This is a genomic window from Nocardia sp. NPDC049220 (assembly GCF_040647855.1).
GTDB lineage: Bacteria > Actinomycetota > Actinomycetes > Mycobacteriales > Mycobacteriaceae > Nocardia.
Window position 1 is genome coordinate 1 of the sequence record NZ_JBEZDA010000015.1, and the last position, 56,776, is coordinate 56,776.

56 protein-coding genes and 1 pseudogene (1 of these 57 cut by a window edge) are annotated in these 56,776 nt (G+C 65.8%); 31 read left to right on the forward strand and 26 right to left on the reverse strand.

What is annotated here, in order from left to right:
* The 3 genes from AB0C34_RS25160 to AB0C34_RS25170 form a co-directional block, all read right to left on the reverse strand.
* A partial coding sequence (locus tag AB0C34_RS25160) for an MFS transporter (RefSeq protein ID WP_357077684.1) occupies positions 1-494 on the reverse strand: 494 nt, incomplete at its 3' end.
* Positions 495-535: 41 nt separating this feature from the next.
* A complete protein-coding gene (locus tag AB0C34_RS25165; RefSeq protein WP_357077687.1) occupies positions 536-1,771 on the reverse strand; it encodes a hypothetical protein in 1,236 nt (411 codons plus the stop codon).
* Positions 1,768-2,934, reverse strand: coding sequence for a hypothetical protein (locus AB0C34_RS25170; RefSeq protein WP_357077690.1), 1,167 nt, complete (start codon positions 2,932-2,934; stop codon positions 1,768-1,770). The genes AB0C34_RS25165 and AB0C34_RS25170 overlap by 4 nt, the downstream gene beginning before the upstream one ends.
* A 518-nt stretch (positions 2,935-3,452) precedes the next feature.
* On the opposite strand from AB0C34_RS25170, the gene AB0C34_RS25175 reads away from it, so the two are divergent.
* Together AB0C34_RS25175 and AB0C34_RS25180 are read left to right on the forward strand one after the other, a co-directional pair.
* A complete protein-coding gene (locus AB0C34_RS25175) occupies positions 3,453-3,962 on the forward strand; it encodes a DUF3459 domain-containing protein (protein WP_357077693.1) in 510 nt (169 codons plus the stop codon).
* Positions 3,963-4,502: 540 nt separating this feature from the next.
* The gene (locus tag AB0C34_RS25180) at positions 4,503-6,209 is read left to right on the forward strand and encodes a hypothetical protein (protein WP_357077696.1); all 1,707 of its coding nucleotides are present in this window, start codon (positions 4,503-4,505) and stop codon (positions 6,207-6,209) included.
* Positions 6,210-6,310: 101 nt separating this feature from the next.
* Here AB0C34_RS25180 and ilvA read toward each other — a convergent pair whose 3' ends face one another.
* Both ilvA and AB0C34_RS25190 read right to left on the reverse strand, forming a co-directional pair.
* Positions 6,311-7,669, reverse strand: a complete 1,359-nt coding sequence (gene ilvA / locus AB0C34_RS25185) for a threonine ammonia-lyase IlvA (protein WP_357077699.1) — start codon at positions 7,667-7,669, stop codon at positions 6,311-6,313.
* Positions 7,670-7,728: 59 nt separating this feature from the next.
* Entirely contained in the window at positions 7,729-8,163 is a 435-nt protein-coding gene (locus tag AB0C34_RS25190) for a nitroreductase family deazaflavin-dependent oxidoreductase (RefSeq protein ID WP_357077702.1), read from the reverse strand.
* 89 nt (positions 8,164-8,252) lie between these two features.
* On the opposite strand from AB0C34_RS25190, the gene AB0C34_RS25195 reads away from it, so the two are divergent.
* Positions 8,253-8,489: a hypothetical protein gene (locus AB0C34_RS25195; RefSeq protein ID WP_357077705.1), complete on the forward strand. Its 237-nt coding sequence runs from the start codon at positions 8,253-8,255 to the stop codon at positions 8,487-8,489.
* A 96-nt stretch (positions 8,490-8,585) separates the two neighbouring features.
* Here AB0C34_RS25195 and treY read toward each other — a convergent pair whose 3' ends face one another.
* Genes treY through AB0C34_RS25210 form a run of 3 tightly spaced genes read right to left on the reverse strand, consistent with a single transcriptional unit; the run spans position 8,586 to position 13,758 of the window.
* Positions 8,586-11,018: a malto-oligosyltrehalose synthase gene (gene treY / locus AB0C34_RS25200; RefSeq protein ID WP_357077708.1), complete on the reverse strand. Its 2,433-nt coding sequence runs from the start codon at positions 11,016-11,018 to the stop codon at positions 8,586-8,588.
* A gap of 11 nt (positions 11,019-11,029) precedes the next feature.
* Positions 11,030-13,150 carry a glycogen debranching protein GlgX gene (glgX, locus tag AB0C34_RS25205; RefSeq protein ID WP_357077711.1) on the reverse strand — a complete coding sequence of 707 codons (2,121 nt, stop codon included), beginning with the start codon at positions 13,148-13,150 and terminating at the stop codon, positions 11,030-11,032.
* A 59-nt stretch (positions 13,151-13,209) separates the two neighbouring features.
* A complete protein-coding gene (locus AB0C34_RS25210) occupies positions 13,210-13,758 on the reverse strand; it encodes a cupin domain-containing protein (protein WP_357077713.1) in 549 nt (182 codons plus the stop codon).
* A 30-nt stretch (positions 13,759-13,788) separates the two neighbouring features.
* Between AB0C34_RS25210 and AB0C34_RS25215 the strand changes: the two genes are divergently transcribed.
* The gene (locus AB0C34_RS25215; RefSeq protein ID WP_357077716.1) at positions 13,789-14,238 is read left to right on the forward strand and encodes a MarR family winged helix-turn-helix transcriptional regulator; all 450 of its coding nucleotides are present in this window, start codon (positions 13,789-13,791) and stop codon (positions 14,236-14,238) included.
* Positions 14,239-14,632: 394 nt separating this feature from the next.
* Positions 14,633-15,910 (forward strand): adenosylmethionine--8-amino-7-oxononanoate transaminase, encoded by a 1,278-nt coding sequence (locus AB0C34_RS25220; protein ID WP_357077719.1) that lies wholly within the window; start codon positions 14,633-14,635, stop codon positions 15,908-15,910.
* 16 nt (positions 15,911-15,926) lie between these two features.
* On the opposite strand, the gene AB0C34_RS25225 is transcribed toward AB0C34_RS25220, so the two are convergent.
* On the reverse strand, positions 15,927-16,298 hold the full coding sequence (locus AB0C34_RS25225; RefSeq protein WP_357077722.1) for a cupin domain-containing protein: 372 nt from the start codon (positions 16,296-16,298) through the stop codon (positions 15,927-15,929).
* 59 nt (positions 16,299-16,357) lie between these two features.
* On the opposite strand from AB0C34_RS25225, the gene AB0C34_RS25230 reads away from it, so the two are divergent.
* The 3 genes from AB0C34_RS25230 to bioD all read left to right on the forward strand — a co-directional run bounded on the left by AB0C34_RS25230 (position 16,358) and on the right by bioD (position 18,812).
* Positions 16,358-16,840: a MarR family winged helix-turn-helix transcriptional regulator gene (locus AB0C34_RS25230; protein ID WP_357077724.1), complete on the forward strand. Its 483-nt coding sequence runs from the start codon at positions 16,358-16,360 to the stop codon at positions 16,838-16,840.
* 60 nt (positions 16,841-16,900) lie between these two features.
* Complete coding sequence (locus AB0C34_RS25235; protein WP_357077727.1) at positions 16,901-18,055, forward strand: 8-amino-7-oxononanoate synthase; 1,155 nt, start codon at positions 16,901-16,903, stop codon at positions 18,053-18,055.
* An 82-nt stretch (positions 18,056-18,137) separates the two neighbouring features.
* Entirely contained in the window at positions 18,138-18,812 is a 675-nt protein-coding gene (bioD, locus tag AB0C34_RS25240; protein ID WP_357077730.1) for a dethiobiotin synthase, read from the forward strand.
* Positions 18,813-18,970: 158 nt separating this feature from the next.
* On the opposite strand, the gene AB0C34_RS25245 is transcribed toward bioD, so the two are convergent.
* Complete coding sequence (locus AB0C34_RS25245; RefSeq protein ID WP_357077733.1) at positions 18,971-19,144, reverse strand: hypothetical protein; 174 nt, start codon at positions 19,142-19,144, stop codon at positions 18,971-18,973.
* Between the two features lie 42 nt (positions 19,145-19,186).
* Positions 19,187-20,689 (reverse strand): amino acid permease, encoded by a 1,503-nt coding sequence (locus tag AB0C34_RS25250; RefSeq protein WP_357077736.1) that lies wholly within the window; start codon positions 20,687-20,689, stop codon positions 19,187-19,189.
* A gap of 680 nt (positions 20,690-21,369) precedes the next feature.
* Here AB0C34_RS25250 and AB0C34_RS25255 point away from each other — a divergent pair.
* The 7 genes from AB0C34_RS25255 to AB0C34_RS25285 all read left to right on the forward strand — a co-directional run bounded on the left by AB0C34_RS25255 (position 21,370) and on the right by AB0C34_RS25285 (position 29,587).
* Positions 21,370-22,596: a hypothetical protein gene (locus AB0C34_RS25255; protein ID WP_357077739.1), complete on the forward strand. Its 1,227-nt coding sequence runs from the start codon at positions 21,370-21,372 to the stop codon at positions 22,594-22,596.
* A 154-nt stretch (positions 22,597-22,750) separates the two neighbouring features.
* Entirely contained in the window at positions 22,751-23,686 is a 936-nt protein-coding gene (locus tag AB0C34_RS25260; RefSeq protein ID WP_357077742.1) for a glutamate ABC transporter substrate-binding protein, read from the forward strand.
* A gap of 205 nt (positions 23,687-23,891) precedes the next feature.
* Positions 23,892-26,138, forward strand: a complete 2,247-nt coding sequence (locus AB0C34_RS25265) for a tetratricopeptide repeat protein (RefSeq protein ID WP_357077989.1) — start codon at positions 23,892-23,894, stop codon at positions 26,136-26,138.
* A 194-nt stretch (positions 26,139-26,332) separates the two neighbouring features.
* Complete coding sequence (locus tag AB0C34_RS25270; RefSeq protein WP_357077745.1) at positions 26,333-27,160, forward strand: PP2C family serine/threonine-protein phosphatase; 828 nt, start codon at positions 26,333-26,335, stop codon at positions 27,158-27,160.
* A 29-nt stretch (positions 27,161-27,189) separates the two neighbouring features.
* Complete coding sequence (locus AB0C34_RS25275) at positions 27,190-28,524, forward strand: VWA domain-containing protein (RefSeq protein WP_357077748.1); 1,335 nt, start codon at positions 27,190-27,192, stop codon at positions 28,522-28,524.
* A gap of 74 nt (positions 28,525-28,598) precedes the next feature.
* Complete coding sequence (locus tag AB0C34_RS25280; RefSeq protein WP_357077751.1) at positions 28,599-29,360, forward strand: FHA domain-containing protein; 762 nt, start codon at positions 28,599-28,601, stop codon at positions 29,358-29,360.
* 83 nt (positions 29,361-29,443) lie between these two features.
* A complete protein-coding gene (locus AB0C34_RS25285; protein ID WP_357077754.1) occupies positions 29,444-29,587 on the forward strand; it encodes a hypothetical protein in 144 nt (47 codons plus the stop codon).
* Between the two features lie 15 nt (positions 29,588-29,602).
* On the opposite strand, the gene AB0C34_RS25290 is transcribed toward AB0C34_RS25285, so the two are convergent.
* Positions 29,603-30,202 carry a TetR family transcriptional regulator gene (locus AB0C34_RS25290; RefSeq protein WP_357077757.1) on the reverse strand — a complete coding sequence of 200 codons (600 nt, stop codon included), beginning with the start codon at positions 30,200-30,202 and terminating at the stop codon, positions 29,603-29,605.
* A 713-nt stretch (positions 30,203-30,915) separates the two neighbouring features.
* Between AB0C34_RS25290 and AB0C34_RS25295 the strand changes: the two genes are divergently transcribed.
* Positions 30,916-32,469 (forward strand): FAD-dependent monooxygenase, encoded by a 1,554-nt coding sequence (locus AB0C34_RS25295; protein ID WP_357077760.1) that lies wholly within the window; start codon positions 30,916-30,918, stop codon positions 32,467-32,469.
* A gap of 410 nt (positions 32,470-32,879) precedes the next feature.
* On the opposite strand, the pseudogene AB0C34_RS25300 reads toward AB0C34_RS25295, so the two are convergent.
* Together AB0C34_RS25300 and AB0C34_RS25305 are read right to left on the reverse strand one after the other, a co-directional pair.
* Positions 32,880-32,975, reverse strand: a pseudogene (locus AB0C34_RS25300) (IS481 family transposase); the annotation flags it as partial.
* Positions 32,976-33,224: 249 nt separating this feature from the next.
* The gene (locus tag AB0C34_RS25305; RefSeq protein WP_357077763.1) at positions 33,225-33,809 is read right to left on the reverse strand and encodes a TetR/AcrR family transcriptional regulator C-terminal domain-containing protein; all 585 of its coding nucleotides are present in this window, start codon (positions 33,807-33,809) and stop codon (positions 33,225-33,227) included.
* A gap of 181 nt (positions 33,810-33,990) precedes the next feature.
* Between AB0C34_RS25305 and bioB the strand changes: the two genes are divergently transcribed.
* From bioB to AB0C34_RS25330, 5 genes are all read left to right on the forward strand, one after another.
* On the forward strand, positions 33,991-34,977 hold the full coding sequence (bioB, locus tag AB0C34_RS25310) for a biotin synthase BioB (RefSeq protein ID WP_357077992.1): 987 nt from the start codon (positions 33,991-33,993) through the stop codon (positions 34,975-34,977).
* Positions 34,978-35,010: 33 nt separating this feature from the next.
* The gene (locus AB0C34_RS25315) at positions 35,011-35,238 is read left to right on the forward strand and encodes a hypothetical protein (RefSeq protein WP_357077766.1); all 228 of its coding nucleotides are present in this window, start codon (positions 35,011-35,013) and stop codon (positions 35,236-35,238) included.
* A complete protein-coding gene (locus tag AB0C34_RS25320) occupies positions 35,238-35,900 on the forward strand; it encodes a DUF2567 domain-containing protein (RefSeq protein WP_357077769.1) in 663 nt (220 codons plus the stop codon). Before AB0C34_RS25315 ends, AB0C34_RS25320 begins: the two co-directional genes overlap by 1 nt.
* Before the next feature lie 94 nt (positions 35,901-35,994).
* Positions 35,995-36,528 carry a DUF1353 domain-containing protein gene (locus AB0C34_RS25325; protein WP_357077772.1) on the forward strand — a complete coding sequence of 178 codons (534 nt, stop codon included), beginning with the start codon at positions 35,995-35,997 and terminating at the stop codon, positions 36,526-36,528.
* A gap of 159 nt (positions 36,529-36,687) precedes the next feature.
* Positions 36,688-37,296: an ATP-binding protein gene (locus AB0C34_RS25330; protein WP_357077775.1), complete on the forward strand. Its 609-nt coding sequence runs from the start codon at positions 36,688-36,690 to the stop codon at positions 37,294-37,296.
* A gap of 275 nt (positions 37,297-37,571) precedes the next feature.
* Here the strand turns inward: AB0C34_RS25330 and AB0C34_RS25335 are convergent, their stop codons facing one another.
* From AB0C34_RS25335 to AB0C34_RS25350, 4 genes are all read right to left on the reverse strand, one after another.
* On the reverse strand, positions 37,572-37,778 hold the full coding sequence (locus AB0C34_RS25335) for a DUF397 domain-containing protein (RefSeq protein ID WP_357077777.1): 207 nt from the start codon (positions 37,776-37,778) through the stop codon (positions 37,572-37,574).
* Positions 37,768-38,658, reverse strand: a complete 891-nt coding sequence (locus tag AB0C34_RS25340) for a helix-turn-helix transcriptional regulator (protein ID WP_357077780.1) — start codon at positions 38,656-38,658, stop codon at positions 37,768-37,770. The genes AB0C34_RS25335 and AB0C34_RS25340 overlap by 11 nt, the downstream gene beginning before the upstream one ends.
* A gap of 1,270 nt (positions 38,659-39,928) precedes the next feature.
* Positions 39,929-40,237 carry a YciI family protein gene (locus AB0C34_RS25345; RefSeq protein ID WP_357077783.1) on the reverse strand — a complete coding sequence of 103 codons (309 nt, stop codon included), beginning with the start codon at positions 40,235-40,237 and terminating at the stop codon, positions 39,929-39,931.
* Between the two features lie 114 nt (positions 40,238-40,351).
* A complete protein-coding gene (locus AB0C34_RS25350) occupies positions 40,352-40,903 on the reverse strand; it encodes a dihydrofolate reductase family protein (protein WP_357077786.1) in 552 nt (183 codons plus the stop codon).
* A 231-nt stretch (positions 40,904-41,134) separates the two neighbouring features.
* Here AB0C34_RS25350 and AB0C34_RS25355 point away from each other — a divergent pair, with 231 nt between their 5' ends.
* The 4 genes from AB0C34_RS25355 (at position 41,135) to AB0C34_RS25370 (ending at position 44,146) form a co-directional block, all read left to right on the forward strand.
* Entirely contained in the window at positions 41,135-41,572 is a 438-nt protein-coding gene (locus tag AB0C34_RS25355; RefSeq protein WP_357077789.1) for a DoxX family protein, read from the forward strand.
* Positions 41,573-41,922: 350 nt separating this feature from the next.
* The gene (locus tag AB0C34_RS25360) at positions 41,923-42,213 is read left to right on the forward strand and encodes a putative quinol monooxygenase (protein WP_357077792.1); all 291 of its coding nucleotides are present in this window, start codon (positions 41,923-41,925) and stop codon (positions 42,211-42,213) included.
* Between the two features lie 83 nt (positions 42,214-42,296).
* Complete coding sequence (locus AB0C34_RS25365; RefSeq protein ID WP_357077795.1) at positions 42,297-43,181, forward strand: alpha/beta hydrolase; 885 nt, start codon at positions 42,297-42,299, stop codon at positions 43,179-43,181.
* A 62-nt stretch (positions 43,182-43,243) separates the two neighbouring features.
* A complete protein-coding gene (locus AB0C34_RS25370; protein WP_357077798.1) occupies positions 43,244-44,146 on the forward strand; it encodes an alpha/beta hydrolase in 903 nt (300 codons plus the stop codon).
* Positions 44,147-44,261: 115 nt separating this feature from the next.
* On the opposite strand, the gene AB0C34_RS25375 is transcribed toward AB0C34_RS25370, so the two are convergent.
* The 5 genes from AB0C34_RS25375 to AB0C34_RS25395 form a co-directional block, all read right to left on the reverse strand.
* Positions 44,262-45,053 (reverse strand): ABC transporter permease, encoded by a 792-nt coding sequence (locus AB0C34_RS25375; protein WP_357077995.1) that lies wholly within the window; start codon positions 45,051-45,053, stop codon positions 44,262-44,264.
* A gap of 10 nt (positions 45,054-45,063) precedes the next feature.
* The gene (locus tag AB0C34_RS25380; protein ID WP_357077801.1) at positions 45,064-45,903 is read right to left on the reverse strand and encodes an ATP-binding cassette domain-containing protein; all 840 of its coding nucleotides are present in this window, start codon (positions 45,901-45,903) and stop codon (positions 45,064-45,066) included.
* Complete coding sequence (locus AB0C34_RS25385; RefSeq protein WP_357077998.1) at positions 45,900-46,331, reverse strand: MarR family transcriptional regulator; 432 nt, start codon at positions 46,329-46,331, stop codon at positions 45,900-45,902. Before AB0C34_RS25385 ends, AB0C34_RS25380 begins: the two co-directional genes overlap by 4 nt.
* 321 nt (positions 46,332-46,652) lie before the next feature.
* Entirely contained in the window at positions 46,653-47,594 is a 942-nt protein-coding gene (locus AB0C34_RS25390) for a hypothetical protein (protein ID WP_357077804.1), read from the reverse strand.
* Positions 47,595-47,599: 5 nt separating this feature from the next.
* A complete protein-coding gene (locus AB0C34_RS25395) occupies positions 47,600-47,935 on the reverse strand; it encodes a hypothetical protein (RefSeq protein ID WP_357077807.1) in 336 nt (111 codons plus the stop codon).
* 221 nt (positions 47,936-48,156) lie between these two features.
* On the opposite strand from AB0C34_RS25395, the gene AB0C34_RS25400 reads away from it, so the two are divergent.
* Positions 48,157-48,330: a hypothetical protein gene (locus AB0C34_RS25400; protein ID WP_357078025.1), complete on the forward strand. Its 174-nt coding sequence runs from the start codon at positions 48,157-48,159 to the stop codon at positions 48,328-48,330.
* A gap of 46 nt (positions 48,331-48,376) precedes the next feature.
* Here AB0C34_RS25400 and AB0C34_RS25405 read toward each other — a convergent pair whose 3' ends face one another.
* Positions 48,377-49,135 (reverse strand): NUDIX domain-containing protein, encoded by a 759-nt coding sequence (locus tag AB0C34_RS25405; RefSeq protein ID WP_357077810.1) that lies wholly within the window; start codon positions 49,133-49,135, stop codon positions 48,377-48,379.
* 77 nt (positions 49,136-49,212) lie between these two features.
* On the opposite strand from AB0C34_RS25405, the gene nadA reads away from it, so the two are divergent.
* The 4 genes from nadA to AB0C34_RS25425 all read left to right on the forward strand — a co-directional run bounded on the left by nadA (position 49,213) and on the right by AB0C34_RS25425 (position 53,854).
* Positions 49,213-50,256: a quinolinate synthase NadA gene (nadA, locus tag AB0C34_RS25410; protein WP_357077812.1), complete on the forward strand. Its 1,044-nt coding sequence runs from the start codon at positions 49,213-49,215 to the stop codon at positions 50,254-50,256.
* 133 nt (positions 50,257-50,389) lie between these two features.
* A complete protein-coding gene (locus AB0C34_RS25415) occupies positions 50,390-51,961 on the forward strand; it encodes an L-aspartate oxidase (RefSeq protein ID WP_357077815.1) in 1,572 nt (523 codons plus the stop codon).
* Between the two features lie 67 nt (positions 51,962-52,028).
* Positions 52,029-52,889 (forward strand): carboxylating nicotinate-nucleotide diphosphorylase, encoded by an 861-nt coding sequence (gene nadC / locus AB0C34_RS25420; RefSeq protein WP_357077818.1) that lies wholly within the window; start codon positions 52,029-52,031, stop codon positions 52,887-52,889.
* A 179-nt stretch (positions 52,890-53,068) separates the two neighbouring features.
* The gene (locus AB0C34_RS25425) at positions 53,069-53,854 is read left to right on the forward strand and encodes an SDR family oxidoreductase (RefSeq protein ID WP_357077821.1); all 786 of its coding nucleotides are present in this window, start codon (positions 53,069-53,071) and stop codon (positions 53,852-53,854) included.
* A gap of 91 nt (positions 53,855-53,945) precedes the next feature.
* On the opposite strand, the gene AB0C34_RS25430 is transcribed toward AB0C34_RS25425, so the two are convergent.
* Positions 53,946-54,638, reverse strand: a complete 693-nt coding sequence (locus tag AB0C34_RS25430; RefSeq protein WP_357077824.1) for a nitroreductase — start codon at positions 54,636-54,638, stop codon at positions 53,946-53,948.
* 248 nt (positions 54,639-54,886) lie between these two features.
* On the opposite strand from AB0C34_RS25430, the gene AB0C34_RS25435 reads away from it, so the two are divergent.
* On the forward strand, positions 54,887-55,642 hold the full coding sequence (locus tag AB0C34_RS25435; protein WP_357077827.1) for a thioredoxin domain-containing protein: 756 nt from the start codon (positions 54,887-54,889) through the stop codon (positions 55,640-55,642).
* 63 nt (positions 55,643-55,705) lie between these two features.
* On the opposite strand, the gene AB0C34_RS25440 is transcribed toward AB0C34_RS25435, so the two are convergent.
* Positions 55,706-56,776 carry the 3' portion of a winged helix DNA-binding domain-containing protein gene (locus tag AB0C34_RS25440; RefSeq protein WP_357077830.1) on the reverse strand. The gene runs 108 nt beyond the window's last position, so 1,071 of the gene's 1,179 nt are visible here — the last part of the coding sequence; its start codon lies off the right edge, out of view; the stop codon is at positions 55,706-55,708.

Genomic DNA, 56,776 nt, shown 5'->3' on the forward strand with positions numbered 1-56,776 from the left:
GGGGAGTCGATCTGGGCGGCGATTCCGGCTAGTCCCGCGCCGACGGCGAAGCCGATGTTGAGTACGGTTCTGATGTAGGCGCGGAACTCGTTGACTCGGGTTTCGGTGATTCGGTTGATGATGGTGGCGATGATGACTTGTGCTGTCGCTTGTAGTGCGGCCGCGACGGGCACGATCAGCAGGTAGCTACTGATGTCGCGCACTGCCAGGAAGCAGATTGTGGCGGCGGAGGTGGCGAAGAAGCTGGCGCTGAGGATAGTTCGTGGGCCTTTGCGGTCGGCGAGTTGTCCGCCGATGACGACGGCGACGACGGAGCAGGCGCCTGCGAGGCTGAGCCCCCAGCCGACCTGTATGGCTGGGATCCGCACGATCCTGGTGAAGTAGAGCACGCCGGAGGACAGATAGATCCCGGCGGCGATGGCGCTGGCGAGGGTGACGAACGCTAGGGTGCGTTGTGGGTGTGAGGCGGGTAGAACGGTGGAGGGGGGCGACATGGCTGCATTCCGTCGACGATATGAATGTGGACACCGAGACTTCATCCGACCGAGACGGTTTGGGAGGTTTGGTAGGGAACGCATTCCATTCGGAAGCCTGCGGTGGTCGCTTCGATCGCGGTGCGGACTTCGGTGCTGGAGTGTCCGCGGAAACGGAAACTCGCGCCGATGTCTTGGTATCCGGCTGTTTCCTGGATCTGGGAGCCTGTCGCGGGTATCTGTTGCCAGTACGGGCCGACGCCGTCGGGTAACTCGAGGTGTGTCGCGACGATGGTGCATGGTGGTGGGGTGGGTGGTCGGATGATCAGGTCGCCGATGACCAGACCGTCGGTGAGTTGCCCGGTGTGTAGTGGTCGGCCGAGTTGGATGTCGAGTGCGGCGCCGATCAGGTCGTAGTCGTGTACTTCGCGCCATAGGTTCGGTGTTTCCCCGCCGCTGATTCTCGCCGCGACTTCGAGGAATCGGATATGTGGGCTTCCGTCGTCCCGATGTCCTAGGAAGTATTCGAGGTGGAATACGGTCGGTGTCTTTCCTGCTAGTGTGGCACACACGGATTCGGTGAATTCGGCGAAGTGTGGCTCGAGTCGGGGATCGTCGATTTCGACGGTTCCCAGGGCGCCGCCGGTTGTGGCGAAGTCGAGGCAGTTGTTCAGGTAATAGGATGCACGCCATGGTCCGAGCTGGCTGCCATCCCAGACGCCGTCGATGAAACCTATGTCGTCGGGGCAGTATTGTTGCGTCATATAGGGTTCGGATGTCAGGTCTGGTAACGCGGCGATGTCGTCTTCGGAATCCACTTTCACGACGCCGACGCTGCCCGCGCCGAGCCTCGGCTTGACGATCACGGGGAAGCCGTGCAGTTGCGCGAACTGTCGGACGGATTCCTGGTCGGGTGCGGCGGCGAAAGCCGGAATCGGTATGCCTGCCGCCGCGATCGACTCGCCCATCGGCAGCTTGTCACGGAAGCGGTGTACATGGTCGGGTCGGTCGCCCGTGACGTCGAATTCTTCACGTAGTCGCGCGGCGGTGAGTAGATCGTATTCGCTGAGCCCGACGATACGTTCCGGCGTGCCGAATGTGTCGCGGAACTCGCGCGCTACCACCGGCGCCGCGCTGAAATCGTCGAGTACCACCACCATCGCGGCGGAGTCCGGAACATATTTCCGGGTGTGTTCGGTGCAGATGTAGGAGACCGAGTAGGCGCTGTGGTCGATATGCGAGGCGAAAGACACATCCACGCCGCGAACCCGGTGCAGGATCGTGATGTGTGGTTTCATTCTAGTTCTCCCTCCACGGCGTGGACCAGCGCCGGGATTTCTCCTGGTACACAGTGCAACTGGAAATCCGCCGCGGTGCGTTGGATTCCGCGTTCGACCTCGGCGCTGGACGCGCCCGCGAACCGGAATCGCGCTCCGCAGAGTTCATAACTCTGCACGGCAGGCAGAAACGAACCAGGGGCGGGAAGCACACTCGCATAGGGCCCGCCACCGATCTGGTCGAGCGGTCGGGAAGTGGCTGTGACAGTGCACGGCAACGGAATCGATGGTTTGACCAACAACCAACCGGCTACCGTGGCATTCGGAAGCGGATCCGACCGAGGTCGGCGGCCCAGTTGGATATCGGCGGCAGCGGCCATCAGATCGTAACCGTGCACCTCACGCCACAGAAAGGGAATCTCCGAACCGCCGGGGCGCGCACCGATCTCCAGGAACTGGATCCGTGGAACGCCATCCAGCTCACGCCCCAGGAAAACCTCGAGATGAAACACCAGGGGATCGGTGTCACTCATCTCGGCGCACACCGTGCGCGTGAACGCTTCGAGATGAGCCAACAGATCGCGATCATCGATCTCCACCGAACTGAGCACACCGGCACGGTCGAAATCAGCGCACTTGGTCAGGTATCGCGATGCTCGCCAAGGCCGTAACTCGCTACCGGTCCACAAACCATCGATATGCACTATGTCGTCCGAGCAAAACTGTTGCACCAAACGAGGTTCGGTCGCGAACTCAGCGAGCTGAGCCGCGTCGAACGACGAATTCAACTGGATCACACCCCGACTCGCCAGGCCCAGCCGCGGTTTCACGATCACCGGCCAACCATGCACCTCCGCGAAATCCAACACCGCGGCGGTATCAGGAGCATCAGCGAAAGCAGGCAAAGCAATACCCGCATCCGCCACCACACGACACATACCCAACTTGTCCCGGAACCTGACAACATCCCCAGGACGATGCCCAGGCAAATCGAGATCCACACGCAACCGCGCAGCCACCTCGAGGTCACGCTCATTCAGCGCGACCACACGAACAGGCCGCCCGAAACGCTCGGTCAACCCACCCAACGCGGCACGCATCACAACGATATCGTCAGCATCGACCACCGTCACCACCGCCGCCGCGTCCTCCGGCACCGACCCCCGAGCGACCTCGCTACACACATACGTCACCGCGTTCCGACGATGATCAATATAGCGACCATAATCCGCGTAACAGTCACGCCAACGATGAATAACAACAAAATGCGGCTTCATAACAGTCCTCGACACATTCGAACGACTACAACAACGTTTGGGACCGAAGAGCACAGGAAGCATTAGGTCGCACCGGATTGGTCGCGTTCGATATGGCGAATCTCGCGCGCGGTCGCGCTGTCGGGTCAGCTCGGCGGTCCATGTCGTTCGATGTCTTGTCGGTCCCGCGTCCCTCCTCGGAGAGAACACTTTCCATCGGAAAAGCTCCTGCTTGGTAGCTGCTGTTGGTCTGCACACCAGCGGGTGAGCGCGATGCCCGTGCGAGTGCGCACCGGGCATCTGGTGACAGAAGGATTGTGTTTCCGGGTCCGGGTCGTACTGTCTGCGGGATGCGATCGTCGCAAGTCGCGCGCTCGGCGGATATGGGGGAAATGCCTACGGTATGGCACACGGGCCGCAGTGTTCAGTGGGCATCGCGATCGTGGTTGACCAAGGTCGAGGCTGTCGGGCTGGTCGTTGATCACCGCGATGATCACGACAGTGCGGCGGCGGCAATGGAGGCGGTCTCCGATCCGGTGGTTGCCGCCGCCACCGGGCGCGAGGCGGAGTTCGCCGAGCACGGCTGGGATACCGCCGAGGTCGACCCGTGGACCTTTCTGCGTTCCAAGCTGAACTGGGGCGAACTGGATGAGCCTGCGCACGTGCGGTTGGTGTCTTGCTACCGAAAACTCTTGGCGCTTCGCCGCGAGCATGCGTCGCTCAGTGATCCCTGGTTGACGCATGTTTCCGTCGATTACGACGAGGCGGCGCGCTGGATTGTTGTGCACCGCGGCACGTTGGCGCTGGTGTGTAATCTCGGCGAGGATCACGCCGCCGTGCCGATTGCTGGCATCCCGCTGCTGTCCTGGGAGCCGCCGACGGTAGGCCGTTCCGCGACAACTGTTCCCGGTCACTCGTTCACGCTGCTGGCGACAGCGCCGCCCGCCGAGCGGTGAAGTCCGCGGAAGGCGAAGACGCGGGGCCGTTCCGGTGGTCGCCGGGCAACCGGCCGGCCTGTCCGAGACGGAAGGTTGCTGCGTGTTATCTGCGCGACTACCGCGTAGCGATGATCAACGTTGCTCCCGGAGACCTGGCGATACTGCCCTCGGGTATGGGCGACACGGCCACCGCCGAATTCGCGCCGTTGCGCGACGCTTTGGCGCGGGCCTTCGGCCACCGCCGCGGCGCGGGCGCGGCTGTCCTACCGCCGCGCCGCCCAGTTGTTCGAGATTTAACGCCCGCTACAGCGACGACCCATACCCGCTGCATCAGGTGCGGCATTCACCGCTGACCCACGCAGTCGAGGACGGTGCGTCGATGCCGCTGTCGAGGCATGCTTCGATGCGAAGTCTCGCGAAGTACGCGAGGGTGTCCGCCGAAGGACCGCGGCGTTATCAAGCAGACACTGACCCGGCCGCGAGTCGGCTGCGGGGCGGTGATCCAGGCATGAGATCCGTGTTCGAACTCAGGCTGTACGTTGACCGGGGTAGTCGGAGGTGAAGAATTTCTCCGTTGGTGAACTGTTGCGGCGATTGCGGGACGACTTGGACGAACTGCTCAGTCGTCGGCTTTCTGGTCACCTGTACGACAAGTACGACGGCGACGCTGGTGAACTCCGCCATGTGATGCGCGAGCACGAAGGCGCCGATGAGCACGGCGAGCAGCGGATCGCGGCGAGCGCACGTGATGTGGAACGGACATCACACCCCGTCGAGGCCGGTCACGATGGTCACGACCTGCCCGAGGGAATGCGAGGACTGCTGGCAAGTACCCGGGCCACCGGTGTGGACGGCGAGACCGCGGCGCAGGTCGAGCGGGCAGTGCTGGACAAATACCAGGAACAGCGTCGGGTGCGAGAGCGCAACCTACGGCGGGAGTTTCTCAACAACAAGTCCCGCGAGCTTCGCGAGCGAGGCGAGTCCGCGGACGTGGCCGAAGCCGCCGCGCGGCGCCAGGTGGATGAGTATCTGGGTGGGGAGCGGGCACAACAGCTGATCACTCGCGACGCTGCGGCCCGGACCACCGAATGGGCAGACAAGATCGAACTCACCCGAGTGTTGCGCGAGGTCGCGGCCTCGCCACGGGGTGGAGGACCACTAATCGTCGACGACATGCTCGCCCGTCTCGCGCGGGACGGTGCGCCTGGACTCGACCAGTTGCCGGAAGGGTTGCGGCAAGCACTGACTCGGATCGAGAACAGCGGCGCGGATCCACGCGTGATCGACGAGGCCACCAGGCTGCTGCATGACCGCTACCGCGAGTACCGGCAACTGCCGATGGGCAACACCTACCGCGAGATGCTGCTCGAGCGGCGGGCGGGGTTCGCCCGGGACGGATTCCCGCCTAACGTCGCCGACAGACTTGCCCAACGCGAAACCGAAGCTTTTACCCAGACACCGAAGGCGCAACGGATGATCGACAGCGTCGCGGCGAACAACACCAACCAGTGGTTCGAGAAAATGCGGGCAGGAGCCGATCATGACGGTGTCGACATCGTCGACCGGCTCGCTGAGATACACCGGCACGAGCAACAACCACTGTCCGAACCGGAACTCCGCGCGGCCGGCGACCGGCTCGATGCCATGCACGCTGATCTGGACACGATTCAACAGCGCCTCAACACGCTGTTGGACAGATCGCCGGAGCTGGCGGAGAAGGGAGCCGACCGCTGGCAGGCGGGAATCGACGCCTACCAGGACATTGTCACCCGATTCACGAACGCGGTGGAAACTCGGACCGCGGCAGGCGAACCGATCAACCGGCGCATGATCAACGACGCCGCTCTGCACGGACCCGAAGCGAATATTCGGGGATACGAGGGCGAGATCCGGATGGCGCACAAGCTCGACAACATCCATGATCTCGGCCCACTTGTCGATGTGGCCACACCGACCGGCGCCCGGATGGCCAGCGAGGTCGACATCGTCACCGACGAAGGACGTGTCTGGCACGAAGTAAAGACCAACGACCCCGACGCCCAACGCTCTTCGCAGAGAGACCTCGAAGCACAAGCCCGCAGACAACTTGCTATCTCCCACATGAATCATGAGTACTGGGTCGACGGCAAACCGCCACAACTGAAGATGCACTTCATGAACGGTGTACACCCGACAGTCAAATCCAGAATCGAAGCCATCCGGATCGAAGACGAGAACGGACGGATCCTCGATAACCACCGTATTGAAGTCATCGACGAGTCATGACCGGATGTGCCTAGGCCGGGGCGCCTCGGCTACCACGCGTTGCGGGCACCCGCGCCGAAGCACCGTGCTCGGTGGCTCGCTGGGCCGAATCGCGCCTCGGCTCAGGTCAGATAGCGATAGGCCGGCGAGCCCGGCTCCAGCTGCTCGCACTGGATCGGAGATTCGCGCATCCGCTCCAGCAGCGGGCCGAGTCCCTCCGGCACGCCGAGTTCGATACCGACCAGCGCCGCGCCGGTCTCACGGTTGTTGCGCTTGACGTACTCGAACATCGTGACGTCGTCGTCGGGGCCGAGCACCTCGTTGAGAAAGCGACGCAGCGCGCCGGGTTCCTGCGGGAAGTCGACCAGAAAATAGTGCTTGAGGCCGCGGTGCACCAGCGAGCGCTCGATGATCTCGCCGTACCGGGAGACGTCGTTGTTGCCACCGGACACCAAGCACACCACCGTGGAGCCAGGCTCCACGGAGATCTCGGCGAGCCCCGTCACCGCGAGCGCGCCCGCGGGCTCGGCGATGATGCCTTCGTTCTGGTACAGATCGAGCATCGTCGTGCAGATCGCGCCCTCATCGACGTGCATCATGCGGAAAGAGCCCGCGCCACTGGGGGATTCGGTGGTGGTGGTCAGTAAGGGCAGTGAGCCGTGCGAGACCACCCGCCCGCCGAAACCGGACACCGCGGCGAACGGTACCGCGCCGATTCGGCGCACCGCCGCGCCGTCCACGAACGGATCGATCTCCGGCAGCGTCACCGGACCTCCCGCCACCAGTGCGGCGGTCATCGAGGCCGCGCCGGCGGGCTCCACGCCGAGGATGGCGGTGCGCGGGGATCGCTCGCGCAGGTAGGTGCCGATACCGGCCAGGCAGCCGCCGCCGCCCACCGGGATGATCACCAGATCTGGCGCGGCGCCGAGTTGCTCCAGGATCTCCGGCGCGATAGTGCCCTGACCGGCGGCGGTGCGCGCGTCGTCGAACGGCGCCACCATGGTCGCGCCGGTGCGGGCCACCTCGTCGGCGGCAGCCGCTGCCGCGGCGTCGTAGGTCTCGCCGACGGCGATGAGTTCGACGAACTCGCCGCCGTGCGCCCGGATGCGGTCACGCTTCTGCTTCGGCGTGGTGGTCGGCACGTAGATCCGGCCCGTGATCCCCATTGCCTGGCACGCGAACGCGACACCCTGCGCGTGGTTGCCCGCGCTGGCCGCGACCACGCCTGCGGCGCGTTCGTCCGCGGTCAGCTGCATCACCAGGTTGTAGGCGCCGCGCAGCTTGTAGGAACGGACCGCGGTGAGATCCTCGCGCTTGAGGTAGACGTTCGCCCCGGTCAGCTCCGATAGCCGCTCACTGCGCTGTAGGGGGGTCGGGTCGATGATGTCGGAGATTCGCTTGGCGGCAGCATCGATCTCGTCCGCGGTGAGCGCGGGACGAGGACCGGACAGGTCGTCGAGGACATCAAGCGGATTGGACACCCGAAATATGCTGCCACCTGCCGCGGCGGCGTGCTGCGGCGGGTGGCAGTGACAGGGGATTACCGGGGGCTCAGGACGAATACGGGAATCTGCCGATCGGTTTTGGTCTGATAGTTCGCGTAGTCCGGCCACACCTCGACAGCCCGATCCCACCACAGTGCCTTCTCGTCGCCGAAAACTTCGCGCGCGGTGTAATCCTTGTTGACCGCGCCGTCGCGCAGCTCGACGTGCGGTTCGGCCTTGACGTTGTAGTACCAGACCGGGTGCTTGGGCGCGCCGCCCAGCGAGGCGACCACGGCGTACTCCCCGTCGTGTTCCACCCGCATCAGCGGGGTCTTGCGCAGTTTGCCGGTCTTCGCCCCCTTGGTGGTGAGCAGGATGACGGGTTTGCCCTGCAAGGTAGTGGCATCGTTGCCGTCGGAGTTCTCGTACTTCTCAGCCTGATCGCGGGCCCAGTCGGATGTACTCGGTTCGTATTCACCTTTGAGTGGCATGTCAGCGGTAACACGGCAGGAATCGTCTGTGTTCCCCGGCGACAAAAAGTTCGCTGGACCGAACTCAGATATCCGACTAGCCTGAAGTGATGGCAGTGGTTCACCCTCCGGTGCGCGCCGCAACGATCGAGATTGCCGGCAGTGCGTGGCCGGTGTACAAGCTCGAGGCGCTGGTCGTTGGGCTGATGACCTGCCTGGTTCTGGCGCTGATCACCGGATCGCCGCAGATCGCGGTGTTGGCTGCGGCCGCGGTCGGTGCCGCGCGCGGCACCGCCGGGCTGGTCGGCGCGCGTCGGCATGCTCGTCGAGCCGAGACCGTGTTCTAGGCATCCGGCGCGGTGTTCTGCACCGCCCTCAGCCCGCCGGGCACCCTTCGCCGCCGGGATGTCGTTCGAGAAAGTCGGCGTGGTGACCGCGCGGCTTCAGCGAACCAGCAGCGCGACCGGTAGTCGCCCGAACAGCTTCTCCAGCCGTGCTCGCCCCTGGAACGTGTGTCCGGTCAGCCGGTCGGTCCAGTTGCCGGTGGGCACCTCCAGAAATGTATCGCCCCAGCCGCTCTCGGCCAGGCCCACACTGTGCCGGGTGGCCGCGACGATCACCTCCGGTGCTTCGCCCGCCCGGCCACGCGCATAGGTCACCACTCGTCCTGCATGCTCTCCGACCGCGAACAGCGGCTGGTAGGTACCGCCGACGAAGCAGTCCGGACGCTCGCGGCGCAGCCACAGCGCATAGGCGACGATCCACATCTTCGCCGCACCGGTAGTGTCCAGTGTCGGTGTGCCGGTCAACGATTGGAGCATGCCCGCGCGGGCGGCGAAGTCCACCGGCCGGCGGTTGTCCGGGTCGACGAGGGAGTCCTCCCACAGTTCGCAGCCCTGGTAGATATCTGGGATTCCGGGGCCACACAACTGCAACAGCTTCTGTGACAGCGCGTCCGACCAGGCGTGCGGGGCCAGTTCGTGGACCAGGTCGCCGAGTTCGGAGCCGACCGGGCCGTCGATCACCGCGTCCAGCCACCCGTGCACCGCGGTCTCGAATTCGGCGTCCGACTCCTCCCAGGAGGTCTTGGTGTTCGCCTCACGGATCGCCTTCTCGGCGAACACGTGCAGACGCTCGCGCAGGCCGGGCACCGATGCGGCCGGCCGGCCGTCGGCGGGCCACACGCCGAACATGTTCTGCAGCAAGAACAGTGCGGTCGCCCCGTCCGGTGCCGGCGTGGTCGCCAACCAAGACTCGACGCTGCGCGCCCAGGTCTCCGCGGCCTGGGAGAGCACGCCGATCCTGGCCCGCACGTCCTCGCCGCGCTTGGTGTCATGCGTCGAGAGCGTCGTCATGGTCGCGGGCCAGCGCCGGGCGCGTTCACTGTTGGAGACATGGAACTCGTTGAGCGAGCGGCCGAACCTGGCCGGGTTACCGCCGACCTCCTGCAGCGAGACCAGCCGAACGGCCTGATAGAACATAGTGTCCTCGACGGCCTTGGCGGTGACCGCACCACATACCTGGCTGAACCGGACCGCGGCGGCGCCGTCGGCAGCCAAGGCCGCGACGAGCACCGCGAGCGGTGCGGTGAGTTCGCTGTTGCGCTTCTCCACCTCGGCGACCACCGCGCCGATCATCCCGGCCAACGGCGCGTAGTCGGCCCGGTACACCGGCATGAAAGCCAGTACCTCGATGGTGGCGTTGGTCAGTGCCAAGGTGTCGAAACTCTCGGCGTTCGCATCCTGCTTGATCGCCGTCACCAGCCGCCGGACCTCCGGCGCGAGGATGCTTTCGGCGACCGCCCGCTTGATCCGGTGCTCTGTCTCGCCGACCCACGCGCGGTCGCTGCCATGTGCGGCGAATCGGTGCGACAGTTCGGTGAGCGCCTGTTCGCCCTCCGGATCGATCAGCACACCCCCGACGTCGGCCAGCGCCTCGTAGCCGGTGGTGCCGTCGACCGGCAGCGTCGCGTCGAGCGGCTCACGGTTGGCCAGGATCTTTTCCACCAGAAGCAGCCGGTGCGGGCCGATCAGACGGCGCAGCCGGGTGAGATATTCGGCCGGGTAGGCGAGCCCGTCCGGATGGTCGACTCGCACGCCGTCGATCAGGTCGTGCTCGCACCAGGCGGCGAGTTCGCGGTGGGTGATCTCGAAGAGTTCGGGGTCTTCCTGGCGGATCGCGGCCAGGCTGCTGACCGCGAAGAACCGGCGGTAGCTGCACAGCCCGGCCTTCCAACTCACCAGACGGTAATGCTGTTTGTCGTGAATGCGCAGCGCATTGTCACCGTCGGTGCCCGGGGCGATCGGGAAGCGCAGATCATGCAGTGCCAACATGGGTTCGGCGCCCGAGCGGTCGACAGTCAGCGCGGCCGGGTCGTTCTCGCTCTGCAACACCGGCAGCGCCAGCCTGCCGCCGGTGCCGTTGCCCGGGCTCCAGTCGATGTCGAAGTAGTGCGCGAACCTGGATTCCTGGCCGTTCCGCAGCACATCCCACCACCAGGGGTTCTGCCGCGGGTCGGCGACGCCGACGTGGTTGGGGACCAGGTCGACGATCAGCCCCATACCGCGGCTGCGCACCTCGTCGGCGAGTGCCTTGAGCCCGGTCGGGCCGCCGAGCGCCGCCGACACGGTGGTCGGGTCGGTGACGTCGTAGCCGTGCGTGGAACCGCGTGCCGCGGTCAGCACCGGCGACAGGTAGAGATGTGAAATACCCAGCTGCTGTAGGTATTCCGCGATGGCGGCGGCCGCGGCGAAGGTCAGCACGTCGGGCCGCAGTTGTAGTCGGTAGCTGCTGCGGATCGCCGTCTCGCGTGTCGCTGCGCGGCGCCGGGAGACAGAGTCGGTCGGGTGCGTTTCGGTGGAAGCGGTCGCGGTCATCGGCATTTCGGTCATGCGGCGTGGCGGAGGACGAGGAGACAGCGGGATTCGACGGTGACGGTGGCGGCGGCCGGATAGTGGGCAATCGACTGCCCGGTCGGCGTCGAGCAATCCAGTGCCACCGACCATTCGGCGCCGTACGCGGCTCCCGGCAGCGTGAAGTCGATGGCCGCGTCGTGGGCGTTGAAGCAGAGTAGGAACGAATCGTCGGTGATCCGTTCGCCGCGCGGGCCGGGTTCGGGGATGCCCTCGCCGTTGAGGTAGACCGCCAGCGACTTGCCGAAGCCGCTGTGCCAATCCGCCGCGGTCATCTCCGCGCCGGAGGGGGTGAGCCAGGCGATATCGCGGGTGTGATCGGATGAGCGAGTAGGTCCGCCCGCAAGGAAACGGCGGCGCCGGAAGACCGGGTGCTCGGTGCGTAACGCGATCGCGGCGCGGGTGAACGCCAGCAAGTCCGCGTTCGTGTCCCGCAGCGACCAGTCCATCCAGGCCAGCGGCGAGTCCTGACAGTAGACATTGTTGTTGCCGTGCTGGGTGCGGCCCATCTCGTCGCCGTGCGCCAGCATCGGCACGCCCTGGCTGAGTACCAGCGTGGCCATCAGGTTGCGGCTCTGTCGGGCGCGCAGCGCGAGAATCTCTTCGTCATCGGTGGGACCTTCGACGCCGAAGTTCCAGGACCGGTTCCAGCTCTCGCCATCGCGGTTGTCTTCGCCATTGTCCTCGTTGTGCTTCTCGTTGTAGGACACCAAGTCTCGCAGAGTGAACCCGTCGTGCGCGGTGACGAAGTTGATGCTCGCGCTCGGCCGCCGCCCGGTGGCCTCGTACAGATCCGAGGAGCCGGTGAGCCGAGAAGCGAACTCGCCCAACGTCGCTGGTTCGCCACGCCAGTAGTCGCGCACGGTGTCGCGGTATTTGCCGTTCCACTCCGTCCATAGTCCGGGGAAGTTGCCGACCTGGTAGCCGCCTTCGCCGACGTCCCAGGGTTCTGCGATGAGCTTCACCTGACTCACCACCGGATCCTGTTGCACCAGATCGAAGAACGTGGACAACCGATCCACATCGTGCAGTTCGCGTGCCAGCGTAGCGGCCAGGTCGAAGCGGAACCCGTCGACGTGCATGTCCAGGATCCAGTAACGCAGTGAGTCCATGATCAACTGCAGGGTATGTGGATGGCGTACGTTGAGGCTGTTTCCGGTGCCCGTGTAATCCATATAGCGCGAAGGGTCGTCGTCGACCAAGCGGTAGTAGGCGGCGTTGTCGATGCCGCGGAACCCGATGGTCGGCCCCCGGTGGTCGCCCTCGGCGGTGTGGTTGTAGACCACGTCGAGGATCACCTCGATGCCCTCGGCGTGCAGCGCTCGCACCATCGCTTTGAACTCGGTGACGGCCGAGCCGGCGCGGTCCAGCGTCGCGTACTCGTTGTGTGGCGCGAAATATCCGAAGCTGTTGTAGCCCCAGTAGTTTCGCAACCCTTGATCCAGCAGGACCCGGTCGTGTAAGAACTGGTGTACCGGCATCAGCTCGATCGCGGTGACGCCCAAGTTTTTCAGATGATCTATGACCGCCGGGTGGGAGATGCCCGAGTAGGTACCGCGCGATTCCTCGGGTACTTCGGGATGGGTCATCGTCATGCCCTTGACGTGTGCCTCGTAGATCACCGTCTCGTGGTAGGGCCGATTCGGAGCGCGGTCGGTGCTCCAGTCGAAGTAGGGGTTGATCACCACGCTCGTCATTGTGTGGCCGAGCGAGTCGAGCCCGTGGGTGAACAGCGAGGGGTGATCGTCGAACTCGCCGTCGAACGCCTTGCCGTAGGGATCGAGTAGGAATTTGCTGGGGTCGCAGCGCAATCCGTGTTCGGGGTCGTAGTGCCCGTACACCCGGAAGCCGTAGCGCTGGCCGGGGCCGACCGTGGGGAGGTACGCGTGCCAGACGTAACCGTCGACCTCCTCGAGCCCGATTCGCGTCTCGGTGCCGTCCTTGGCGACCAGGCACAGTTCCACCGCGTCGGCGACCTCCGAGAACAGGGAGAAATTGGTACCTACGCCGTCATAGGTCGCACCCAGAGGATAGGCGGTGCCGGGCCAGACACCCAGTGATGTCGCGTCGCTGGACGCTTCGTGGGGCTGAGCCATGGCAACGACACTAGTGGCAGCGGCGGGTGTGCTTTCCGTGGTGGTTCCGGCCGGACCGGTCAGGGGAGGTCGGGGCCGTTTTCCAGCCAGCGGCGCTGATAACCGCAGCCGCGTGCGACACGCGCGAGGCTGCCGAGCACGCTCCGTTGCAACCACGCGGGGACGCCCGCGAGGTACCCGTCCTGGTAATCCCACAGCAAGGCGAGGGCAAGCGGATCGCGCGGTACCCGGGCCCGGGTGGTCTTGCCCGCGCGGTCGAGGTTGTGCCAGAGCCGGAACATCTCCCAGTGCCGCAGCGGTGGGCGAATCTCGTGGTCGATCACGGTGTCGGGGGCCTCGTTCCAGAACTCGTGCACGGACCCTGCCGGCGCGTCGACGGTGTCGCCGGCGCTCGCGACGATCTCGACGCCGTCTATTCGATATCGGACCCGGCCACGGCGGACCGTCCACCGCTCGCCGAGCACCGGATGCCAATGCGGTCCGGCCAGCCGTTCGGGCCGCAGCAAGATGTGCTCGAGCCGCAGGTAGGGCCCCTGTTCGTCGGTTCCGTTCGCGACGAAGGTGACGCGGTGACCGTTGCGGAAGGTGAGTGTCGGATCGTCGCGCATACCCAAAGATATAAAGGTAACCTTCGCAATATGTCAACGGGTGATCCCACGCTGCTGAAACTGCTCAGTCAGGCCACCACGGCCTGTGAACGCGCGCTGAATCAGGAATTGCGCGCCCGCCTCGATGATCAGTTGCGCCCCGCGCACTACGCGGTGTTCCGGTACCTGGACCCGGCGGGGTCACGGATCGCCGGGCTGGCGGACGCGGCCGGAATGACGCCGCAGTCGATGGGGGAACTGGTAACTAATCTGGAGCGGTGCGACCTGGTGACGCGCGAGGTCGATCCGACCGACCGGAGGGCGCGGGTGGTGACTGTGACGGAGGCGGGCCGTGCCGCGCTGAGTGTGGCGGCCGAACAAATTCGCGACATCGAGCGTGTGCTGGCACGGCGACTGGGGCAGCGCCGTTTCACCGAGCTGCGGACGGCGCTCGTGGAGGTGAATCAGGCCCTGGCCCAAAACATCGCGGATGCGGGGTGATCGGTCGGTCGTGCCGCGTAAATCGCCTGCGGCACACGATGTTCGGTCGGTCGGTCGATCGGAGCCGAGCGGGGCGTTACCGGGTTCAGGCTGGCCAGGTCACGGCCAGTTTCGGTGCGGGCTCCCTGGACGACCTCGACTTCAGCGCCGGTAGATCTGCCGAGTCGAGCATGCCGTCGGTCCACAGCGTGATCGCGCGGCCCCCGCCGAAAGGGTCATGCCACCGAATTCGTCCAGGTCGAGTTCGGAAGCGGGAGTCGTCCGGCGTAGGAATGGCCGAGCCCGTATCAGGTTCTGAGTGCGCTCATTCCTATCCGCCGGATCGACTGGTAACTTGAACGCTGTTCAAGTCGTCCCGGTGCGCCGGGGCGGTCGTTCGACGCCGAGGAATTCTGTGGCACTGACCCCTGACGAGATCACCGCGATCGATACCGAACATGTCTGGCATCCCTACGGCGGTTTCCCCGCGACGACCGAGCCGCTGGTGGTGACCGGCGCCGTGGGCACCAGGCTGACCTTGGCCGACGGACGCGAACTGGTCGACGGCATGAGCTCCTGGTGGGCCGCCATCCACGGCTATCGGCACCCGGTGCTGGACGCCGCGCTGGTCGCACAGTCGCAGCGGATGAGTCACGTGATGTTCGGTGGGCTCACCCATGAGCCCGCGGCTCGGTTGGCCGAGCTGCTGGTGGAGTCGACGCCCGCCGGCCTGGACAAGGTATTCCTGTGCGACTCCGGCTCGGTGTCGGTCGAGGTCGCGGTAAAGATGTGTCTGCAGTACTGGCGTTCGCTCGGTAAGCCCGAGAAGCGGCGGCTGCTGACCTGGCGTGGCGGCTACCACGGCGACACGTTCACCCCGATGAGCGTGTGCGACCCGGATGGCGGCATGCACTCGCTGTGGACCGACATCCTGGCGAATCAGCTCTTCGCGCCGGTGCCTCCGCGCGAGTACCGGAGTGAGTATGCCGCAGAACTGGAGCGGTTGATCGCCGCGCACGCCGGCGAACTCGCTGCGGTCATCGTGGAGCCCGTGGTGCAGGGCGCGGGCGGGATGCGCTGGCACCATCCCGGCTATCTCACCGATCTGCGCAGGCTGTGCGACGAGCACGGGGTGCTGCTGGTCTTCGACGAGATCGCGACCGGATTCGGCCGTACCGGAACGCTTTTCGCGGCCGATCAGGCCGGGGTGAGCCCGGATGTCATGTGTGTGGGCAAGGCGTTGACCGGCGGCTATCTCACGCTCGCCGCGGCACTGTGCACCGCGCGGATCGCCGAGGCGATCAGCGCGGTGCACGGCGGGCTGATGCACGGGCCGACCTTCATGGGCAACCCGCTTGCCTGCGCGGTCGCGGTCGCCTCGATCGAGTTGTTGCGGTCGCGTGAGTGGCCTGAGGAGGTGGCGCGGATCGAGGCCGAGCTGATGGCGGGACTCGCCCCGGCGCGCGGCCTGTCCGGTGTCGTCGAGGTGCGCGTGCTGGGCGCGATCGGTGTGATCGAACTGGACCGTCCGGTGGACCTGCGTGCCGCCACCGACGCCGCCGTCGCGGCGGGTGTCTGGCTGCGCCCGTTTCGCAATCTGGTGTACGCGATGCCGCCGTTCATCAGCACTTCCGACGACATCGCGACGATCACCGCGGGAATGCGGGCAGCGGTTGCCGCGCGGTCGACCTAGCCGTCGGCGTGGACGCTCATGCGATCCAGGGCGGCACCACCGTGCTGTCGCTGCCCGGCGTGCCCGCCCGCGCGCCCGCCTGCGCGGTGACGATGGCCGCGAACCCCTCGCCGGTGCGCACCTGGCGCAGTGCGTTGGCCGGGAGGATCACCGTATCGCCCTCGGCGGCGGTGATCTCCGATCCTTCGATGGCGATATCGATCCGACCGGACAGCACCGTCCAGATCTGTTCGACGTCGATGAAGTGCAGCGGCCCCGCGGTGTCCGCGGGTACCTCGACCCGCCACAGCGCGAGCGATGCGCCGCCTTGGGTGGGGGAAGCGAGTGTGGTCATGACTCCGCCGGGGGTCTCGGTGCGGCGGGTGTCGGTGTGGGGGATGACGATCATCGGGGGCACCTCTAAGATAGACAATGAAGTTGTCCATATAGTCAACGAGGTTGTCCAATATGTCAAGTGACGCCGGTGGCTACGAGCTGCCGCTGCGAATGCTGCTCGGCTTCCGTGCGGTGATCGATGAGGTGCACGTCGACTTGGCCGAGCATGGCCACGCAGAGCTGCGGCCCATGCATGGGTTCCTCTTCCAGGCGGTCGGTCGAGTGGGCGGACCGCACGGCTGCACGGCCGCCGATCTCGGCCGGGCGCTCGGTGTTTCGAAACAGGCCGCGGGGAAGCATGTCGAGGCGTTGGAGCGGCTCGGCTACCTGCGGCGGGGCCACGACCCCGCCGATGCCCGGCGCAAGGTCTACACGCTGACCGATCGCGCCCTGGACGTGTTGACCCGGTCGGCACACGCGTTCGACCGGATCCACGACCGCTGGGCGGTCCTGCTCGGCGCGGACCGGCTCGCCGCCTTGGAACGGGATCTGCGCACGCTGTCTCCTGGTGAGGTGTTCCGGTTCGATACGCCGAACTGGTTCAACGGTCCGTGACTTCATCGGGTCGGCTCGGCCGCTGCATACCTGAACGGTGTTCAAGTATGCTGCGTAGCCGTGACTACCGATCCGTTGAGCTGGTTGGATGAACATGCCGCGGCGCGAGTGGGCGCGGGACTGCGTCGGGAGTTGCGCCCCCGTTCCCCGCGGGCGCAGTCGATCGACCTCGCTTCCAACGACTACCTCGGGCTGGCCCGCCACCCCCGAGTGACCGACGGCGCGATTGCCGCGGTGCGCCGCTGGGGCGCCGGGGCCACCGGGTCCCGCCTGGTCACCGGCACCACCACCGAGCACGAGCTGCTGGAGGCCGAACTGGCCGAATTCGTCGGTGCCGAAGCGGGGCTCGTGTTCGCCTCCGGGTACGCCGCCAATCTGGGCGCGGTCACCGCGCTGTCGGGTCACGGGTCGCTTGTCGTCTCCGACGCCAGCAGCCACGCGTCTCTGGTCGACGCGTGCCGGCTGTCCCGGGCCCGGGTGGAGATCGCGCCGCACTGCGATGTGGCGGCGGTGGACCGGCTGCTGTCGGTGCGCAGGGAGGATCGTGCGCTCGTACTCACCGACTCGGTGTTCAGCGCGGACGGCGATCTCGCGCCACTGGCTGAACTGCACCGGGTGACCAGGGCGAACGGTGCGGTGCTGATCGTGGACGAGGCGCACGGACTCGGCGTGCGTGGCACGGGCGGGCGCGGGCTCGTCTCCGAACTCGGTCTGGCCGGGGAGCCGGATCTGGTGATCACCGCGACCCTGTCGAAATCCCTTGCCGCGCAGGGGGGTGTCGTGCTGGCCGACGCGCGGGTACGTGCTCACCTGATCGATTCCGCGCGCACATTCATCTTCGATACCGGCCTCGCACCCGCCGCCGTCGGTGCGGCACGGGCCGCGCTGCGCCTGCTGCGGGCCGAACCCGAACGCGCCGATCGGGTGCTGGAGCGCGCCGCGGACCTCGCCAGGATTGCCGGTGTCCCTGTCCCCGAGTCCGCGGTGGTTTCGGTGGTACTCGGCGCCGCCCAGGTCGCCGTCGGCGCCGCCGAGGCATGCCGGACCCGTGGGCTCGCCGTGGGTTGTTTCCGTCCGCCGTCGGTTCCGGAGGGCACCTCCCGGTTGCGCCTGACGGCGCGAGCCGATCTCACTGCGGCCGAACTCGACACCATCGCCGCGGTACTCGGCGAGGTTCTGGTCGAGGCGCGGGAAGCGGATGTGGTGCCCGCGTGAACGGCAACACGCACCCCCGCACACCCTCGCCGGGCACGTCGACTGTGGCGTCGGGTGTCGATGTTCGCCGGGAGCCGCCTGCATGAGCGTTCTGCTGATCACCGGTACCTCCACCGACGTCGGCAAAACCGTCGTCACCGCTGCGATTGCCGCCGCCGCGCGGGCGCGCGGGCGCTCGGTCGCGGTGTGTAAACCGGGCCAAACCGGTGTCGCCCCTGGTGCACCCGGCGATCTGGCCGAGATCCAGCGACTCAGCGGTGTGCCGCGGGTACTCGAGCTCGCTCGCTACCCCGACCCGCTGGCGCCCGACACCGCCGCCCGCAGGGCTGGTCTGCCGGAACTGACCCTCGCCGAGACCGTCGCCGCTGTCGATTCGCTCGCGGACGCCGACCTCGTCTTGGTTGAAGGCGCCGGGGGATTGCTGGTCCGCCTCGGCGATTTCACACTTCTCGATCTCGCGCGGAAACTCGGTTCACCTGTGCTGCTCGTTGCCGCGGCCGGCCTCGGCACTCTCAATCACTCCGAATTGACCACCCGTGCGCTGAATTCGGCGGGTGTGCGCTGCGCCGGTCTGGTGATCGGCGCGTGGCCCGCCGAGCCGGACTTGGCGGCCGAATGCAACCGAACCGATCTGCCTCGGGTGACCGGCGTCGAGCTGGTGGGCGCGGTTCCGGAGGGCGCGGGCCGCTGGGACCGCGAGCGGTTCTGCGCCGCGGCCCCGAGTTGGTTCGAGCCCGCCTGGTCACCCTTCGGCTGAACCGCCGTCACCAGCATCCCGAATCGGTCGATGCCTCGGCTAGGCCTTGGGACGACTGCCGGACGGGTGGCGACGAGGTTCGCACAGCCTGCCCGGCCGCACCTCGACGAATGCTTCCGGCAACCAAGATCACGCCGACCTCTACCACCGAGTCCGCGCTAGGACTCCTGCGACCGGTCCTCCGCCGAGCGCGAGGCGCCCGTGCGGGCAATCCGCACCACGCCGCTGTCGAGATCGAGATCGAGGCGGGGCTGGTGACCCTGTCCGTCGCTGTCTTCGCTGCCCTCGTCGGCCAGCTTCTGGCCGGGGAACAGTTCACCGATAACGCCCATGACTCGAAGGTACCCGCATGGTGTGCGCGGCACGGGTCGCGGTTACCCCGCGCCGGGCTCGTCGATGCGTGGTGGCCGAACAGCCAGAACCGGGAACTGGCCGGTGCTGCCGGTACGGCGCATGGCGATGCTCGCCACGTTCTTGCGTGCGAGGAACCAACCGCCGACCAGCGCCGGAATCATGATGACGACTGCCGCGATCACGGCGCCGCGCTGCACGGCATCGTCGCTGAATGCCATGAGGGAGACGACGGCGACGAGGAACAGCAGCGTCGCGACACTCGTGTACGGCGTCCCGATCAGCCGGAAAGCGGGGCGCTCGACAAGTCCCTGACGCGACCAGTGCCACAGCCGCAACTGACACACCACGATCGCCGTCCACGACGCGATGGTGCCGAGCGCAGACATATTCAATACGATCTCGTACGCCTTCTCCGGTACCACCGCGTTCAGCCCGACGCCGAGCAAGGCGATCGCGCCGGTGGCGAGAATCCCGACATAGGGCACGCCGCCCTTCGACATTCGGGACGCCGCCGAGGGCGCGCTGCCGTTCATCGACATCGAACGCAGGATCCGGCCGGTCGAATACAGGCCGGCGTTGAGACTGGAGAAGGCCGCGGTCAACACGACCACGTTCATGATCGAATCGGCACCACCGATCCCGAGTTTCGAGAAGAACGTGACGAACGGACTTTCACCCGCCTTGAACGCCGTATAGGGCAGCAGCAGGCCGAGTAATACCAGCGATCCCACGTAGAACAGCGCGATCCGCGCAATCACGGAGTTGATCGCACGCGGCATGATCTTCTCCGGGTTCTCCGCCTCACCGGCCGCCGTGCCAACCAATTCCACTGCAGAATAGGCGAATACGACACCCGTCGTCACGGTCACCAGGGGTAGTAGTCCGACGGGAAAGAGACCACCGTGCTCGGCGAGCACGCTCACGCCGGTCGGGCTGCCTTGCAGCCTCGACCGGCCGGCCAAGAAGACCGTGCCCACGATCAGGAAGGTGACCAGCGCGACGACCTTGATCAGCGCGGCCCAGAACTCCAACTCGCCGAACCATTTCACCGAAATGAGATTGACGCTCACGACGAGAGCCAGGGCCACCAAAGCAATCGTCCATTGCGGTATGACCTCGAAGGTCCCCCAGTAATGGACGTAGGTCGCGATGGCGGTGATATCGACGATCCCGCTCATACACCAGTGGAAGAAGTACATCCAGCCGACCGCGAACGCCAGTTTCTCGCCGTAGAACTCACGCGCGTAGGAGACGAACGACCCCGAGGAGGGGCGATGCAGCACCAGCTCGCCGAGGGCCCGCAGGATGAAGAACACGAACATGCCACAGATGGCGTACACGATGAACAGCCCGGGACCCGCGCTGGCCAGCCGCCCGCCCGCGCCGAGAAACAATCCGGTGCCGATGGCGCCACCGATCGCGATCATCTGCAACTGACGCGGGCGCAATGACTTGTGATATCCCGCGTCTTCGGCATGGAGCGCCGCCGTGGGCGCCACCGCGAGAGGTTGATCGAGTGCCATGGCCGATACCTCTCAGGTGGCTAGAATCAGATCGTTATACAATGTACCGCCCTTTAATGGCACGATCAATGATGGAAAGGTTGGGCTCCGCCGGGGCGAACGGCTGCCGGGCACGGCTGATCGGGATCTCGGCCGAGTTCGTGACCACTACTTGCTCGGTGCACTCGGCGCCGCGCGGTGGTGCCGGTCGCGCACGAGACCGGCTTCTGTGAGAAGGGAACGACGTCGATTTGGCGTGCAACGGTAGTACTCCTGGCAATTCGGTCGCGGCCGCGCCGAGGTGCTCGGGTACGTACGAGCGCCTGTCCAGTGCGCTCGGCTGCGCGTTACGCCTGCCGCCGCGCTTTTTCCATGATCGCTCCGGGCGCACCTCGCGCGCTGGCGTCCACCGCTCCGGGCGGTGGCGTTGTCGGGTCTCGCGGGCTGCTGTGCACCGAGTCGTATTCCGAGTAGGCGACCCGCGGACGGCAGCGGCGGGCTCGCCTGGCGCGTCTGCGGGACAACCGTTTTCGTCGGACGGCATGCCGGTGAACAACTGGACTCGAGCAGTGCCGCGAACCCCGGACGAACCGGATCCACCTCCCGTACACTGTCGCGATCGCAGACGCCGGCTGGCAATCGGATTGGGGATCGGTGTGGGACCTCGGGTACCGGCAAGCATCCGCAACGGGGGACTGTGGGTGCGACGCTTCGCCGAGACGACGCCCGGCGCGATCGGCGCGATCGCCGTCGTCTCCGCTGTGCTGTGCCTGATTGCCGGACTCACCTGCGCGAACCAATTGAACGGCAAGGTTGTTCGGCGCGACGCGGTGCTCGAGCGCACCGAGCCGGTGGCTTATGCGGCGCAGAGCTTGTATGTCGCGCTGTCGGCGGCCGACGCGCTGGCGGCTGCGGCATTCCTGTCCGGGGGCATCGAATCAACGGATGTGCGCACCCGATACCAGCAGGCATTGGCCGACGCCGCGGCCGCGCTGTCGGAGGCGACCACAGGCGCCTCCGATGACTTGACCCGTCAGATCGTCGCCCAGATTTCCGCCGAACTGCCGGCCTACACCGGGCTTGTGGAGGCGGCGCGGGCGAACAATCGCCAGGGCTTTCCGGTCGGTTCGGCGTACTTGCGCGAAGCGTCCAGCCTGATGCAGCGGTCGTTGCTGCCGAGTGCCGAGCGGCTCAGCACGCAGCGCCTGGCGGAAGTCCGCGCTGATCAGCGCGCGATCGGCGCCCTGCCGCTGTCTGGTATCGCGCTACTGCTGTTGGTTCTGATCGCGTGCGGCGCCGGGTCGTTCGTGCTACTACGGCTGACCAATCGTCGCCTGAACCTGGGGTTGGCCGCCGCCGGCGCCGCCGCGGCGCTCGCGCTGGTGTGGACGGCCGGGGCGACTTTGATCGCGGCGGCGGAGGTCGAGACCGGCCCATCCAGTGCGACGAGCCGGTTCGAGGCGCTGGCCCAGGCCAGGATTCTGGCTCAACAGGCCAGGACGGACGAGACACTGCAGTTGGTCACGCGCGGCGACATCTCGGCGGGCGAGCACGAATTCGTCGCGCACACAACAGCGCTGCGGGACCGTCTCGCGACCGCGACAGGCCCGGATTCCGCTGCTTCACTGGGATTCTCGAGGTGGGTCGCCGGGCATCGCAGGCAGCTCGAGGCATACGAGGCGGCGAACTATCCCGCGGCGGTGACACAGGCGATCGGTACGGGCGCGGACAGTTCGGCCACCAGATTCGCGGATCTCGATCGCGAGGTGCGCGACCAACTGGCCGTTACGCGCGCCGAACTACGTGAAGGAGTCGACTCCGCGGGAGATGCGCTGGCCTGGAGTCCCGCGGGAACGTTGGTGCTGCTGGTGGGCGCCGCGGGAGCGGTCGTCGTCGGATTGTGGCCCCGGCTGCAGGAGTTCTTGTGAGTGCGCGGAACACACAATGAGGCCACCCCCGATGCGAATCCGCGGCTGGAGACGAGACCGACCGAGAACCGAAGGTCCTCGGACGATCGCCGGTGCGGGGATTCCGGTTCGCAGACGACGATGGTCGCCCTTCGGAGCCGCGGTTCTGGTCGCGGTGTCGGCACTGGTGACCGCGTGCGGTACCAATGCCGCCAATCGTCCGCCGATGGTGCTGGGTCGGGTGAACCCGCTGCCGCCCGGTGCGGCGGAAATCACCAGCGCACCACATCAGCGCGGTGACAAAACCTGTGACGCGACAGCGAGTCTGCGGCCCGGCCCGCTGCCGGTACCCGGCGCTATGCCACCCGGTTCGGCAATGGCGAAGATCGTCGCGAATGGCAGGGTTCGGGTCGGTGTGGAGCAGAACACGTACCTGTTCGGGTTTCGCAATCCACAGACCGGCCAGGTGGAGGGTTTCGATATCGACCTCGCGCGGGAGATCGCCCGTGCGCTGTTCGGCGACCCGGAGCGGATCGAGTTACGCACGGTCCCCTCCGCCGAACGCATCGGCGCATTACGCGACAACGAGGTCGATTTCATCGTGAACACCTTCTCCGCCACCTGTGAACGGGAGAAGGATGTCGATTTCTCCAGCGTGTATTACGTGTCGGCACAACGCATTCTGGTGGCCAAGAATTCCGGTATCCGTTCACCTGATGACCTCGCGGGCACACGGGTCTGCGCCGCGCACGGCAGCACCTCGGTGGAACCGCTGTTCGCCCTTCCAGCGCGGCCGACGGTCATCGGCACGACCAGCTGGACGGATTGCCTGGCGGCGATGCAGCAGGGACACGCCGACGCGGTCAGCACCGACGAGACGATCCTGCACGGACTCGCGATGCAGGATGCCAATCTCGAAGTCGTCGGCGATCCGCTGGCGCGGGACAACTATGCGATCGGTCTGCCGAAGGGAAGTTCCGACCTCGTCCGCTTCGTCAACGGCGTTCTCGAACAGATCCGCACCGACGGCACCTGGGATCGGATGTACCGCGCCCGACTCAGCGTGCTCGGCCCGTCACCCGGTCCACCGGCCCCGCGGTACCTGGAATGAACGCGCCCACCAGGCAGATTCGCACGTTCGGCGCGGATCACGACGTTCTCGTCTCGAATCGGCGCGCGGCGGGCTGGCTTTCGTGGCGACCGGTCGCCCGCACGGCGGTGGACTGTCGGCGATTCATCGCGAAGGAAGCGGGAAAGAGCGCATGATCTGCGGCGAGCCCGGGTGCGGCGGAAATATCGAGGACCGTTACTGCGTGATGTGCGGTACGGCGCCGATCGAGGACAGCCTGACCTGGGCACCGCCGCCGACACCGACGGCGGGCGGTATCTGTCCTGAGCCGGGTTGTGCCGGAACAATTGTCGATGGCTACTGCGACGCCTGCGGCACCGCGCCCGCGGTGACGGCAATCGTGGATACCCGCTCGATCAGTCGATCGACGCGGACCAGTCGGTCCACGTCGACCAGCGTCACGGCGCGCGGCGGGCTCGGCGCCGGCATGGTCGATGTCCCGCGGGTACCGCGAGTTGACCCGTTACGTGCGGTGATGGCGGACCCGCGCGTTGCCGAGAGCAAGCGCTTCTGCGGGACATGCGAGCTGCCGGTGGGCCGTGCCCGCGACGGAAAGCCCGGCCGCACCGAGGGCTTCTGCGCCAACTGCGGCGCCAGATTCTCCTTGACCCCGAAGCTTGCCAAAGGTGACCTGATCGGCGGCCAGTACGAGGTGGCCGGATGCCTGGCACACGGTGGCCTCGGGTGGATCTACCTGGCGACCGACCATCGGGTCAGCGATCGCTGGGTGGTGCTGAAGGGGCTGTTGAACTCCGGAGATTCGGACGCAGTGCGGGCCGCTGTGGCCGAGCGCCGCTTTCTGGCGGAGGTCGACCATCCGAATATCGTCAAGATCCACAACTTCACCGAGCACACCGCGGCCGACGGCGCCCAGGTCGGTTACATCGTGATGGAGTATGTCGGCGGCACCTCGCTCAAGGAGATCCTGCGCGACCGGCGGGACGCGGATGGCTCGTATCTGCCGCCCGCACAGGCGATCGCCTACATCTTGGAGATGCTGCCCGCCCTCGGCTATCTGCACTCCCGGGGGCGCGCGTACTGCGATTTCAAACCGGACAACGTGATGCAGACCGATGAGCAGCTCAAGCTCATCGATCTGGGCGCGGTGATCGAGATGGACGACAAGGAAAGCCCCATCTACGGCACCATCGGCTATCAGGCACCCGAGATCGCCGATACCGGACCGACGGTCGCTACCGAGGTATATACCATCGGGCGCACACTCGCGGCGCTGATCATGGCACTTCCACAGCACGACGGGTACATCGGTGCGCTGCCCGGCCCGGCCACCGAGCCGTTGCTGGCCTCCTACGAGTCGCTACACCGGTTTCTGCTGCGCGCTACGAATCCCGATCCGCGGGCCCGGTTCTCCTCCACCGAGGAGATGTCCGATCAGCTCATCGGTGTGCTGCGCGAGGTGCTTTCGGCCGACGACGGCCTTCCTCGGCCGGGTATGTCGAACTACTTCGGCCCGCCGCGTGCGGTGTTTGGGCTCGGTGGTGCTCCGCTGGAGCCGCGGGAAGTGATCGCCGCCCTGCCGGTGCCACTGGTGGATGCCGCCGACAGCGGCGCCACTCTATTGGCAACGACGAACGGCACCGATCCCAGCGAACTGGAACTCGCCTTCGCCGCAGGGCTTCGGTCGGTTGTCACCGGCGGCGCCGAATCGGTGGAGATTCCGCTGCGCCTGGTGCGGGCCGGCCTGGAAGTGGGCGCGATCGACTACGCCCACCGGCGGTTGGACGAGCTCGATTCGAGTCTGCACGGCGATTGGCGGTTGGCCTGGTGGCGTGGTCAGGCCCGGCTTCTGGAAACAGACTTCGACAGGGCGGCACAGGAATTCGACGCTGTGTATGCGGCGCTGCCCGGCGAGCCCGCCCCGAAGCTGGCCCTTGCCGCGGTCACGGAACTGTCCGGACGCGATCCAGCCCGCGCGGCACGACACTACGCAACGGTCTGGCACACCGATCACACATACGTCAGCGCCGTTTTCGGGCTCGCGCGACTGCGAACGGCTGTCGGTCAGTACGCGGGCGCTGTGGCGGTGCTCGATCAGGTCGATCCGACCTCCGCGCTGTTCACCGAAGCCAGGATCGCCGCGGTGGAGGCCCTGATCGGTGATCGAGATACCGCACAGCTGACCGAATGGGTGCTGCGCGAGGCGGGTAGCCGGGTGGACCGGCTGGCCCTGGACTCGAAGCACCGCGTCGCACAGATACGAATGCGGGTGCTGACTGCCGCGCTCGGGTGGTTGCGCGCCGGCAATACGCCGTCGTATCACGCTCCGCTTTTGAGTGCCGAGCTGAATCAGGACGGCGTGCGGACCGGCCTCGAACAGTGCTATCGCGAACTGGCTCGCGGGACCGAGGACATCTGGGCGCGCATCGAGCTGGTCGACAAAGCGAACACCATCCGCCCGAGGACGACGCTGTGACAACGACGGTGTGCCCGGACTGTGCCGCGGACGTCGCCGCCGCCGACAAATACTGCGAGGCCTGTGGCCGCGCCCTCGGCTGTCGCCGAGTTGTTCTGCCGCACAATGACATTGCCGCGACTGTGTGCGTCGGTTGCGGTGGAATGCGATACAACTCGGACCGATACTGCGTCCAATGCGGCGAACGGTGCGCGGTGCGCGATCGCTTCGAGGCCGATCTCGGCGCGGTGTGTGTGCTGACCGATCGCGGCATCGTGCACGCGCGCAACGAAGACGCGGTCGCCGCCGCGGTCCTCGACGGCGATCCACCCGGACGTCCCGCGGCCGTGGTGATCGTCGTCTGTGACGGCGTCTCGACCTCGGAAGACCCACAGGTGGCGTCGAGTGCGGCGGCGCGCGTCGGTGTCGAGGCCACCTTGGCCGCGTTGGTCGACGAACAGTCCGCCGACGTGGCGGTGATGTCGGGGCTCGAAGCGGCCGCACAGGCTGTTCGCGCTACCGCGGTGCACGAAAGGCATTCCCCTTCCTGCACCTATGTCTCGGCGATCGTGCGCGACTGTGGCACCGCGGGGGTGGAGATCACGGTCGCGAATGTAGGGGACAGTCGGGCGTATTGGTTGCGTGCCGAGGCCGCGACGACCGCGCACAATGATGGCAACCCACCCTCACAACGTCTGTCGGTGGACGATTCCTGGGCGCAGGCTCTGGTCGATGCCGGAGCTATGGACGAGGAATCGGCAATGAATGATCCGCGGGCGCATACGCTGCTACGCTGGCTCGGCGCGGACGGCGGGTCGAGGCCCTGGTCGGACAGTTGCGTGCGGACCTTACGCACGACAGGGCCAGGGGTATTGCTGTTGTGCACCGACGGACTGTGGACATACCAGTCTGATGCCACATCACTTGCCCCCATGGCGACCGGCGCCGCCCCACCGTCCGCCGCGCGTGAACTGGCCGAGTTCGCCCTGCGTAGCGGAGGCAGCGACAACATCACCGTCGCGCTCGCCCCCGTTTACCCGTGACCACGGTCCGACCGAGCAGGAGACGTACGTTGGGTTCTACTGGTAGCAAAGGGATTTCGGTCGCCATCGACCAAAACGAGTATTTGGGCGCCGGGGTCGGCACGGTAGACGCCGTGGTTACTGTCGAAGCGAGCAGCGACCTGCTGTTGGCCGCCACACCACAAGAGCGCGTGGAGATCCTGATCATCGATTGCTCTGGTTCGATGGGCGCGGGCCAGAAGTTCGAGGGCGCGCGCGGCGCGATCGTGGCCGCGTTGGAGGAACTGGCCGATGGCACACATTTCGCCATCGTCGAGGGGACGCATACGGCGCGCTCGGTGTTTCCCGCCGACACGCCGTCGGTACGGGCTGATCGCCGCACCCGGGCCGCCGCCCGGCGCGCGCTGGACCAGCTGCGTCCGCACGGCGGCACCGCGATGGGCACCTGGCTGGGCCAGGCCAGAAAGCTTGCGATGCTGCACCCCGGTGCGATGGTGCACGCGATATTGCTGACCGACGGGAAGAACGAGCACGAGGAGCCGGAGACGCTGGCCGAGGAGATCAAGCTGTCGGAGGGGATGTTCACCTGCGACTGCCGCGGTGTCGGGATCGATTGGCGGGTGGACGAAGTGCGGTCCATCTCATCGGCCTTGCATGGGACCGTGGACATCGTCAAGGATCCGGCGAATCTCGCCGCCGACTTCGCGGCCATGATGCAGAACTCGATGGCGAAGGCGATTCGAGAGTTGACGCTGCGGGTGTGGACACCGGTGGGTGCGCGGGTGCAATTCGTCAAGCAGGTCGCGCCGAGTATCGAAGATTTGACCGGTCGCCGTGCCGAGTCCGGTCCGCAGGTGGGGGAGTACTCGCTGGGCGCATGGGGCGTGGAGGACCGCGATTACCACCTCCAGGTCCAACTGGTGCCCGCAGCGCCGGGGCGGGAGAAGTTGGCGGCCCGAATCAGTGTGCTGGCGGGCGAGCAGGTACTCGGTCAGGGGCTGATCCGGGCGCTGTGGACCACCGACACCGCATTGTCGACCCGGATCAGCAGACGCGTCGCGCACTACACCGGGCAGGCCGAGTTGGCGCAGGCGGTACGAGACGGGCTGGCCGCGCGCAAGAACGGTGACATCGCGATCGCGACCGCGAAGCTGCGCCGGGCGGTGCAGCTGGCCGCGGAGTCCGGCAACGAGGGCACGGCGAAGTTGTTGCGTGGCGTGGTCGAGGTCGACGAACACACCGGGACTGTGCGGCTGCGCTCGCACGTGGACGCGGCAGACGAGATGGCGTTGGATGCGCGGTCGACCAAGACGGCGCGGGTACGGGACGAGTTGCCCGCAGGGGCTCACTCGGCCAAAACCGCGAGGGTACGGAAGGAGATTTAGATGAGAGACCTGTGTGCAGTCTTGCCCGCCGGAACCGACCGGCTTATGGTGATTGACGGACGGCAGGAGGGGTGATGGATATCTGCCCAGTCGGTCACCTGTCCCTGGCGCCGTACTACTGCGATGTCTGCGGACTGCCGGTCGGCGCTCCGAAGTCCGGCCCGGACCAGAAGGATTCGAGCGCGAAGTGCGCGTCCTGTGGTGCGGTGCGCACCGGTCGATTCTGCGAGGGGTGCGGACGTGAATCGATACTCAGCCCATCGGCGCTGCGGCCCGTGCCAGCGGCGGCCACAGAGCAGGTGATACCCGAGCCGGCGGCCGCGGAGCAGGTGACACCCGAGCCGGCGGCCGCGGAGCAGGTGACACCCGAGCCGGCGGCCGCGGAGCAGGCGACACCCGAACCAGCGGCCGCGGAGTCGCAGCGACGGGTTGCCTGGATCGCGACGATTGTCGCCGACCGGGAGTTCTACGATCGGGTCATCGCCCGTAAGGGGCCCGATGCCGAGCAGGTCGGATTTCCCACCTACTATCCGGAACGTCGAATCGTTCTGCACGGCAGTGAGATTCTGATCGGGAAGCGCAGCGTTTCGCAAGGTATCGCGCCGGGCATCGATCTCGGCATCGCCCCCGCCGATATCGGTGTTTCGCGCGCCCACGCGATCATTCACATCGATGACCGCGGCCTCACCATTACCGACCTCGGCTCGACCAACGGCACCAGCGTGAACGGGAGCGAGGAGTTGTTACCACCCAAGGTCGCGGTTGCGCTACGGCACGGCGACCGCGTCCATCTCGGCGGTTGGACCACCATCACGCTGTCCGCCGAACCCGCCTGAACGGCGCACGGCGGTTCGAGACCCATGCGGAGTTGCCAACCAGCACATGACGTTGTGCTGTCCGGGCCGGTTGGAGTGGCGAGATGACCGCTACCAGCATTCGGTGGCATGTCGACGTTCCCGCCGCGACCCCCCTCATCGTCGCCGACCAGCCCGAACGCCCGCAATCCGTGCTGCGGATCTCCGGCGAACTCGACAAGCTTCCAGAGCGGCCGAAACCTCGATGAGTTCGCCGGCGTGCGTCACGGGTTGGTGCCGGCGACCGGGGTGGCGGCGGGTATTGCGCGCTCCACGATCGTCCGCACCAGTTCGGCGGCGCGCTGCTCGTCGAAAATGCCTGGGAGGGTGAGTCGTTCGAGGATGAGCCAGTTCAAAGCGAGGTAGAGCAGGACCGCGGCGTTCTCGTCGCCGGGCAGTTTCGACTCCCGATAGTTGCTGATATTGAAGGCCAGATCCGCGCTCACCCGCTCGGTGAGCAGTGCCTGTAGTTCGGGGCGCCGGGTGGCCTCGAGGCGCAGTTCGAGGATCGCGAGATAGCCGGTGCGGAAGTGGAAGACGCGGTCTACCACTTCGGTCATGAGTTCGGTCATGGTCTCGCGGGTTTGCGGTCCGCGCGATTTGGCCACGGCGTCGTCGCCGGGGGTCAGCCGCTCGTAATAGCGGTTCCCGACCTGGACGAACAGTGCGTCCCGGTTGGCAAAGTAATTGGAGGCGGTTCCGGCGGGTACCCCCGCCTCCTGATCGACCGCCCGGAAGGTCAACCCACGTGCCCCTTCGCGGGCCAGGACCTCGATCGAGGCATCCAGCAAAGCCTGTCGGCGTTCCGGATTCGTACGCGCCACTTGACACCACTCCATGTGTAGTACTACGGTTCAAATCACTTCGTGCAGAGTACTACATTTGAGGCGGTAAAGATGCGAAAGCTGGTCTATATATGGCGGTCTCCCTCGACGGCTATACGGTTCGCAGGGGGAATTCGACTCCTGTCCGATGTGTGAGGACAGGATGGCGTGGATCAACGCGCGGTATCCGGAGGCGGTGTCGACATCTATCAGCGAGTTCGTCGGCATGCCCTCCACACGCCGAACAAGACCTTGGACACCCTGGTCATGGGCCGCGGTACCTCCGAACCGCGCCTAGCGCTCCGCCACCAGCCCGTCCAACTACTCGAAGCAGTACGGCTTCTCCAGCATCGTGGCGCTGGTGGACAACCCACTGGTGCAGGTCCCGTCGAGGGCACCAGTGCGAAGGGGTCGGCAGGGCGTCGGTCACTTGGTTCGATCGCGCCTGATCGGGCCTGACCTCGCCGGAGCCCCGGCATTCCTGGCTACATGAACTTTTCGAAAGGTACCGATATGCGAAAGCAACGCAGCACCTTCCCGCCCCAGAGCAACCAGCAGCGCTTCGTGATTCCCCCCGTGCCTCCGCGCATGGCCAACGCCAAGGGTGGGTGGCTCCCGCGCGGCAGGTACGGGGCGCGGTAGCGCCCGATCGCCGACCAGGGGTGTCCGAACAATCTTTGCCGCGGCCGGAGCCGGCCGGAATGGGAGTAGTAATGAATACCGACGTGATTATTGTGGGCGCGGGACCGACCGGCCTGATGCTGGCCGCCGAGCTGCGTTCGGCCGGAGTGCGGCCACTGGTGCTGGAGCGGCAGTCGCAGCCGCGGGATACCCCGAAGGCCGGTGGTCTTGGCGGGCAGATCCTGGATCTGTTGCGCTACCGGGGCTTGCTGGATCGGTTCGAAGCGGCCTGCACCGATCCGATTCCGGCTCCGCGGTTCCCGTTCGGTGGTGTGCATGTGGACTTCACCCAGCTGGCCGAGTCCCCGATGCACGCGCTGCCGCTGCCGCAACAGCAACTCGAGCGACTACTCGGCGAACATGTCGCCGAACTCGGCCTCGATATCCGTCGCGGGCACCAGGTGCTGGATGTGCGGCAGGATGTCGACGCGGTCACGGCGGAGGTCGGCGGGCCGGATGGGCCGTACCGGGTGACCGCCCGCTATCTGGTGGGCTGCGACGGTGCGCGCAGCCGGGTTCGTGACCTGGCCGGGATTCCGTTCCCCGGCACCGTATACCCGGAGGTGAATCGGCTGGCCCAGATCACCGTGCCGGATTCGGTGACTCGGCTCGACAACGGCGACCTGGAGGTTCCCGGGTTCGGTACCATCCGTGCGGGTTTCACGCGGACGGACCGCGGTCTGTTCGGGATGGGTGTATCGCCAACGTCGGAGGTGCTGTCTGTCTACACGGTCGAGGACGAGACCGTCGAATACGACGATGACGTGCCGATGACCGTGGCGGAACTACAGGACAGTATCCGTGACGTGCTGGGCGTCGATTTGCCGGTCGCAGAAACGCTTCGGTTGTCCCGCTTCACCTTCAAGGCCCGCCACGCCGAACGCTATCGCGCTGGTCGGGTCCTGCTCGCCGGTGATGCTGCCCATCTGTTTCCCGCCACGGGCGTGGCACTCAACGCCGGAATGCTCGATGCGGTCAACCTGGCCTGGAAGCTGGCCGCCGACGTCCACGGGTGGGCGCCCGACGGCCTGCTGGACACCTATCATGAGGAGCGTCAGCTCGCTGGCGAGCGCACCATGCTGCACACCCGGGCGCAGGTCGCGCTGCGGCGCGGGCACGACCCGGCGGCCGAAGCACTGCGGTCGGTCTTCCAGGAACTTTTCATCGACGAGCAGCCTTTGCAGCGCCTGGCAGCGTTCATCGCCGGTGCCGATATCCGCTATCGGCTGCCCAACCCCAACAACCACACCTTGACCGGGGCCTTTGCACCCGACCTCATCCTGCACACCGACGACAGGACGACCCGCGTCGCCGAAATCATGCACGCCGCACGGCCCATCCTGCTCGACCTCGCCAATCGTGCGGACCTTCGCGATGCTGCCCGAGGCTGGCAGCACCGCGTCGACATCCGCACCGCCAAAGCGGAAAACTGCGGAGCCGACGCCCTCCTGATCCGCCCGGACGGCTACATCGCCTGGGCCGCAACCATCGATGAACCCGCTGACACCGCGGAGGATGGTTTGCGAGCAGCGCTGTCGTTGTGGTTCGGCACTCCCGCGGCAACGACGAGCCCGACCAGCGATTGACGTTCCTATCCGTCGCTTGCCGGGAATGCACCGCCCCGTCGAATTGCGAAGTCCTCGAGCCGACTGCGACCCTCGCGCGCGTTATCGGCCGGAGCCGCCGACCGGCGGACAGTGGTTATCGCTGCGAATGATCTTCGCAAGCGACGAGGATCCGGGCGCTTCCAGGGGCCGACGGAGGGCAGGCCGTCGATCGGCGAGTCCTGAGCGGATCATCGGTGAGTACATTCGGCTCCGGGCCGGCATGGTCGAGTCCGATAGATCAGATCAACGACCTTCGATGGTGGCGGAGGATTCCGGTCCGACGATGTGCCGAGAATCCGACGATCGACGTCGGCCACTTCAGCGGTCGCCGGCCGGCGACCGCTGCCGAAGCGCGGCCCCGCTTGTCGGTGGGGCCGAGACCTGGAACCTTCCGCTGCCCGGCGCAATGTCCAGCCGTCCTCGACGACACAACGAGCGAGCCGCAACCGGCCCAACTCCGACAACGGCGCGTTTCGGTGGAGCACGAAGACTTCCGGTGGATGAATGCGTTCCTGGACAGCTCGCACTTCACTCGGAGGTCTTCGTTTGTCAGCTCGCCACGCCGTCACCAACGTCCGTGGTCAGTACACCCAGGTGGAGAGGATTCAGGGGGTCGACGTCGTGGCAACGGAATTCGGGACGGCGATCCTGCCGTAGGCGTCTGGGGCATCGTGGCCGTGTGACTGCCCGACTGAACTCACTCGGTGCTGATCGTTCCGATCGGCGGACTCGGATCAGCGGACGCCGATGCGTAGCAGGTGGCGCACGCCCGCGATGAACAGCTGCAGGCCGAAATCGAAACGTGCAGTAGGGTCGGGGGTCTCAGCCATCGGCGACGCGTTCTCGGCGAGCGCGCCGGCCGAGTCCATCTGTATCCGGGACTGCTCGTCGACCGTCTGGCCGAGCACGTAGTGCAGCAGCGTGAACGCCGCGAGTTCGGCTTCCGGCCGTGGCATGCCCGCGCGAATCGCGGCACCGGCCAAGCGTTCCCGACCCTTGCTTGTGGTGAGCCTCGACGCGTATGTCGCCGAGACCAATTCCGCGCCGTCCCGATAGGCCAGCAAACAGTCGCGCAGCCGGTGTGCTAATTCGGCGATCTGTCCGGACCATTCCTCGGCCGCGATCGGGTCGTCCATCGGCGCGAGGATCCGGTCGGCGACCGCGCCCAGCAGCGCTTGTTTGTTGGGGAAGTGCCAGTACAGCGCGCCCGGTTGCACCTGGAGGGAACCGGCCAACCTGCGCATGGTGAGGTCGGCGAGACCGTACTGGTCCAGAATCGCGATGGCGCCGTCGATCACGTCCGCGCGGTGCAACTGCACTCGATTGGCCTTCCCGTCGTTTTTGACGCTCTGTTACCGCTACCCTAGCCTGAACACCGTTCAAGTTGCGCGGCCACCTCGGCCGAACGAAGGGATTCGTGCAGTGACCCAGGCCCCCGTAGAAACCACTGACACCACGGCCGCCACGGCGCCGGATCCGACCGACACCCGAACCTCGGACATCTTGGCAGTCGCCCGCCGGCAGGTGCTCGAGCGCGGCGAAGGGCTGACCCAGGAGCAGACCCTCGAGGTGCTCCGGCTCGGTGACGACCGGCTGGAAGAGCTACTGGCCCTCGCGCACGAGGTGCGGATGACATGGTGCGGCCCGGAGGTCGAGGTCGAGGGCATCATCAGTCTCAAGACTGGCGGATGCCCGGAGGACTGCCACTTCTGTTCCCAGTCGGGCCTGTTCCAGTCGCCGGTGCGCGCCGCCTGGCTGGACATCCCCAGCCTGGTCGAGGCGGCCAAGCAGACCGCGAAGACCGGAGCCACCGAGTTCTGCATTGTCGCCGCGGTCCGCGGCCCGGATGAGCGCCTGATGGCCCAGGTCGCCGCCGGAGTCGAGGCGATCCGCAACGAGGTCGACATCCAGGTCGCGTGCTCGCTGGGCATGCTCACCCAGCAGCAGGTCGACCAGCTCGCCGCCATGGGCGTGCACCGCTACAACCACAACCTGGAGACGTCCCGCTCGTACTTCCCGAATGTGGTCACCACGCACACCTGGGAAGAGCGTTGGGGCACGCTGAGCATGGTCCGAGCCGCGGGCATGGAGGTGTGCTGCGGCGGCATCCTCGGCATGGGGGAGACCCTGGAGCAGCGCGCGGAATTCGCCGCGAACCTGGCCGAGTTGGCGCCCGACGAAGTGCCGCTGAACTTTCTCAACCCGCGCCCCGGCACTCCGTTCGGCGACCTCGAGGTGCTGCCCGCCGCCGACGCGCTGCGCGCCGTCGCCGCGTTCCGGCTCGCGCTGCCGCGCACGATACTGCGCTTCGCGGGCGGCCGGGAGATCACCCTCGGCGACCTCGGCGCCAAGCAGGGCATCCTCGGCGGGATCAACGCGGTGATCGTCGGAAACTACTTGACCACCCTCGGCCGCCCCGCCGAACAGGACTTGGACCTGCTCGGCGAGCTGAAGATGCCGATCAAGGCACTCAACGAAACGCTGTGACCGGGCTCGGTTGCGATGAGAGATGCTCCGACCATGAGTACTGTCATGGGCATGGACGAGCGCTACAACCCGTTCACCGGCAAGCGGATCGTGCCGGGGCTCGATGATGTGATCCCGGCGGCCGCCGCGTTGGGCTTGGAGCCGCCGCGCTTCTGCGAACAGTGCGGCCGCCGCATGATCGTGCAGGTGAGTCCGGACGGTTGGTGGGCGAAATGCTCCCGGCACGGCGTGCTCGACTCGGCCGTTCTGGAACGCCGCTGATGATGACAGTGGCAGCGCAGACGCAGGGCGGAATACGGCGCGAGGCGCGTGCCGCCGTGGTGGTGGCCGTCGTGGTGGTGGTGGCGAGCGCGATCGGCGGCGTCGGCTGGGGTTGGTCGGCGCCCACCGAGCGGTTGCTGGTGGTCGAGCCGGGGCGTGGTTCCGTGCTGACCGGTGAGAGCATGCACCACTTCGACGCGTTGGCGACATTCGTGCTCGCCGGCGCGGTGCTCGGCGGGGTTTCGGCGATCGCGGCATGGCGGTGGCGGTCCGCGCGCGGTCCGTTGTTACAGATCGGCTTGCTGATCGGTTCCGGTGTGGGTGCGGTGGTGATGGCGCAAGTCGGCGAACAGGTCGCCGCGTGGCTGCATCCGCGTCCGCACAACCCACCGGTCGGGCAGATCGTCACCCTGCCGATCGAGGTGGGCAGTGTGCTGGTGCTGATCGTGCAGCCGTTGATCGCGTCGTTCGTCATGCTGTTCCTCGCCGCGCTGACCGTTTCGGAGGATCTCGGCACCGGAACCCGTTCCGGTCGGGTCGCCGGCGGGTCCTTCGATCCCGCGCGGACATTCACGCCTTACGGTGACGCCGCGCGCAGCGGCGAATTGCCCTACGGTGGTTACGGACCGGCCGCCGACGCGCTGCCCGAGTTCCGCCGCTGACACCTTTGTCCGAACCGTTGCCGCGGTGGCGCTGTTCGGATGTCGGAACCACCCTAAAGTGGGGACACACACTGTGGGCGGGAAGGAATGGGACGTGACCTTCGTCGGGAGCGGGCCGGTTGTCGAGGAACTCGATGCCAAATTCTGGCGGGTCACCGAGCCGCTCGTGTATAGCGGCGACACCGAGGAATTCGTGATCCCCGCCGGGTTTCGCACCGACTTCGCGTCGGTACCCCGCCCGTTCGTCTGGCTGATTCCGCGATACGGTCTGTACACCCGCGCCGCCATTCTGCACGATTATCTGCGCAGCTCAGATGCCGTGAGCGTGGCGGACGCCGACGGCCTGTTCCGGCGCTGCCTGCGTGAACTCGGGGTGTCGGTGCCACGGCGCTGGATGATGTGGGCGGCTGTGCGCGCGGGCAGTCGGTTGCGTGGCGCGAGCGTTCGGGACGTCGGCATGTTCGTCGTCACCGCCGTGCCCTCGGTATTCTTCCTCGCGGTCCCCGCGGTGGTGGTGACGGTGTTCCTCGTGTTGTTCTGGATGGTCGAATTGGCGTTCTGGGCGGGCGGCCGGTTGAGTCAGCGAACCGACGCTGCACCGCCCGAGCCGCAGATGAAAGCCGCCTGAACCGATCGGCACGGCGACCACGACGCGGCCGGGTTTCGACGCACCAGCTCTTTCTGCTAAATGTGTTGCGGAACAGTGTGTTTCGCGGTTTTCAATTCAGTCCGTGGTCCGCCCGACGAGCTGCGCCGCCGCGAGCCGGGTTCACGGTATGGTGCGCGAATGCCCCAGGACCAGGACCTGCTGCCCATGCTGGTCGTCGTCAGCGGCCCACCCGGCACCGGCAAGACGACGCTGGCCCATGCTCTGGCCCGGGCGATCGGCTGCCCGGCAGTCTGTCGGGACGAGATCAAGGAGGGCATGGTCCATGCCACACCGGATTTCGGCCCCAGCCCGGATGGCGCACTGGACTTGCGCGTCCTGCCGGTGTTCTTCGGGACGCTGGACCTGCTGCTGCGGGCCGGTGTCACGGTGGTGGCCGAAGCCGCCTTCCAAGACCGACTGTGGCGTCCCGGTTTGCTACCTCTGCTAGCGCACGCCCGGACACGCGTCGTCCACTGCACGGTCGACCCTGCCGTCGCCGCGGCGCGGATCCGGCAGCGCCGCATCGACGAGCCACGGCGCAGCACCCATGTCGATCCGCGACACCCCGCGGCCCCTCTGGCCGTGTTCGACAGAGTTGCCCTCGACGTGCCGTCGGTCGAAGTCGATACGACATCCGGCTACCAGCCCGGCCTTACTTCGATCGTCGACTTCGTGAACAGGGCAGATGATCAGGGTCCGCATCGAAGTGGCGGAAATGTCAAAGGCGAAACCTGTTCTGAAATGTAGTGCAACACTGTCGAATTGATCTCTGTGAGGGTATCTTCGTGATTTGCTGGGCAGGCTGTGCGCCACTCCGTGTCACGATCGACGAGATGTCGTGAAGGACCCTTCTCTCGGGTACCGCAGTTACCGGCCGTTGATCATGCGGCGCGAAGATCGTGGCAGGTTCGCTCGATGCCGCCGAGTCCGTTTCCGGCGGATACCACGACTACGCGCAGAAAAGCCCCGCCGACCTCGACGCGAGACAGGCGTCGGGAGGCGGGGCTTCCCTGATGCGACGGCTACGGACGGTTGAATTCGCCGTCGGTCACGCCCTCGGTGAAGGCATGCCACTCACCGGGTGTGAAGACCAGCGCGGGACCGGCGGGGTTCTTCGAGTCACGGACTCCGACTTTGCCTTCGTCGAGGAATGCCACCTCTACGCACTCCTTTCCAGCCTGGCTCCGGCTACTTTTGAACCAACTGGCTCCGGATAGATCAACGTTCACGCTGCTCATGCTCCCTTGCTACCTGCCGTAGCAGGTTCCTGCTGGCTGCTGCATCCCACGCGACCTGCCGGATGCCTTCATACGACTGATGGTAGCGGCTCACGTCATTTGGCTTTTCCAGGTATATGTCGCCGACGGCGCCTTCGAGATACACGACTGGCGGCTCAACGGCTTGAGCGTAGGCCGCGTTTCCGAACTCGAGGATCACGAACGGTGGCATCGAGATGCCATCGGGGAACCCTGCCTCGAACGGCAATACCTGGATTGTGACGTTCGGGCGTGTAGACATGTCGGCCAGATGACGAAGCTGTGCGGCCATCACTTTCCGACTCCCCGCCACTCGTCGCAAGGCAGCTTCACCAATCACCACCTCGAGGCTCACCGGCTGCGTCTTCCTGGTGACGATGTTCTGGCGGTGTGCCTTGATCTGTACTCGCTGCTCGCGCTCAGCATCCGTGGAATCCGCCCATGCCAGCTGAACGAGCGCACGATCATAGTCCGCAGTTTGGAGAAGGCCGGGCACAAGATCGGGTTGGTATGAAACAAGGCGAACCGCAGCAGCTTCCAATCCAACATAGACATCGAAGTCCTTGGGGATCACGTCGCCATACTGATGCCACCAACTTTTCACGTTGGACTGTCTAGCTAGTCCGATCAGTGCGGAAGTCAGATCGTCATGAACACCGTACAAGTCGCAAATCGCCTGGATGTCGCGCGATTTGATACGAGAGTTCTGGCCCTTTTCCAGCCGATTCAGGCTGGTGGCCCCCATCTCCAGGAGCTGCGCGGCCTTGGCTTGGCTCAAGCCGGCTCGCGTCCGCCACTCGGTCAGGTATCGGCCGAGCTGGCGGCGCGGCAAAGTCGATCCTGCATCAGGCATTTACGGTTCCCCTCCGTTTCAACGATGTGGACTCCTCCACATCGGAGAAATTGTTTCACCTTCGCCGGATGGTGTCCTGAGGATTCGGAGAACTTTTCTTGGAGACACCGATTCGGTGTTGCTGAGGCGAAGCGTCGCTGTCTCATAGAGATGCGCCTGGTAGGAGGGTTGTTCGAGTCACTCCGACGCTTCCGCACCTGGTTTCCCTTCGCAGACGATCCACTGGGGCCGGGCGCACCTACCGGATACGGATGTGAGCGAGGAGCGCAGATGGAGATACAACCGTTCGGGGACAATCCGATGTCCCGCTGTGCCTTCTATCGGTAGGAGTGTGACTTGCCCGCCGTGATCGATCCGCCCGAGTCGGGCCGGATCGTACTGCGTGCCGGGCGAGTGTGGGGCGTGACGATGCCGACCAGGCTCGGGCAGGCGGTCAAGGCGCACATGCAATGCCACAGCGCGAAGCTGTGGACCGATTGTCGGACATCCACGTTCGGTCCGGTGGACTTATCTGATTCAGCCGGATGTGCCGGACGACGACAGGCTGTTCGCGAGGTTGTTCCGGCTAGATGTGTCGGTTTCTCGGGCTGGGGCGACGATCGCGCTGCCGTCACCCACCGCGGCATCGGGTGCGATACGTCAGTGGATAGTTTCGCCGCGGAATGGGTTTCGACCATCAGGTTCGGTAGTAGTCGGGGCAGTACGGGTGTGGGCGGAGCAGACTGCCCCTCGGCGTCAGAGTTCGCGGGCGGTGTCGAATGGCGGATGACGGGGTCCTTCGACCTGCGACGGTGTTGCGGTTGTTGCCGGGGGTCGCCAGGACGGTCCGTCATCGTTGGAGCAGCGGTGGCGACGGCTGGCGCTCGCCGCCCTGCGACCATTCTTCCCCGACTCCGGCCACACCGACACGTCGGATCTGTCGACGGTATGGTCGGAGTTGGCGCACGACAATCCGGCATGGGCGGTATCCAGTCGGGAGAACGCGCTACGGGCGTGGAGAATTCATCGCGACTGCGATTCCACGCGGTGCTCCACGCTCGTCGCGGCAATTATCGTGACCCGCAACGATTTCGAGTACTTTCCAGACCGCGAGCCCGAGCGTGACCGCGGCCAGAGGCGATGACATCCGCAGGCCCCAGGAAACCCGGCCGTTTGAGGACTCGACTCCCGTCGGCCTCCCTCGCTTCAGCAATTGAGTGTCGCGGACGCGGATCCCATCAGCGTCGCGTCTTGGCGATCCGGGGTTGTCGCAACTTGCCGCACGGGTAGGTCAGGGCTTATGGAGTCCTGTGAAGGAAGGCCCGACTCGGACCGGGTGGATTTCGATACGCCGCCAGACGTCGCCGGTCATGTACGGCTCGATGGCGAGCCATTGATCGACTTCGTCGCGCGAATCGAACTCGACGACGATCATCGAGCCGACCATCGCACCCGAAACGTCGAGAATGGCCGTGCCGTAAAGCATCTTGCCTTCGGCGACCAACTTGTCACCGAGAGCGATATGTTCCGTACGGACAGCCATCCGTCGTGCCTGCGCGTCGGCGTCGGTGCCGTCGAAGCCCAGAAGCATGAACTGCATGATTGCCCTCCCCGACCGACCAGCGTCGCAGCACATCATTCATGGGAGCGATCCGTACCACAACGAACTGGGCGCCGAAAGGGTCCAGAGCCGAGTCCTGCGGTCGAACAAACCTCAGTCGGCGAGGTAGCGCAGCATCACCGCGGTGGCGAAGTGCTTCGTCTCGGCCAACCGGAGCTGGATGCGTTTGTCCAGTGCTGGGAACAGCGGTGTGCCGCCGCCGAGCACCACGGGCGAGAAGAATATCTGGTACTCGTCGATGAGCCCGTGTGGCATCAGCGCGGCCGCAAGACTCGCGCCGCCGACCTCCATGAGGCCATCGCCGCCGGCCTTGAGCCCGCGGACCTCCTCGACCGCGTTCGCACTGACCAGCGTGCTGTTCCAGTGGACTTCGGTGAGCGTCCGCGAGAAGACGACCTTGGGTTTGTCCGTCCAGAGCGCGCCGAACTCGCGCTCGATGCGCGACGCGTTCTCGGGTACGTGCGGCCAGTATTCGGCCATCAACTCGTACATCCGGCGGCCGTGCAGCGAGACCTCGAGATCGCGGTACCTGTCGTTGTGGAACTGGTGCAACTCCTCGTCCGGGACAGTCCAGTCGATGCTGCCGTCGCGGTCGTTGATGTAGCCGTCCAGGGACACGCCGAACGTGTAGATCAGTTTCCTCATGACCGGGTAGACCTCCTCCGCGCTCGAAATTCATCGGCGCGCGACGCCATCCTCGACAACACCCTGGCTGGATGCGGAGCTCCAGGTGGTGCAACTCTACGGAATCCGGCGCTGCGCCGAACAGCAGCGGTTCAGAAAACCTTCGCCGACAGCGATGAGATCTCGGACGATGCTCCGTCCTATCCGTTGAACGCGCCACCAACCCGGCGCGACCGACCAGAAGGACCAGAGATGACCACCGCCGACCCCACCACCAACTTCTCCGACGACGTCACCAACCGTCCCGGCAAGATCCGCAACCGTGCCCTGTGGACCCTGCAGATCCTGCTCGGCCTGTTCTTCATCATCGCCTCCGGCGGGCCGAAACTCGTGATGCCGAACGCCCTGACGGACAACGCCCCCGAGAATCTGACCATCCCCCTCGGGCTGCTCATCTTCATCGGAGTCGTGGAGGTCGCGGGCGGTATCGGCCTGATGGTGCCACGGCTCAGTGCCCTGGCTGCCGCGGGTCTGTCCGTTCTCACGGTGCTTGCCGCCGGGACACAGGCTTTTCTCGTCGGCAAGCCCCTGATGGGGATCTTCCCACTGGTGCTCGCCGCGATCTTCGCCTGGATCGCCTACGAGCGCCGCGCCACCATCACCGATCTGCGCAACTCGCTCGCGCGATGACACATCCATAAGTACGCCCGGCGATCGGTGGCCCACCCACCGATCGCCGGACGTGCGTTTCGGATCGATCGCCCGTCGGGTTGGCGACGATCGATCCAGCGGCCACCTGCCCGCAGCGCCCCGGCCCGGGGCGCGGCACCAGGTGGCCGTCGCCGCGCTCGATGTACGCAGGGCCTCTCGGCGCCGCAACCGGCCCACACGGCGGAGGACCTGCCCTTCCCCAGGTCAGGACCCACTGACGGATCGCGACCGACGGTGCCTGAACGAGCGGCAAACGAGCCGATCCGGCCTCGTCGTGCGGCCTCGCGATCCATGATGGTGACTGAGGCATACACGACAGGAGGAGCGGCATGATCATCCTGAACGTCTTCTTCGACGTGGCCCAAGAGCACGAGGCGAGATTTCTGAAACTCTTGAACCACATGGTGGTGGAGTCCAACAAGGAGGACGGGTGCAGTCTGTACCAGCTGTGGCGGAACGCCCATGATCCGTACAGCTACGTCCTGATCGAACACTGGGCGTCCCAAGAGGTCCTGGATGCTCATGGCAAGACGCCGCACTGGATCAACTTCAACGACACCGTCAACGGGTACTTGAAGTCGGACTACGACGAGCATCACTACAAGGAAATTCCCCGCTGAGCCTTTTCTTCGAGTTAACCACCCGGCTCGACCGAGCCGCAATCCACATGGGCCGATACGGATGCAGAATCGGAGGTCAGACCATGCCGTTCTCGAAGCCGACCGATGGTTTCCGCCTGCACTACCTGCGATCTGGAGAAGGCCGGCCGGTAGTCCTCGTCCACGGCAGTCCGGGCGACAACAAGGAGTACTCCAAGCTGCTGCCCCTGTTGACACCTTTCGCTGACGTGGTTGTCCCTGATCTGCGGGGCTTCGGTAAGTCGGACAAGCACCTAAAGGATGTGGGCAACGCCTATTCCTTGTCCGGTCAGGTGGACGGTGTCATCGCGCTGATCGACGAACTCGGTATCAGCAACGCGGTCTTGTGCGGATACGACATCGGCAGTTTCACTGTCCAGACGGTCGCGGTCGAGCGGCCCGACCTTGCTGAATCTCTGGTTATCGCGCCACCGACGATGGGGGTCGGCCGGCGGATTCTGGAGGAACGGGCGGTCAACGCTTTCCTGCACGCGATCCTCTACAAGACGACGCTGGTAGAGGATCTCATCGACGGAAAGCCGGATGCCGTTCGCGCCGTGCTGAAAGAGAGCCTGCGGAACTGGTCGGCTCCAGGCTCCGAAGTCGTGAACGAACTGCTGGACCATCTGACCGAAAACCACTCTGCTCCGGGTGCATTCGTGGCGGGTATCTCGTGGTTCCGGTTCCCGGAAGGGAACCCGATCACTTATTACACCAACGAAGAGAAGCCGAATCCCGCCGACAGGTTCGCCAAGCCCGTCACCGTTCTCTGGCCGGACCAGGATCCACTCTTTCCGCAGGAATGGAGTGACAACTTGTCCGATTTCTACCGTGACTACACACTCCGACTCGTCGAGGACGCCGGACACTTCAGCCCACTGGAGGCGCCTGATGTCTGGGCCGAGAATATTCTGGATCACGTGCGCGGGGGCTGGCAGAAGCGCAATTGATCGTGCTATCCGTGCGGCGGACCGTGTTCATCTGAGCGTCAATACCGGCCGGAAGGTGCGCAATGCAGGAATTGCACCACAATATGTTCGACGCCGCGGGTGTCCGAATCCACTACGTGACCGCGGGCACACCGCCGAGCAAGGGCGGGGATGGTCGAACAATCGTGTTGTTGCATGGTTGGCCCCAGACCTGGTGGGAATGGCGTCTCATCATAGAGCCGCTCCGTGCCGATGCCTGGTTCGTCGTGGCTCCCGATTATCGAGGGGCCGGCGGGTCGTCGAAGCCCGAGCGCGGCTATGACAAGCGAACGATGGCAAGCGACATCAGAGCGTTGCTCGATCATCTCGGCGTGCGGAACCCGATCACCCTGGTCGGTCACGACCTCGGAATGTTGGTTGCCTATGCGTTCGCTTCCCGCTATCCCGGCGATGTCGAGCGTCTTGTGCTCATGGAGGCTCCGATCCCGGGCACCGAAGTATATGAGAGAGCGCTGGCGACGACCAGGTTCAGTGCGGACACGCTGTGGCACTTCCACTTCCACGGCGCAGCAGGCAACGATGCCGAGACGCTCATCGCCGGCAGCGAGTTCTCCTACCTACGCCATTTCTATGTCAAGCTGAGTGCGAATCCCGATGCGATCTCGATATCGGACGCGGAACGATATGTCGCCGACTACACGGCTCCCGGAGCCATGCGAGCCGGCCTCGAGCTCTTTCGGGCTTTCGAACAGGACGCAGAAGACAATCGGCGCATCCTGTCGGAGAAGGGCAAACTCACAATGCCGGTGCTCGGACTTGGGGGGACCGCGAGCTTCTTTCTTTCGTCGGCAGAGGAGATGCTCCTGGAGGTCGCCGAAAGCGTCACTGTCCGACCTATCGAAAAGTCGGGCCATTGGATTGCCGAGGAACAGCCGGAGACCTTCCTGAAACGCTTGCGCGAATTCATCCAGGCGACCGCAGGGTAGTGATCACAATGGCGACCCGGTCGGCCGCGCCATCACAGAACTAGACTTTGGAACGAGCCGGTCCGGCCAGAGAAGTGGTGCCGCGATTCGCGGCGGCAACTCCGAGTAGACAGGATCACCTGGTCAGCCGCCCCAGCAGTGAAGAGGCACAGGCGATTCCAGCGATCCCGGCCAGGATCAGCACTGCCAGATCCAGCCACAGGTGGTATGCGCCGCCGATCAACAGACCACGCAGCGCATCCACCTCGTAACTGAGCGGATTCACGTGGCTGACGACGCGCAACCACCCAGGCATCAACTCCAGGGGGTACAGCGCGTTCGAGGCGAAGAACAGCGGCATCGTGATCGCTTGCCCGATTCCCATCAACCGGTCACGTTTCGCCACGACACCCGCGATGGTCATGGACAGGCAAGCGAAGAACGCGGCACCCAGAACCACGACGACCACCGCGCCGAACAGTTTGGCCGGGTTCATCGTCACGTGCACACCCATGACCAATGCCAGCGCCACGATGATCAGCACCTGCGCCACCGCACGCACGCCGGCCGCGAAGCACTTTCCCGTGATCAGAGCCGCTCGTGGTGTCGGGGTAACCATCAGTTTGTTGAGAATGCCCGCGTCACGGTCCCAGATCAGCAGGATTCCGTAGAAGATCGAGATGAACAACGCCGATTGAGCGATGATCCCCGGAGCCAGAAAGTCCAGGTACGGCAGGTCCCCGGTGGGGATGGTGCGCAGCCGGGCGAAAGTCGTGCCGAAGATCAGCATCCAGAGGACCGGTTGCACCCCGCGAGTTACCAGTTCGGTGCGATCGTGGCGCAACTTCTGCAACTCGACCAGCACGAAGGTGGTGATTCGCGAGCCCAGTGCGACAAGCCGCGCGGCGCCGCGCGGCGCCAGTCGCACGGGCGGGTAGTCAGCTCGCGCGTTGAGCGGTTCGACGTGTGTTTCGGACACTGCGCAGCCCTCCCTCCATCGTTGTGTCCTGGACGAGGCCGGCTTCGGCGTGGTGGCGGAACACGTCATCGAGGGTGGCGTCGGGTCGCAACGCGGCCTTCAGTTCGGCCGGCGTCCCGACTGCCTGTAATCGGCCCTTGTGCAGCAGTGCGATCCGATCGCACAAGTTGTCGGCCTCGGCCATGTAATGGGTGGTCAGCAGCACTGTTGTACCGAATCGGTGCCGCAGATCGCGCACTCGATCCCAGACGCTGTCGCGCGCGATCGGATCCAGACCGACTGTCGGCTCGTCGAGAATCAGTAGCGCGGGCCGATTGACCAGTGCCTGCGCCAACTCCAGGCGGCGAATCATCCCGCCGGAATACCCGCCGGCCATCCGGTCGGCCACTTCGAGCAGGTTCATCGCGGCCAACACCTCGTTCACCCGCTGAGCCCGCTCGCGACGCGGCACATCGAACAACCGCGCGAACCAGGCCACGTTCTGTCGCCCGGTCAGTGTCGCCTCGATCGACAGCTGTTGCGGCACGTAGCCGAGGTTGTAGCGGATGTCCGCGTCGCGGCGGCCGACCTCGAGACCGAGCACCCTGATCGTTCCGTCCTGCACCGGCATCAGCGTGTTCAGCAGCCGAATCGTCGTGGTCTTCCCGGCGCCGTTGGGGCCCAGTAGACCGAACACCTCGCCGCGCTCGATACGCAGATCTAGGTGATCGACCACGATGTGCTCGCCGTAACGGTGCGTCAGGCCCGCGCATTCGACGGCCGGGCAATGCAGTGGTGGATCAACGGATTTCGAGTTCATCTTCGCTTACCTTGTTCGTACTCGTGCAGGATGCCGGTCACCTTGTCGACGACCGTAAGCCCGCGAACCAACTGGTCACGTTCATCCGCGGTCAGCTCGTCGAGGGCCGCGGCGACCAGTCCGTGCCTGAGTCTGCGCGTCTCGTCGACCGTGCGCTGCACCTGAGCGGGCAGGCTCAGCCGCATCACTCGCCGATCCGCTGGATCCGCCTCGCGTACCAGCAGATCTGTCTGCACCAGTGCCGTGACAAAGGTCGAGACACTATTGGGAGCCAAGCCCAGCTCCGCGGCAGCCGCCTTCACGGAGATAGCCGGATTACGGGCGACCAGGCGCAGAAACTCCGCTTGCGAGGCGCTTACCCCGGGTTGATCGAACGATCGGCCGGCTATCCGCGAGACCTGCCGACGGAAGCGGCCGAACGCACTCATCAGTCGCCCGACCAACTCGGCGTGGGTGGTGACCTCGGATGTCCTCGCCATGTCGCCGAGGATACCTCTTACTCAGAGGTAAATCAGCGGTCGTCCTCGAACGACCAAGACAATCGAGGTAAACGTCGGCCGATCCACGGTGATCGATCGCCTCGGCCGACTCATGCCTGTGCACCACAACCCGGCATCGACGCAAACCTCAGATCCGCCGGGGCGGTTTCGAGAACATGACCGGGTGTCGGTGGTCTTCGGTGCGGTCGACGTCTACGGCCGCTGGGCATCCGGCCGACACTGCGCGATCCCTTGCTGCGGTCGCTGATTTCAGAGTGGAGGGATCATGCGGTGGGTTTTGATCATGTTGAGCCGCTCGACGGCACCGTCGATCGCGCTGCGATCCAACTGGAGGTCGCCGAGTGCGCTGCGCACTTGGGCCTGGTCGACTTCATCCACCGCACGCAGCACGTCCTTATCGAGGGCTTTCCCCGCATGGAGTATCACAAAATCTGATCGCAGGGTGTGCCGTCTGTCACCGCGCGTCGGGTCCGGCGTCTCGGGGAATGAATACCCGTGATCGAACGCGACGAGATTGTCGCCGACATCGGGGCGGTAGTTCGCCCGATGGCCGTCCCCGTTGCCGATTACATAATGCAGTACAGCTACTTGTTGTTGTTGAACATGATCGTACTCGTGCTCTCTTTTCCCTCTCTTGAATTCCATGAATTGCTGCACCATCCCGGGTCCGTGCGGTCCACTGGTCAGTGCGGTGGGTGGAACTCGACCGAACTTGAACAACTGGTCCATGCGGAAAGCGCCAACTTCTCGTTTTGCCAGCTCGCCGTGTCTGTGCGGCAGCCAATCGCGGCCTCCGAACCTTTCTCCCGAAGCGGGCTTGTAGATGCTCAGGCTGTCGAGGGTCGTGCGGCCGAATATTTTGGACCGCATAACGTATACGTAATTTGTGCTCGGATCGATCGAATCGGTCAATTCATCTTCTCTTGTCAAGCGCCGTTCTCGCATCTTCCGCTCGGCAGCACTCGGCACGTAGGCGGGGTATTCTTCGCTTCGCGAACGCGAAAATCTCGATTCGTTGTCCCGAAACTCGCTGAGGTTCAGGCGATCTTTGTCCCGCAGGGTCGTCACGGTTTCATCAAGTATTCGACCGGCGTCTCTGTGGGGCTTCGCAATTATCTGGCCCGCTCGCTGGATATTTTGGATCATGAGTTTCGCGGCGCGAATGATTACTTCATGGAGGGAACTGCTCACCGATATTATTGATCGTCTCGATATGTCGACCAGTGCGTCGGTGTGATCGTCGATTCTGTGGGAGTATCGCGTCCGCTCTCGTCCACGATTCGGCAGTAGCTCATACGGAACGGTTGCAATAATGCGTGCATGAAGGTGGGTCCTTCATCCGGCATAACGAGGCGTCCGTCATCGAGCATTTCGACCCCTTCGTGGTACCACTGTTCGGCCTGTGGGCAGCCCTCGGAGTCGGTCAGCGTCAGCGCGACCTGGTCCTGGGGCGACAGCCGAAATTCCGCGACCCGTTGAAAACCCTCGGCAACGAGCTCGTACACGGCAACCAAGGTTGGGGGTTCATTCATCATTGTTTTCCGCACATGCGTTCGGACTGTGGTCATAGATGGACATACCACGTATCGAGCCGGAAGTGAACACCTGTCTACGAAGTGATGTTGGCACTCGCCGTTGACCGGCAAGGGGTCGACCACTCCGGCCGGCGGTAGAAAGTCGCTGGATGCGGGGGAATTTCGCTGATACCGTCGTCCGGCCGGAGTGATGGAGTGGCTCGTCGAACGGAGGTCAGGTGATGAATCGCGAAGCGACAACCGTGCCCTCGGCGTCGACTGGCGAGCGGGCCGATTTGATCGCTTGGCGGCGGCGGGATGCGTTGCGGCGCGGCAATGCCGCACGCCCGGTACCGAGCAAACGCGAGTATCGGCGCAGGCGCAAGCATCGGAAGGCGGCGACCGAGTACTGAGCTGGATGTCGGCTGTAGTCGAAGTGCCCGCCGCGGGTCCGGTCGCTCAGGTCGGCGGGCGTAGCGCCGCGAATTCGTCTGTCACGCGTAGGCCCGAGTCGGTGAAGCGGTAGACCGCTGCCGGGCGTCCGCCCGCGCGGCCCGGGGCGGCGGTGGCACCGGTGGGGGTGATCACTTTGCGGCGGGTCAGAACTCGCTGAAGGTTGGTGGTGTCCACGTCGTATCCTAGTGCGGCGCAATAGATTTCGCGTAAAGTCGACATGGTGAATCGATCCGGCGCGAGCGCGAAGGCGATGTTGGTGTAAGAGAGTTTCGCGGCCAGGCGGGTGCGGGCGTGGTCGACGACGGTGCGGTGGTCGAAGGACATGGCCGGCAGTGCGGAGACCGGATGCCAGGCGGTGTCGGACGGCAACTTCGGGTCCGCGGTGAGCGGGACCAGGCCCAGGTAGGCCGAGGCGATGCGCCGGGGGCTCGGTACCCGGTCCGGGGCGCTGAACACCGAGAGCTGTTCGAGGTGGGTCAGCTCGCGCACGTCGACCTTCTCGGCGAGCTGGCGGCGCGCGGAGGCGTCGAGGTCCTCGTCGTCACGTAGCTGCCCGCCGGGCAGAGACCAGGTGCCTTTCTGTGGGTCGAGCGCGCGCTCCCACAGCAGCACGGCCAGTTCGGTCCGCTGGTCGGGCGGGCAACGGCGCAGCATGCCTTCTGCGCGGTCGGCAGGGTTCGTACCTGCGGCAATGGTTGCGGGGAAGCGGCGAACCTGGAACACCGCGGTGAGTGATTCATGGCTGGTGCTACTATGGGTCACGTTTTCGATTGTAAGTCGAAAACCTGGTTGGGTGCGAATCGGTGGTGAAGCCGATCGCACGAGGAAGGGAGCCATCCATGGCGACGATGGGTGCGAAACTGGCGCCCCCGCTGATGGGGCAGGTGTTCGACGGACCCGCGGGGTTCGCGGGTGTCGAAGCGACGCCGGAATGGGCGCAGGAGGTCAAGCGGCTCGCCGAGGAGCGCAACGCGACTATCCTCGCGCACAACTATCAGCTGCCGGAGATCCAGGACGTGGCCCACCATGTCGGCGATTCGCTGGCACTGTCCCGGATCGCGGCCGAGGCGCCGGAGGACACCATCGTGTTCTGCGGCGTGCACTTCATGGCCGAGACCGCCAAGATCTTGAGCCCGGCCAAGACGGTCCTCATTCCGGACCAGCGGGCCGGGTGCTCACTCGCGGACTCCATCACCGCCGACGAGCTGCGCGCCTGGAAGGCCGAACACCCGAACGCGATCGTGGTCTCCTACGTGAACACCACGGCCGAGGTGAAAGCGCTCACCGACATCTGCTGCACATCGTCCAACGCGGTGGACGTGGTCGCCTCCATCGACCCCGACCGCGAGGTGCTGTTCTTGCCGGACCAGTTCCTCGGCGCGCACGTCAAACGCGTCACCGGCCGGGCGAACGTGCACATTTGGGCCGGCGAATGCCACGTGCACGCGGGCATCAACGGCGACGAGCTGACCGAGCAGGCGCGCACCCACCCGGACGCGGAGCTGTTCGTACACCCCGAATGCGGGTGCGCGACGTCGGCGCTCTACCTCGCGGGCGAGGGCGCTTTCCCGGCCGAGCGGGTGCACATCCTGTCGACCGGCGGCATGATCGACGCGGCGAAGGCGGCGACGTCGAACCAGGTGCTGGTGGCCACCGAGATCGGCATGTTGCACCAGTTGCGCAAGGCCGCGCCGGGCATCGACTTCCAGGCCGTGAACGACCGGGCCTCGTGCAAGTACATGAAGATGATCACTCCGGCGGCATTGCTTCGCTGCCTGGTCGATGGTCGCGACGAAGTCCATGTCGATCCGGAAACCGCGGCGCTCGGCCGCAATTCGGTGCAGCGGATGATCGAGATCGGCAATCCGGGCGGTGGTGAGTGACGTCGACCTCTGCCCTGGTGGCAGTGGTCGGTCACGCGCGGAACACGGTGGCCGCCGCGCGAGTGCGGACCACCGCGAATCCGGGCGACACCGCCGCGGATTCGGGGGCTGGAACACGGGCAGGCGTGGGCCGATGACCACCCGGTTCTCGATCGATTGGGAGGCCGAGGCCGATCTCGTCGTGATCGGCGGTGGCGTCGCGGGCCTGACCGCGGCGCGGACCGCGTCGCTGCGCGGTCTTCGGGTGCTGACACTCAGCAAAGGCGGACCGACCGACACGTCGACGCAGTACGCGCAAGGCGGCATCGCCGTTGTCGCGCCGGACGGGGATTCGGTCGAATCCCACGTGCACGACACGGTGGAAGCCGGTGTCGGGCTGTGCGACGTGGACGCGGTGCGCTCGATCGTCGCGGGCGGCCAAGCCGCGCTCGACGCGTTGACCGATCTCGGCGCGGTTTTCGATCTGGGCCGAGACGGCCAGATCTCGCGGACCCGAGAGGGCGGGCACAGCACCCGCCGGATCATCCACGCGGGCGGAGACGCCACCGGCGCGGAGGTGCAGCGGGCGTTGAATGAGGCCGATCTGCCGGTGTTGTTCGGAACTGCGGTCGGCGAGATCAGCACCGGGCCGAACGGTGTGCAGGGTGTCGTCGCCGTGTCCGATCAAGGATTCGGTGTCGTGCACGCGCCCGCAGTGTTGCTGGCCACCGGCGGGCTCGGCCGACTGTACGCGCTGAGCACAAACCCCCCCGGCGCCACTGCCGACGGCATCGCACTCGGGCTATGGGCGGGCGCGGTCGTCGCCGATCTCGAATTCGTGCAGTTCCATCCGACCGTGCTGTACACCCCGGGTGGGATGGGGCGCAGGCCGCTGATCAGCGAGGCAGTACGCGGCGAGGGGGCGGTACTCGTCGACACCGAGGGCGATTCGGTGACCGCCGGACTGCATTCGCGCGGTGACCTCGCGCCGCGTGACGTGGTGTCTCGCGCCATCGCCGCACGGATGCGCGCGCTGGGTACCGACCACGTCTATCTCGACGCGCGCGCGATCGACGGCTTCCGGCAACGGTTTCCGACGATCACCGCCTCGTGTCTGGCCGCGGGCATCGATCCGGGCACGGACCTGATCCCGGTGGCGCCGGCCGCGCACTATCAGTGCGGCGGGCTCGTGACCGACACCCATGGCCGCACCGGAGTCGCCGGCCTGTACGCGGCGGGCGAGGTAGCGCGCACCGGTCTGCACGGCGCGAACCGGCTGGCCTCCAACAGTCTGCTCGAGGGACTGGTGGTCGGCGAGCGTGCCGGGGCCGCCGCGGTCGAACGGCTGGGTGTGCCTGCGACGGTGACCGCGGTCGGCGCCCGCGTCACCGAGTGCACCGATCGCGACGTGGTACAGCAGTTGATGACCACGCACGCGTCGGTCGTGCGCGACGGCGCCGGTCTCGACGAAGCGCTCAAGCGGCTCGACGACGTGGCCACTACGCGCGAAACATGTTCAGCGCCCACGACCGCGGTCGCGGGGATCGAGGACGCAGCGCTCACCCTCGCGGCGCGAACCCTGCTGCTCGCGGCGGTCGCGCGCACCGAAAGCCGTGGCTGCCACACCCGATCGGATCATCCGGTCCCGGTGGCGGCGTTGCGGCACAGCCTCCCGATCCGACTGAATCCCGAGGGTGCGCCGGAGCACACCCAGGCAATTCCCTGACCACAGCCGTCGAGTAAGGATCGCGGCGAGATGCCGCCGACTCGGCGAGAGAGAAAGGAGCGCTTCGATGGCTCTGGATTCCGCACTGGATCGTGACGAGGTGCAGCGGATCATCCGTCTGGCGCTGGACGAGGATCTGCGTTATGGCCCGGACGTCACCACGGTGGCCACCGTGCCTGCCGACGCGGTGGTGAAGGCATCGGTGGTATCGCGGCAGCCAGGGACCGTCGCCGGCCTCGACATCGGGCTACTGGTACTCGACGAGGTGATCGGCGCGGGTGACTACGAGATCACCGGCCGGGTCGCCGACCGGACGCGGGTGGTACCGGGGCAGTCCGTACTGACCGTGATCGCGCCGACCCGCGGGCTGCTCACAGCCGAGCGCACCATGCTCAACCTCGTCTGTCACCTCTCTGGGATAGCGACTACGACGGCTGCCTGGGTCGACGAGGTCGCAGGTACCGGGTGCGGTATCCGCGACAGCCGCAAGACCCTGCCGGGGCTGCGCGCGCTGCAGAAGTACGCGGTCCGGGTCGGCGGCGGTGTGAACCACCGCATGGGTCTCGGCGATGCCGCGCTGATCAAGGACAACCACGTCGTCGCGGCGGGGTCGGTGGTGGAGGCATTGCGCGCGGTCCGCGCGGTCGCTCCCGGCATCGCCTGTGAGGTCGAGGTGGACAGCCTGGAGCAGCTCGACGCCGTGCTCGCCGAGGACGTGGAACTCGTCCTGTTGGACAACTTCGCGCTCTGGCAGACGCAGGCAGCCGTGCAGCGGCGCAACGCCGCGGCGCCCGCGACGAAGCTGGAGTCCTCGGGCGGTCTGAGTCTCGCCGCCGCCGCCGACTACGCCCGTACCGGTGTCGACTACCTCGCCGTCGGCGCCCTCACCCACTCGGTGCGTGTCCTCGACCTCGGGCTGGATATGTAAGCGGGTGCGTTCGGCGCGGTCCCTGCTGGGGAACGTTGCTTCGTCTTCGTGGCCGGGTTCGATTCGCTGATCGGTCGCCTATGGTCCGACACTCCGGAGGTCGCGGACTGGACCTTTCGCAGGTGAGCCGGGTTAGCGTGATCGGGATCACCCACCGCGCGGACGAGGGGAGCAGCAGCATGGATTTGCATCTGTCGGGCAAGATCGCTGTCGTGACCGGCGCCAGCAGGGGGATCGGTCTTGCGGTCACCCGAGCGCTGGTGGCGGCCGACGCTCACGTCGTTGCTGGGTCACGCGGCCGTGGACCCGATCTCGGGGTGCTGGAAGAAGCCGGGAAGGTGACGTTCGTGTCCGCCGATTTGTCGCAGCCCGGTGGAGTCGGTGACCTGATCGCGGCGGCCAGGGAGCGCGGCGGAATCGATGTGCTGGTGAACAACGTCGGCGCGCTCAGAATGCGACCGAGCGGTTTCGCCGGCGTCACCGACGACCAGTGGCAGAGTTCCTGGGAGCTCAATGTGATGGGGACGGTGCGGCCGACCCGCGCGGCTCTGCCACAGATGTACCGACGCGGTGGCGGATCGATCGTCATCGTCGGATCCGTCAACGCGTACCTTCCCGACCCCAGGATCTACGACTACTGTGCCACCAAGGCCGCCGTCACCAACTTCGGCAAGGCGTTGTCAAAGGAATTGGGGCCAAAGAACATTCGTGTCAACTCCATAAGCCCAGGGCCGGTGACGACCGGAATGTGGCTGGACCGAGGCGGCGTGGCCGACACGCTCGCTGGCGTCAGCGGTCAGACCGCCGACGAGGTCATGTCCGCGGCAGTGGGCGCCACCCCGATGGGCCGGTTCACCACCCCGGAACAGGTTGCCGACCTGGTCGTGTTCCTGGCCAGCGACCGGGCCGCCAATATCACCGGATCCGACATGAGGATCGACGGCGGCTTGGTCGCCACCCTGTGAGATAGCCGACCGGTCGCACGCGTCGTTCCGTGCGTCGGAATCGTGGTAGTCGTGCGCTCGCGGCTGTGGACTGTCGAATTCATACTGTCGATCAGCAATCGAGGAATGTGACGTTCTCGCCGATCGGCTGGCGGCCGATGCGAAGATTGTTCGCGGGGAAGGTCGGATCGGGGTAACCGACCGCCAGACCGCACAGGACCGAAAGCTCTGGTGGGATAGCGAGTTGTGTGTGGACGGTCTCGGGGTATCCCGCGATCGAGACCTGAACGCACGTACCCAGGCCGCGTGCGGTGAGGGCCAAGAGCAAGGTCTGCAGAAACATCCCGACACCGATGGCATCGACACGACCGAGGTCGCGATGCATGCAGACGACGCCGGCCAACGGTGCGCCGAAGAATTCCCAGTTGCGCAGAACTGCTGTTCGCCTGGCCTCGATGTCATCGCGAGCGATTCCCATCGACCCATATACTTGGGCACCCAGTTCCTGGCGCAGGTGAGCGAACGCGTGCGGTAGCAGGGGGACACGCGGCGGCTTGCTGCGAGCCTCGCGGAGCAAGGCCGCCACCAGACGGTCCCGGGCAGCTCCGGAGGCGAACACGAGGTGCCATGGCTGGATGTTGGAGTTCGACGGGGCACGGATCGCCAGCGCCAGCGCCTCATCCACCAATTTCCTCGGTACCGGTCGATCAGGCAGGAACATCCGCGTCGAACGGCGCTCCCTGATCACTTCCTCGAGGTCGAACACGAACTCCTCCAACCCGGGCACGGACAGTGGTCGGTTCATCGTCGGACCTCGAGGCGGCGAGTAGGTAGCGACCGACCTGTTCGTCGCGGTGTGGGCGGCCCGAGTTCACGCCAGAGCTTCGAATCGTCAGACTACCCGTCGGAGATCCGAGACCGAGCACTCCGACGAGCCGCGACCTCGCCACCCGCCGGAGCCGGATTCGGCTCTCGGCGACCTTCGGTGGGTTCGGCAGCCGCTATCGTTGCGGAGCGAATTATTCGGTGAACGGAAAGTAGTGGGAACTCGGAATGGACACCTACCAAGGGGGTTGGTCGAGCCCGCCGCCTGTGCCGCGGGACAGCAACAGCGGCAAACTAAGCCTTATGGTGGCGGCGGGCTTGCTGCTGGCGCTGGTCGTGACGATCGGCACTGGAGTCGCGGTGCGGTCGGTGCGTTCGAATGTGGTCGGCGGTGTCGCGACGGCTGCGGGAAGCGACGGTCAGACCCCCGCGGGCGTCGCCGCGAACGGCGCGATCCGGATCGGTGAGCCAGCAGCCAAGGTGGTTGTCCGCGTGGTCGCGGATCTACAGTGCCCCGCATGCCGGTCGTTCGACAGAGCGAACGGCAAGGTGCTGGAAGACGCGGTGAAAAGTGGCACCGCCGTTGTGGAGTACAACGTCATCTCCTTTCTGGACCGGGCGTCCACCGACAAGTACTCGTCGCGAGCAGGTAATGCGTCGTACTGTGTGGCCCGGTTCGATCCGTCGAAGTACCAGGGATGGTTGGCGACGATGTTCGACAAGCAGCCCAAGGAAGGCGGCGCCGGTCTCTCTGACGGGAAACTGATCGAGATCGCCAAGCAGGCCGGTTACACCGATGCTGCTGTGGCCACATGCATTACCGATCGCAAGTACGACGCATACCTCAGGCAGAAGACCACCGAGGTGCTCGATAGCGGCGTCAACAGCACCCCGTCTGTCTTCGTCAACGGTGTGCAGGTCACCGATCCCGGACAACTCATGACCCGGGGCGGGCTCGGCCCGGTGATCGCCGCCGCACGATAGGCGCCGAGATCCGATGCGTCGGCGCCGGCGGGTGCGTCGGAAGATCGCGGTGGTGCTCGGCGATCAGGCGGTGAGTTCACGTTCCAGCGGCGTCCGGAATCGCGGAATGGCGCGAACGTCGCCGAACCACTCGGCGGTCCGCTGTGCCTCTGTCGCGATCAGCGCCTCCGCGTCGGCCCCCACGTCCTCCAGCAGGCGCCAGACGATCTCGCCGTCCTTGCGCTGTGCCCAGCCGCCGACGATCCGCCCATCCCACCAGACAGTGGGGCCGATATTGCCGTTGCGGTCGAACAGGTGCGGTCCGTGTGATCCGAGAAACCAGTCCCGCGACTGCCACCCCATCGGTGTCGGATCCAGGGCGGGCAACAGCGCCGCCCAGGGGCGCGGTGCCAGCACGGGCTCGAGGTCGTCGGCCAACAGCACACCGACGGTGCCGTCCAGATCGACCTCGACCAGGTCGAGAGCGTCGAGCGCCGAGCGCACGTCGCGAAGAGTCCAGCCGGTCCACCAGGTGATGTCGGCAACCGGCGCCGGGCCGAAGGTGCGCAGCCAGCGACGGATCAGCTCGACTCGGGCCTCGGCGGCGGGGACGGTCGCGATGCCTTCCGGCAACCACGATTCGATCGGTGCCCAGGTGTACTGGCTGCTCGCCCAGCTGCCGTTCGGCCTGCCGCGCACGATGCGACCTTCGCAGCCCAGCGTGACCAGCACCCAGGTGGTGATGTTCGTCGGTTTCGAATAGGCCTTGTCCGGTGCGGTATTCACCTTGGTACGCAGGCGCGCGACGTCCTTGCTCAGCTGTGTGCCGGTCGCCGCGCCCCTGGCCAGCAACGCCTGATGTGTCTCGGCTTCGACCTGGCCGAGCCAGCCCAGCGCGTCACCGTCGCCGATGCCGGCCTGGTGCAGGTACCTGCTGTAGGTACGCCGCTGCTTGTGCGCCAACGCATCCGCGCATGAAGCCTGCAGAACCGGAACGAGGTCGACCGGCACGACGAACATGGTTCGCCGCATGGCCAGCATGCGTAGCAACGTGCGGTCTTCGTAGAGGGCCTGTTCGACCTCGGCGGGCGTGAGATCGCCGCCGCGGGCGGCGACCGCGAGGAACACCGTGGCCGGATCGGTCGCGTGCAGGGC

Excerpts from the sequence above, each read along its gene's own strand:
- AB0C34_RS25165 (WP_357077687.1), bottom strand. The coding sequence starts at position 1,771 with ATGAAACCACACATCACGATCCTGCACCGGGTTCGCGGCGTGGATGTG.
- AB0C34_RS25190 (WP_357077702.1), bottom strand. The coding sequence starts at position 8,163 with ATGCCACTCAAAGGTGAATACGAACCGAGTACATCCGACTGGGCCCGC.
- AB0C34_RS25195 (WP_357077705.1), top strand. The coding sequence starts at position 8,253 with ATGGCAGTGGTTCACCCTCCGGTGCGCGCCGCAACGATCGAGATTGCC.
- treY (WP_357077708.1), bottom strand. The coding sequence starts at position 11,018 with ATGACCGCGACCGCTTCCACCGAAACGCACCCGACCGACTCTGTCTCC.
- glgX (WP_357077711.1), bottom strand. The coding sequence starts at position 13,150 with ATGGCTCAGCCCCACGAAGCGTCCAGCGACGCGACATCACTGGGTGTC.
- AB0C34_RS25210 (WP_357077713.1), bottom strand. The coding sequence starts at position 13,758 with ATGCGCGACGATCCGACACTCACCTTCCGCAACGGTCACCGCGTCACC.
- AB0C34_RS25215 (WP_357077716.1), top strand. The coding sequence starts at position 13,789 with ATGTCAACGGGTGATCCCACGCTGCTGAAACTGCTCAGTCAGGCCACC.
- AB0C34_RS25225 (WP_357077722.1), bottom strand. The coding sequence starts at position 16,298 with ATGATCGTCATCCCCCACACCGACACCCGCCGCACCGAGACCCCCGGC.
- AB0C34_RS25230 (WP_357077724.1), top strand. The coding sequence starts at position 16,358 with ATGTCAAGTGACGCCGGTGGCTACGAGCTGCCGCTGCGAATGCTGCTC.
- bioD (WP_357077730.1), top strand. The coding sequence starts at position 18,138 with ATGAGCGTTCTGCTGATCACCGGTACCTCCACCGACGTCGGCAAAACC.
- AB0C34_RS25245 (WP_357077733.1), bottom strand. The coding sequence starts at position 19,144 with ATGGGCGTTATCGGTGAACTGTTCCCCGGCCAGAAGCTGGCCGACGAG.
- AB0C34_RS25250 (WP_357077736.1), bottom strand. The coding sequence starts at position 20,689 with ATGGCACTCGATCAACCTCTCGCGGTGGCGCCCACGGCGGCGCTCCAT.
- AB0C34_RS25265 (WP_357077989.1), top strand. The coding sequence starts at position 23,892 with ATGTGCGGTACGGCGCCGATCGAGGACAGCCTGACCTGGGCACCGCCG.
- AB0C34_RS25280 (WP_357077751.1), top strand. The coding sequence starts at position 28,599 with ATGGATATCTGCCCAGTCGGTCACCTGTCCCTGGCGCCGTACTACTGC.
- AB0C34_RS25285 (WP_357077754.1), top strand. The coding sequence starts at position 29,444 with ATGACCGCTACCAGCATTCGGTGGCATGTCGACGTTCCCGCCGCGACC.
- AB0C34_RS25295 (WP_357077760.1), top strand. The coding sequence starts at position 30,916 with ATGAATACCGACGTGATTATTGTGGGCGCGGGACCGACCGGCCTGATG.
- AB0C34_RS25315 (WP_357077766.1), top strand. The coding sequence starts at position 35,011 with ATGAGTACTGTCATGGGCATGGACGAGCGCTACAACCCGTTCACCGGC.
- AB0C34_RS25320 (WP_357077769.1), top strand. The coding sequence starts at position 35,238 with ATGATGACAGTGGCAGCGCAGACGCAGGGCGGAATACGGCGCGAGGCG.
- AB0C34_RS25330 (WP_357077775.1), top strand. The coding sequence starts at position 36,688 with ATGCCCCAGGACCAGGACCTGCTGCCCATGCTGGTCGTCGTCAGCGGC.
- AB0C34_RS25340 (WP_357077780.1), bottom strand. The coding sequence starts at position 38,658 with ATGCCTGATGCAGGATCGACTTTGCCGCGCCGCCAGCTCGGCCGATAC.
- AB0C34_RS25345 (WP_357077783.1), bottom strand. The coding sequence starts at position 40,237 with ATGCAGTTCATGCTTCTGGGCTTCGACGGCACCGACGCCGACGCGCAG.
- AB0C34_RS25350 (WP_357077786.1), bottom strand. The coding sequence starts at position 40,903 with ATGAGGAAACTGATCTACACGTTCGGCGTGTCCCTGGACGGCTACATC.
- AB0C34_RS25355 (WP_357077789.1), top strand. The coding sequence starts at position 41,135 with ATGACCACCGCCGACCCCACCACCAACTTCTCCGACGACGTCACCAAC.
- AB0C34_RS25360 (WP_357077792.1), top strand. The coding sequence starts at position 41,923 with ATGATCATCCTGAACGTCTTCTTCGACGTGGCCCAAGAGCACGAGGCG.
- AB0C34_RS25365 (WP_357077795.1), top strand. The coding sequence starts at position 42,297 with ATGCCGTTCTCGAAGCCGACCGATGGTTTCCGCCTGCACTACCTGCGA.
- AB0C34_RS25370 (WP_357077798.1), top strand. The coding sequence starts at position 43,244 with ATGCAGGAATTGCACCACAATATGTTCGACGCCGCGGGTGTCCGAATC.
- AB0C34_RS25380 (WP_357077801.1), bottom strand. The coding sequence starts at position 45,903 with ATGAACTCGAAATCCGTTGATCCACCACTGCATTGCCCGGCCGTCGAA.
- AB0C34_RS25385 (WP_357077998.1), bottom strand. The coding sequence starts at position 46,331 with ATGAGTGCGTTCGGCCGCTTCCGTCGGCAGGTCTCGCGGATAGCCGGC.
- AB0C34_RS25395 (WP_357077807.1), bottom strand. The coding sequence starts at position 47,935 with ATGAATGAACCCCCAACCTTGGTTGCCGTGTACGAGCTCGTTGCCGAG.
- nadA (WP_357077812.1), top strand. The coding sequence starts at position 49,213 with ATGGCGACGATGGGTGCGAAACTGGCGCCCCCGCTGATGGGGCAGGTG.
- AB0C34_RS25415 (WP_357077815.1), top strand. The coding sequence starts at position 50,390 with ATGACCACCCGGTTCTCGATCGATTGGGAGGCCGAGGCCGATCTCGTC.
- nadC (WP_357077818.1), top strand. The coding sequence starts at position 52,029 with ATGGCTCTGGATTCCGCACTGGATCGTGACGAGGTGCAGCGGATCATC.
- AB0C34_RS25425 (WP_357077821.1), top strand. The coding sequence starts at position 53,069 with ATGGATTTGCATCTGTCGGGCAAGATCGCTGTCGTGACCGGCGCCAGC.
- AB0C34_RS25430 (WP_357077824.1), bottom strand. The coding sequence starts at position 54,638 with ATGAACCGACCACTGTCCGTGCCCGGGTTGGAGGAGTTCGTGTTCGAC.
- AB0C34_RS25435 (WP_357077827.1), top strand. The coding sequence starts at position 54,887 with ATGGACACCTACCAAGGGGGTTGGTCGAGCCCGCCGCCTGTGCCGCGG.